Here is a 51,315-nt window from a genome sequence, read left to right on the forward strand (position 1 = left end):
CAGGCGCTCGGCGGCGCGGCGCAGGGCGGCGGCCAGGGTCGGAGCCTTGGCGCGCTCGTCCGCGGTCAGGTAGGCGTTGCGCGAGGACAGGGCCAGGCCGTCGGCGGCGCGGGCCGTGGGGGCGCCCACCACCTCGACGGGGATGTCCAGATCGGCGACCAGGCGCTTGATGACCTGCAGCTGCTGGTAGTCCTTCTCGCCGAATACGGCCACGTCCGGTCCGCATTGCAGCAGGAGCTTGGTGACCACGGTGGCGACGCCAGCGAAGTGGGTCGGCCGGGCCTGGCCGTCCAGGGGTTCGGAGACGCCGGACACGGTGACGGTGGTGGAGAAGCCCTGGGCGTACATCACGTCGACGGTCGGGGCGTAGAGCAGGTCGCAACCCACCTGGGCCAACAGGCTGGCGTCGCGGGCCTCGTCGCGCGGATAGGCGTCGAAGTCCTCGTGCGGGGCGAACTGGGTGGGGTTCACGAACACGCTGGCCACCACGCGGTCGGCCTTGGTGCGCGCCAGATTCACCAGCGACAGGTGGCCGTCGTGCAGGGCGCCCATGGTCGGAACCATGGCCACGCGGTCTCCGGCGGCGCGCCAGGCGGCGACCTGGCGGCGAAGGGCTTCGAGGGTGCGGGCGACGGGCAGGGGAGCGGGGGACATGGCAGCCTCCACAAACTGGGGAGGCGGCTTATGGACTGTCCCGGGGGGCGCGTCCATCCGTCCACAACCTGCGACCTTTGTTGCGTTGACGCCGGGGGCCGCGCAGGCCCAGGTTAACCTTTAGAATCGGCGAAATAGCCGACACTGATGGTGGAGTCCCCTAAAGCCATGCCCCAACCCAAGGTCATCGTCGTCGGCAACGAAAAAGGCGGCGCCGGCAAGTCGACCCTGGCCATTCACCTGGCGACGGCCCTGCTGCACGGCGGCGCCCGGGTCTCGGTGCTTGACCTCGACCTGCGCCAGCAATCCATGGCCCACTTCTTCGCCAACCGCCGCGCCTGGCTGGACGCCAACAGCGCGTCTGCGCCCATGCCGGTGGAGCACATTTCCAGCGCCGAGTTGGCCCGCGCCAGCGAGGACGAGGCGCTCGGCCGGTTCGAGCAGGCCTTCGGCGAGGCGGAAGCCTCTGACTTCGTGCTCATCGACACTCCCGGTGGCGACACCGCCGTCAGCCGCGCGGCCCATGGCCTGGCCGACCTGATCGTCACGCCCATGAACGACAGCTTTGTCGACTTCGACATGCTGGGCGTGGTGGACCCGGTGACCCTGGAGCTGAAGCGGCCCAGCCTCTATTCCGAGACGGTGTGGAACAGCCGCAAGATCCGCGCGGCCAATTCCGGCCGCTCCATCGATTGGGTTGTGCTGCGCAATCGTCTGGCCCCCACCGAGGCCCGCAACCGCAAGCGCGTCGACGAGCGGGTCCAGGCCCTGTCGCGCCGGGTCGGGTTCCGGGTCGGCCCAGGCCTGCGCGACCGCGTCATCTATCGCGAGCTGTTCCCGTTCGGCCTGACCATCGCGGACCTGTCGCCGACCATCAAGCCGGTGGCCATGTCCCTGCAGCACGTGGCCGCGCGCCAGGAACTCCGGGCTCTGGTCGGCTCCCTTGGCCTGTCGGGCGCGGCCGGCGACGAGCTCCTGGCCGCCCAATAGTGCTCTATCTGGCGCTCGGCTGCGCCGCCCTGGCCGCCCTGTTCTGGCTGGGCGGTCGCATTCCCGGTCTCGGGCGGCGTCAGTGGCGAATCCTGACCGCCGCCCTGGCGGTCACCGCCTTTGCAGGCGGCGCCTATGTCGGCGTGCGCGGGGAGTGGGGCAGGGCGATCGTCCTGCTCGTCATTGGGCTGTGGCTGGCCAGCACGGTCCGCACCGCTCGGCCCACAGCCGCTGCGGCGCCTAAGCCGAGCCTCAGTCTTGGCGACGCCGAAGCGCGTTCGATCCTCGGGGTCGGCCCTCAGGCGACGACGGCCGAGATCCAGGCCGCCTATGCGCGACTGATGCGAGTGGCCCACCCGGACGCGGGCGGCACCGACGGCTTGGCCGCCCAGCTCAACGCCGCCCGGGATCGGCTGCTGAAGCGCTGAGTCGCCTGCCTCGAAACGCAATGCGTGATGGCTGCAGAAGCCAGAGCCTACTATCGACCGCTACGCCTTAGCGGCCGTCCTCAATTGATCGTCCCCCGGGCAGCGTGAAGCGTCCTTCTCCCCTTGTGGGAGAAGGTGGCCCTGCGGAGCAGGGTCGGATGAGGGGTCTCTCAAACCTCTAACGGATGGCGCTATAAGGCACTTCGGAAGGGGCGGCGCGACCCCTCATCCGTCAGCTTCGCTGACACCTTCTCCCGCAAGGGGAGAAGGGAGCGGATAGAGCCGAGACCACCCAGCACATTTGAGGTCCGCCTCAGCCCGGCGAGATCACCATGCAGGACAGCTTCTTGGCCTTCATGGCCTTGCAGGCGCTGCGGGCGTCGTCCTCGTCGAAGCCGCGATACTGGGCCTTGTAGGTGCCGTCGTCCTCGGTGACGCGGCCGTCCGCCTTGGCGAAGGCCTTGAACCGCTGCTCGACAAAGGTCAGCTGTTTCTTGGCCAGGGCCTTGGACTTGAAGGCGCCGACCTGCACCGCCCAACGCCCGGCGGGCTTGCGCGTGGTCTTCGCAGCCTCCTGGGCGCCGCGCAGGGCGGTGGTCCGGGGCTCAACGATCTGGAAGGTCGAGGTGTTGGCGGGCGGCGGCGTGGCCGAGGCGAGAACGATCTTCAGGCCATCCTGCTCGCCATCGCCCTGTTCGGAGGAGGGACGGGTGATCGGGCCCGTGGGCTCCGGCTCGAACAGGTTCTGGGCGACGGTGATGCGTTCGCCGCGATCCCGGCGCGACATGACGTCAAAGCCGGTGAGCAGCAGGTCTTCGGCGTTGAGATCGCGGGCCGCGGTGGACGGGCCGCCCATCACGACGGCGATCAGGCGACGATTGTCGCGCACGGCCGAGACCGCGAGATTGTAGCCCGAGGCGTTGGTGTAGCCGGTCTTCAGGCCATCCACCCCCGGCATGCGCACCAACAGGCCGTTGTGGTTGCGCATGGTCACACCCCGGAAGGTGAACTGGGTCTGGCTGAACAGCTTGTAGTACTGCGGGTGGTCCCGCATCACGGCGCGGGACAGGATGGCGATGTCGCGGGCGGTGGAGATCTGGCGGCTGTCAGGCAGGCCGGACGCATTCACGAACCGCGTGTTGGCCATGCCCAGTTCCTGGGCGCGCAGGGTCATCATGGCGGCGAAGCGGCTCTCGCTGCCGCCGATCCGCTCGGCCAGGGCGACGGCGATATCATTGGCCGACTTGATCGCCAGGGCCTGCATGGCGTCTTCCACCGTCAGGGTCTCGCCGGGCGCGAGGCCGAGCTTGGTCGGGGCCTGGGCGGCGGCGCGGGGCGAGATGACCACAGTATCGTCCAGCTTCAGGCGCCCGCTGCTAAGCGCGTCGAACGTCAGGTACAGGGTCATGATCTTGGTGATCGAGGCCGGATAGCGCGGGCTGTCGGCGCGCTTGGCGTAGAGCACCTCGCCGGACTTCGCGTCGACGACGATGGCGGCGTACTTCGGCTGGGCCGTCGGCTGCTGCAGGAAGGGGATCTGGGCCAGGGCGGAAACCGGCGCAGCCGCCAGCGCAAGGCTCACGGCGACCCCGAAGGACGCAAACATCTGGCGGGCGCGCTCGAGCATCGGCTTCGTCCGTCTCGTCAATGAATATGGGCGGCGCCCCCCGCCGCCGAACCAAGGAACCCTAACATGGCAGGTTCCGCCTTGCGCGATGGTAAACACCTGTTGAGCGAGCTCAATGGCCGCAGGCGCCGGGTTCCCCGGAGAGGCGATTGTGCGGTGCAACAAAATCCCTTGACTGCTGCACTGCAACATGAGAATTAGGCTGCGAGTTCAACGTAGTTCCCTGATTCCGCGGTTTCGCACCGCGACACCCCGCACCAGGAGCAGTCACATGGCCGCCGCCGAAACCGTCAAGTCGACCGTCGAACAGTTCACCACCGCCGGCAACAAGGCGTTCAAGGACGCCATCGAAAAGTCGCTGGCCCAACTGAACGAAGCCAACGTCCATTCCAAGAAGAACCTCGAAGCCGTGATCGCTTCGGTTTCGGCCGCCACCAAGGGCGCTGAAGCCCTGGGCGCCCAGGCCATGGCCTACTCCAAGAAGGCCATCGAGGACCAAGTCGCCGCCGCCAAGTCGCTGGGCTCCGCCAAGAGCGTCCAGGAAGTGGTTGAGCTGCAGACCACCTTCGCCAAGACCGCCCTCGAAGCCTACATGGCCGAAGTCGGCAAGATGAGCGAGACCGTCGCCGCCTCGATGAAGGACTCGGTGAAGCCGCTGAACGAGCGCGTCACCGCCCTGGTCGAGCGCATGCAGGCCGCGCGCTAACCCTCTCTCCCTGGAACGCCGCGCAAGCTGGCGTTCAACTTCTCAAGGCTCGGACCGGCGACGGTCCGGGCCTTTTCTCTTTGCACCTGGAGCGCTAGACCTGGGCGCATGTCCAAGGTCGAAGAACGCCTCACCGCCGCCGGGATCACGCTGCCTCAGCCCGTGGCCCCCGTCGCCAATTACGTGCCCTTCGTGCGGGCCGGAAACCTCGTCCACATCTCTGGCCAGGTGTCGATCGACGCCAACGGCGGGGTGCGGGGGATCGTCGGCGAGGATGTCGACGCCGAGACCGCCAAGAAAGCCGCCGCCATGTGCGGGGTGAACCTGATCGCCCAGATGCGGGCCGCCTGCGACGGCGACCTGGATCGGGTGGTGCGGGTGGTCAAGCTGGGCGGCTTCGTCCAGGCCGGCCCGTCCTTCTTTGAAATTCCGCAGGTGGTGAACGGCTGTTCCGACCTGATGGTCCTGGCTTTCGGCGACGCGGGCAAGCACGCCCGCTCGGCGGTTGGGGTCTATCGCCTGCCCATGAACTTCGCCGTCGAGGTCGACGCTGTGGTGGAAGTCCGGTGAGCAAGACGGGGCACGAACGCTTCGGCGAGGCCTGGGACTTCCTGTTCCACCCGCCCATCGCCCACCGCGGCCTGTGGTCGCCGGACGGCGCGCCGGAAAACTCGCTGGGCGCCTTCCAGGCCGCCTGCCAGGCCGGCTATGGCATCGAGCTGGACGTGCAGCTGTCCGCCGATGGCGAGGCCATGGTCTTCCATGACTCGTCGCTGAAGCGGATGACTGGCCGCGAGGGCAAGCTGAAGGACTACACCGCCGCCGACCTGGGCGAGATTCGCCTGAACGGCACGGACGAGCGGATCCCGACGCTGATGGAGACCCTGGCCCTGATCGGCCACCGGGCCATGGTCCATGTGGAGCTGAAGACCCCGTTCGGCGAAGTGGGCGCCCTGGAGCAGCGTGTCCATGAGATCCTGATCGACCACGCTGGTCCGACCTGCGTGATCGGCTTCAACCCCTATTCGCACGCCTGGTTCGCCGATCGGTTCCCTGGCGTTCTGCGGGGCCTGGACAGCTGGTCCTGGCTGGACAAGGACACCCCCTTCCTGTCGCCGGAGCAGCGCAAGGCGTTCCGCAAGCTCGAACAGGTCTCCATCGCCAAGCCGCACTTCCTGGCCATGAGCCTGGAGACGGCGCTCAGCCCCGAGGCCCAGGCCTATCGCGAGAAGGGCATGCCCCTGGTCGCCTGGACCGTGCGCAAGCCCGAGCAGTGGGAGCCGCTGAAGGACCATTGCGACAACCTGATCTTCGAGGGCTTCAAGGCGTGACGCTGACGTCGGCGGTCCAGGTCAGCCGCCGGATCGCCGAGATCGGGCGCGAGGGCTGGGACGCCTGCGCGTCCAATCCAGCCTATGCGGCCAACCCGTTCACGAGCTTCGACTTCCTGGACATCGCCGAGGCCTCGGGCTGTGCGGTGGAGCGCCAGGGCTGGGGGCCGCAGCACCTGTCCATCGAGGACGAGGCGGGCCGGGTGGCGGCGGTCATGCCGCTGTACCTGAAGTCCCACAGCCAGGGCGAATACATCTTCGATCACGCCTGGGCCGACGCCTATGAGCGGGTCGGCGGCGCCTATTACCCCAAGCTCCTGTCCGCGGCGCCCTTCACGCCGGCGACGGGTCCGCGGCTGCTGGTGCGGCCGGACGTCGACGCCGATGAGGCCCGGCGGATCCTGCTGGGCGGGGCCGTGGCCCTGACGGAGCGCTATGAGGCCTCATCCCTGCACATCAACTTCCCGCTGCCGGACGAATGGGACTGGCTGGGCGGGCAGGGCTTGGCCCAGCGCCAGGGCCAGCAGTATCACTGGCTGAACGCCGGCTATGCGAGCTTCGAGGACTTCCTCGGCGCCCTGTCGTCAGGTCGCCGCAAGACCATCCGGCGGGAGCGTCGCGATGCGCAAGCTGAGGTCGAGATCGTCTGCCTGACCGGCGCGGACATTACCGAGGATCACTGGGACGCCTTCTTTGCGTTCTACATGGACACCGGCTCGCGCAAGTGGGGGCGGCCCTATCTGAACCGGCTGTTCTTCTCGCTGCTAGGCGAGCGGATGGCGGATCGGGTGCTGTTGGTGATGGCGCGGCGTCATGGGCGCTGGATCGCCGGGGCCCTGAACCTGATCGGCGACGACTGCCTCTATGGCCGCAACTGGGGCTGTATCGAAGACATCCCCTTTCTGCATTTCGAGCTCTGCTACTACCAGGCCATCGAGTGGGCCATCGGCCGGGGCCTGGCGCGGGTCGAGGCCGGGGCGCAGGGGCAGCACAAGATCGCCCGGGGCTATCTGCCGGCGCCGGTGCGGTCGGCCCACTTCATCGTTGATCCGCGGCTGAACGCGGCTGTGGCCGACTTCTGCAGGCGCGAACGCGAAGCGGTCCAGGGCGAGATGGAGTGGCTCTCGGACGAGTACTCGCCCTTCCGAGAAGGCGACGGGCCGACAGGGGACTGACCCCGCCGGCCCGCGCGCGGGTCAGTACTTCAGGCTGAAGGACATGCCGTAATAGCGCGGCTCGCCCGCGATGAAGGTGGCGATGCCGAAGGCGTCGCCGGTGTTGCCGGCATCCTTGATGTACTTCTCATTCAGGGCGTTGGTGACGAAGGCCTCCACCGCCCAGGGGCCGTTGGCCGGGGTGTAGCCGACCTTGAAGTTCAGCAGGCCATAGGCGCCCTGGACCTCGTCCTGGATCTTGTCCGCGCTCTGAAACTTCGGCAGGTCGTTGTTGCTGTCGAAGAACACCTTGGACTGCCAGGTGTAGGTGGGTGTGAAGGCCAGGGTCCCGCCCAGCACGTCGAAGCTCGCCTTCAGGCCGAAGGAGACCGAGTCGTCGGGGCTCAGGCGGAAGCTGTTGCCCTTGAACAGGCCATTGCCGAAGCGGGCGTGGTTGTGGCCGTAGGTGGCGAAGACTTCCAGGTTCTGGGTGGGCCGAGCCGTGGCCTGACCCTCAAAGCCGGTGGCTGAGGCCTCGCCAGCGTTGGCCGAGACGATCTGGCCGGCCGAGTTCAGGACCGAGGTCTGAAAGTTCTCGTAGCTGTAGTGATAGACCGAGCCTTCCAGGCTCAGCCGGCGCTCGAACAGGTCGCTCTTGGCGCCGATCTCGAACGAATCGACCTTCTCGGCCGGCAGTTCGGTGAACCGCACCGCGCCGCCCGGCGTGGTCGGCGCGCCCACCGCCAGCACCTTCGGGCGCCGGCCACGGGCGTAGGAGGCGTAGAGGCTGGTCTGGTCGTTCAGCATGTAGCGGCCGACCAGGCGATAGGTGAGGCCGGAGTCGGTGATCCCCTTGGACTGGATCGCCCCGTTGGCGGTGGGCTGCAGGAACAGGCCGCGGGCCAGGGTGACGGTGGAGCCCGCCAGGACCGAGCCGCCGTTGACCAGGTAGGCCTGATAGCCGCTGGTCTTGTCGTCATAGGTGTAGCGGACGCCAGCGGTCAGCTCGAGCTTGTCGGTGACCTTGTAGGTGGCGTCGGCGAAGGCGTCATAGGACTTGGTCTCGCCGTAGTTGGCGTAGGTCTCGCGGTGCACGGACTTGAGCGCGGCGGGGGCCACGGCGGTCACCACCGGCAGGGACAGGCCCGCGGGCTTCGGGAGGAGGCCGCCGGCGACGAGGGCGTAGATCTTCTCGTTGAACTGCAGCGGAACGCGCTGGTAGCCGTCCTCCCAGAAGTAGCTGACGCCGCCGAAGGCGGTGAGCTTGCCGCCGGCGTCGTAGTTCAGGCGGACTTCCTGGCTGGCCTGGCGGCCGTGGGCGTCCTCGGCGAACACCATCAGGGGCAGGGAGAAGCCGTCCGGGTCGAACACTTCCAGGCTGTCGAAGCGGCGATAGGCGCTGATCGAGGACAGGCTGAGGCTGTCGCTGATCTTGTAGTCGACCAGGGCGGTCAGGCCGCGGACCGAACGGTTGAGCCCCAGCGGCTTGCCGCCTTCGAAGCCGTCCGAGGCCGAGAGCGCTGCGCCGGAGTTGCGGCCCAGGTCGCCGATTACCTTGCCGGTGGTCGGATCGGTGGGCAGGTAGGTGAGGGACTTGAACGAGGTGCCGCTCGGGCGGTCCTTCTCGTAGTTGAAGATCAGGTCGGCCTTCAGCGCGTCGGTCGGCTGCCAGCGCAGGGCGATGCGGCCCGCCGCGGTGTCGGTGGAGTTGAAGTCCTCGCCGCCCAGCAGGTTGTCGACGAAGCCGTCGCGCTTCTTCAGGCGACCGGAGACCCGCACCGCAAAAGTGTCGGAGACCGGCATGTTCAGCATGGTCTCGAACATGGCGTAGCCATAGTTGCCGACCTCGACCTTGGACTTGGCGTCCCAGCCGGCGGGATTGGCCTTGGCCTGGACCAGGTTCACGGCCCCGATCAGCGCGCCCCGCCCATAGAGGGTGGACTGCGGGCCCTTGGCGATCTCGACCCGCTGCAGGTCGAAGAGCTCGATGTAGGAGCCGCGCGACTTGGAGATCGAGACGCCGTCCTGGAACACCGAGACGCGGGGTTCGTTGGTGGCCTCGCCGGAGTCCGAGGTGATGCCGCGCATCACGAAGCCCGGATTGTTCGGCGACTGGTTCTGGACCTCGAAGCCCGGGACGTAGAGCGACAGCTCCTCGAATTCCTGGATGCCCAGCTTGTCGAGGCTGTCAGAGCCGTAGGCGGTGATGGCGATCGGCACTTCGAGCGTCTTCTGCTCGCGCTTCTGGGCGGTGACGATCAGCTCCTCGACCTGGGTGGCGGCGTCGGGCGCATCGGCGTGGGCGGCGGCGGCGCACAGGGCGGCGGCAGTGGCGCTGGCGAGCAGCAGCAGTTTGCGGTTGGTCATCGGGGTCCCCTTGGGCTCAGAATGGGTGTGCCTAGGGAGGTCTGATGACGGGTCTGCGACAGAAGCTTGAGCTTTAGATGAAAGCCCTAAGTCCTTCTAAAATTGAACAATATGTCAAAACTGACCGAGGATTTTCGACGCTGACGCCAATCGTGGCCAGGCTCAGGATCTCGCCCAGGCCTGGGCGAGCAGGGCCTTGATCCTGTCCGTGACCTCTGCGGCGGAGGCCAGCACCAGGCGTGCGGTCAACCGCTCCGACCAGCCGTCCTTGGCGACGGGGGCTAGCTCCGGCGCGGTGTCGGCGGGCAAGGCCAGGCCCAGGGCCGCGCCCCCCTTGATCGGCCGTAGGGCGGCGAACTGGGTCTTGCGGGAAAAGGCCGTGTAGCCGGTGCGCTGACCCACCACCAAGCCGTCCAGACCGCCTACCGCCTGCTCGATCGCCGCCAGGATTTCGGCCTGGCCGGGATCGCGCCACAGCTTGGCGCGCAGGTCGTCGGGCGCCGACCAACGGTCCTGGTCCGGGAAGGCGACCGAGAAGACATAGGTCGCCCGGTTCAGCCCCAGGCCGTGATGGGTCTTCATCCAGGTGGTGCGCGCCTTGGGCTTGCTCTCGGGGCAGGCGCGGGCGATGGCGACCCAGTCCTCCAGGCTCCTGCCGGTCTCGCGCTCCAGGCCGGCCCGAACGGACGCGAACCACTTTTCCTGGCGTTCGGTCAGGCCGGACGGGGCGTTGCTTCCCATGGGCGGACCCTCTTGTGCTAGGAGGCTGGGGACGGAAACGGGAGTGCGTCATGAGCTTGGACGGGACCTACGACGACGGCAACATCTTCGCGAAGATCCTGCGCGGCGAGGCCCCCGCGGCCCGGGTGTTCGAGGACGAACACTGCTTCGCCTTCATGGATGTGTTCCCGCAGAGCAAGGGCCACACCCTGGTGATCCCCAAGCACTCCCAGGCTCGGAACCTTCTGGAGGAAGACCCGGCGGTGCTCGCGCCCTTGATCCTGGGCGTTCAGCGGGTGGCCAAGGCGGTTCGCGCGGCCCTGAAGCCCGACGGCCTGGTGATCACCCAGTTCAACGGCGCCCCGGCGGGCCAGACCGTCTATCACCTGCATTTCCACATCATCCCGCGCTGGGACGGGGTGGCGCTGGGCCGGCATGGCGCGGGCGGCATGGCCGATCCGGCGGAACTGAAGGCCCTGGCCGAACAGATCTCGGCGATGATCTCCTAGATGTCGGCCCAGGTGCAGGAGCTCTTGGACCGGGAGGCGATCCGCGATTGCCTCTATCGCTATTGCCGCGGCATCGACCGGGCCGAGGAGGCGGCGCTTCGCTCGGCTTACTGGCCGGACGGCACGGATGACCACGGTCCCTACAAGGGTAGCGCCTCAGGCTTTGTCGACTGGGCGATGCAGACCCTGCCGACCATCGAACAGAGCGTGCACCAGATCCACAATGTGCTGATCACGTTCCGCGAGGGCGGCGCGGCGGTGGAGTCCTACTTCACCGCCCTCCAGCGTCAGCCGGGACGGGGCGGGGCGGTGGTGAACCTGCAGATGGAAGGCCGCTACCTGGACTGGTTCGAGAAGCGTGGCGACGAGTGGCGCATTCTCAACCGCACCGTGGTCTTCGACTGGATCCAGGAGCAGTCCGGCCCAGCGCCGGGCAAGTCCGCCGGGCGTGGCCCGGTCAGCGGCCGCTGGCCCGATGACCCGGTCTACGAACTGGTCGGCCAGACGCCTCCGCTGGTCTAGTCAGCCCGCGGCGCTGCGCGGCGGGTGGTGGGCGTTGAGCGCGGCCTCCAGCAGGGCCGCATGCTCAATGGGCTTTGCGATATGCCCGTCCATGCCGGCGTCGTCACAGCGGGCGAGATCCTCCGGCATGGCCGCCGCGGTCATGGCGATGATCGGGGTCTTGGCGGAGGCGCCTTGCAGGCGGCGAATGGCCCGCGCGGCCGCCAGACCGTCCATCACCGGCATGTGCAGGTCCATGAAGACGGCGTCATAGGTCTGGGCCTGCACCGCCTCCACCGCCTCGGCGCCGTTGCAGGCGGTGTCGACGGAGAAGCCCGCGGCATCCAGCATCAGCATGGCGACCTGGCGATTGACCGGGTGATCGTCGACCACCAGCACCCGCGGCGGCTGCTCCGGTTCTGGCCGGGGTGCGGCGCTCGGCTCGGCCGCTGCGGGCGGCTCGGCGAAGGGGAGGGGCAGGTCGACCCAGAAGCGGGACCCGCGGCCTTCCTGGCTCTCCGCGCCCACCGTCCCGCCCATAAGCAAGGCCAGGGACTGGATGATGGTCAGGCCCAGCCCGGCGCCGGTGAAGTTGCGCCGGTCGCCGGAGTCCGCCTGGAAGAAGGGGGTGAACAGGCTGTCGAGCTTGTCCGGGGGCACGCCGATCCCCGTGTCTTCCACCATCAGGCGCACGAGTGATCCATCGTCCAGGGGCTGCGCCGAGACCGTAATGGTTCCACGGTCGGTGAACTTGATGGCGTTGCTGAGCAGGTTCAGCAGGATCTGGCTGAGCCGGCGCTGGTCCCCGCGCCGCCACTGGCCGCGCACCGCATCGACCTCGAGCACCAGACGGACGGGCCGGCCCTCCAGCCCTGGCCGAACGGCCTCTACGGTTTCGCGGACCGCCTGGGGCAGATCGAAGGGTTCAATGGACAGCTCGAGCCGCCCGGACTCGGCGCGGGAATAGTCCAGCACGTCATTGATCAAGGCCAGCAAGACCTGGCTGGAGGTCTGCATCACGGCCACCTGCTGGCGCGCATCGGCGGGCAGGTCCTTCCGCGCGGAAAGCAGTTGGGTGTAGCCGATGATCCCGTTCAGCGGCGTGCGCATCTCATGGCTCATCACCGCCAGGAAGCGCCCCTTGGCGCCGGCGGCCTGTACGGCGTCGCGCCGGGCCCGGTGCGCCGCGGACAGGGCCCGGCGTAGGCCGGCCTGGGCGCGCGCCCTCTGGGCCAAGACGCTCGCCAGGATCAGGGCCGAGAGCAGCACCGTCGCCAGATAGGCCTGGAGTGCGAGAACCTTGCTGTTGGTGTCGATCTGGGCGGCGGCGATGGGGCCATAGCCTCGCACGGTCAGCCCCGTGGCGATCACCGCGATGACCAGGACACCGAGTGTCGCAAATGGTGGACTGATGCGGATCACCACCAGCAGGCCGATGGGATACATCGCCCAAAGGGGCGAGACGGGAAGCCAGAACAGGACCGCCGTCACCACGCTGAGCAGGGCCAGCAGCAGGATGCGTTCGGTTGTACCGGCCGGGGTCGCCATGTCGAACCGGCGGAACCGGGCGAGGAGGAGGGCGGTCGGCGCGCCCGTAATCATGCCCAGGAAGTCGCCGATCACCCAGGCGCCCCAGAGCTTCTGGAATTCGCTTTCGAACGCCAGGATCGAGCCCGCCGTGCCCATGATCAGGCTGGCGGGCAGGGCGGCGAAGAGCACGAAGTTGCGCACCCTCGGCACGGAGGTCATGTCGAGCGCCGCGCCGCAGAACCGCCGGGTAAGCACCGCGGCCAACAGAGCCTCGGCCACGTCGAGGCCGGAGATCAGGATCGCGCGGGAGACGGTGCTGCCGCTCAGATAGGCGCAGAGCAGGTCCAGCATGCCGCACATGCCGGCGACGATGATCGCTGGGCGTGGGCTGAGCAGCAGGAGGGCGGCGGCGAGGATGCCGTTGCAGGGCCAGAGCACGGCCAGCCCGCCTGTGGAGGTGGTCCAGGAGTAGGCGAGGATGGCGGCTGCGGCATAGGCGGCCAGAAACGCGACGGGAAGAACGTCCGATCGGGGCGTCTGGGCCGGTCTGAACAGCCTGAGCGTCGGCGCGTCCACGGGTACCTCTCGCCGGGTGGCGAGTCGCGCCTGACCCAAGCCCCGTCACTTCACCACGGCCAAGCTCGCAGGTGTAGCCGCCATTTGGCGCGCCCATGCAAAAGAGCCCCGGACAGGGTCCGGGGCTCTTGCGCAGGTCTGTGGTCCGATCAGTCGGCCAGTTCGGGCGCTGCGGCGTCGGCCCCCGGGTTCTCGATGGTCGGCGCGCCAGGCTCGCGGCCCTCGCCCTCGATTTCGAAAGAGAGCTTGCCGTCCTTGAGGATGACCTTGACGTGGCCGCCCTTGACCAGTCGGCCAAAGAGGATTTCGTCGGCCAAAGGCTTCTTGATGCTCTCCTGGATGACCCGGGCCAGGGGCCGGGCGCCATAGAGTTCGTCGAAGCCGTTCTTGGCCAGCCAGTCGGCGGCGTCGTCGGAGGTCTCGATGGTGACGTGACGGTCCGCCAGCTGGGCTTCCAGCTGCATGACGAACTTCTGCACCACCTGACGGATGATGTCCTGGGTCAGCGCCCGGAACTGGACGATGGCGTCCAGGCGGTTGCGGAACTCAGGCGTGAACAGCCGCTTCAGGGCCTCTTCGACTTCCTGGTCCTGCTTGCCGCGGCCGAAGCCGATAGCGTTGCGTTGGGCGTCGGAGGCGCCCGCGTTCGTGGTCATGATCAGCACCACGTTGCGGAAGTCGACCTTCTTGCCGTTGGAGTCGGTCAGGACGCCGTGGTCCATGACCTGCAGCAGGATGTTGAAGACGTCGGGGTGGGCTTTTTCGATTTCGTCCAGCAGCACCACGCAGTGCGGATGCTGGTCGACGGCGTCGGTGAGCAGGCCGCCCTGGTCGAAGCCGACATAGCCGGGAGGCGCGCCGATCAGGCGGCTGACCGTGTGGCGCTCCATGTACTCGCTCATGTCGAAGCGCAGGAGCTCGATACCCATGGTCGAGGCCAGTTGGCGGGCGGTCTCGGTCTTGCCGGTGCCGGTGGGGCCGGAGAACAGGTAGCAGCCGATCGGCTTGTTCGGGTCGCGCAGGCCGGCGCGGGCCATCTTCATGGCCGCGGACAGCTGCTCGATGGCCTCGTCCTGGCCATAGACGGCGCGCTTCAGGTCGTCCTGCAGCTGCTTCAGGGCCTCGGTGTCGGTCTTGGACACCGACTTCGGCGGGATACGGGCGATCTTGGCCACCACGGCCTCGATCTCCTTCACGCCCAGGCTCTTCTTGCGCTTGGATTCCGGCAGCAGCATCTGGCTGGCCCCGGCCTCGTCGATGATGTCGATGGCCTTGTCGGGCAGCTTGCGGTCGGTGATGTACTTGGCCGACAGCTCCACCGCCGCCTTGAGGGCGTCGTTGGTGTAGCGCAGCTTGTGGAAGTCCTCGTAGTAGGTCTTCAGGCCCTTGAGGATCTTGATGGTGTCCTCGATCGTCGGCTCGTTGACGTCGATCTTCTGGAACCGGCGGACCAGGGCGCGGTCCTTCTCGAAGTGCTGGCGGAATTCCTTGTAGGTCGTCGAGCCCATGCAGCGCAGCGCGCCCGAGGCCAGGGCCGGCTTCAGCAGGTTCGAGGCGTCCATCGCCCCGCCTGAGGTGGCGCCGGCGCCGATCACCGTGTGGATCTCGTCGATGAACAGGATGGCGTCCGGGTGGTTCTCGAGTTCCTTGACCACCTGCTTCACGCGCTCTTCGAAGTCGCCGCGATAGCGGGTGCCGGCCAGCAGCGCGCCCATGTCGAGCGAGAAGATGGTGGCGCCGGCCAGGACTTCCGGAACCTGCTTGTTGATGATCTTGCGGGCCAGGCCCTCGGCGATAGCCGTCTTGCCGACGCCCGGATCGCCCACCAGCAGCGGGTTGTTCTTGGTGCGGCGGCACAGGATCTGGATTGCGCGCTCGACCTCGGCCATCCGCCCGATCAGCGGGTCGACCTTGCCCTGCTTGGCCTTCTCATTGAGGTTGATGCAGTAGGCGTCCAGCGCCTCGCCGCCGGTCTTCACCGCCGGCTTTTCCTCGTCCTCGGAGCCCTTGACCGGCTTGGCGTCGCCGGCCCCGGCCTTCTTGGCGATGCCGTGGGCGATGTAGTTCACCGCGTCGTAGCGCGTCATGTCCTGCTCTTGCAGGAAGTAGGCGGCGTGGCTCTCGCGTTCGGAGAAGATCGCGACCAGCACATTGGCGCCGGAGACCTCTTCGCGGCCCGAGGACTGCACGTGGATGACCGCGCGCTGGATCACGCGCTGGAAGCTCGGCGTCGGCTTGGCGTCTTCGCCATCATCGACGACCAGCGAGCGCAGCTCGTTGTCCACATAGTTGGTCAGGGTGGTTTTCAGCGCCGCGAGGTCCACGTCGCAGGCCCGCATCACGGCCGCGGCGTCCTCATCGTCGATGAGCGACAGAAGCAGGTGCTCCAGGGTCGCGTACTCATGCTTGCGCTGGTTGGCGAAAGCGACGGCGCGATGGAGCGACTCTTCGAGATGGCGCGAGAATGACGGCAACGGGGCCTAGTCCTTTTCCATGGTGCATTGCAGGGGGTGCTGATGCCGCCTAGCGGTATCAACGACTTGAGCCACCTTTGTTTCCGCCACTTCGTATGTAAACACGCCGCAAACGCCCACGCCGTACTGGTGGACATGCAGCATGATCTTCGTCGCTTCTTCGCGCGACTTATGGAAATACTGTTCCAGAACGTAGACCACGAACTCCATGGGAGTGTAGTCGTCGTTCAGAAGCAGTACGCGATAAAGCGAAGGCTTTTGCGTCTTCGGCTTCGTTTGAGTGATCACCGCCGACCGGTCGCCCGTCGCCTGATCACCTTGCTTACGCTCGGCCATCGAACAGGTCTCCTGGCGGACAAGGGGCCGCCGTTCCATGGGATTAGATATGGAAAAGCCCACGGTTTGGAAGGGTCGAAATGGTCGCGAAGCGCGAGAACTCCAACGAGGCTGAGTTTTGCACAGGCTCACAACGTCAGAAGTGGGGGCCTGAGACCCAGGATTCAATCCTGGCCCGAGGTTTTCCCGCGTAGGGCGCGCGCCGAGGTCAGGGCGTCTGCGCCGAATCGAGCCCGGATGGCGTCGGCCACCGTCTCGCCGGCCAGGGCGCGGCGCTCGCCGTCGTCGAAAAAGTCGGTTTCGACCTGTCCCGGCTCCACCAGTTCGGTGATCCCCACCCCGATCAGACGCCATTTTCGATGCGGCGGGCCGGCCTTCAGCTCCTGGATCAGCAGGTCGCGGCCGACGCCCAGGATGGTCTTGGCGGTCTGGGTGGGCAGGGGCAGGGCGCGTCTGCGGGTGATGATCCGGAAGTCCGCCGCCCGCAGCTTCAGGGTGACGACCCGGCCGGCCAGGTTTCCGGATCGCGACTGGCGCGCCACCTTGTCCGCCAGGTGGGGCAGGCGGGCTTCGAGCTCCTCGAAGGTGGACAAGTCGTCTTCAAAGGTTGTCTCGGCGCTGATCGACTTGCGGACCTGATCCGGGTTGACCGGGCGGTTGTCGCGGCCATGGGCGAGGGCGTGCAGACGAAGGCCGTTGGAGCCCAGGCGCTGGGCCAGTTGCTTCAGGTCGGCGCGGGCGATGTCGCCGACGGTGCGGTAGTTGGCGGCCTCCAGGGCCGCGATCATGGCCGGACCCACGCCGGGCAGGATGCCCACCGGCTTTCCAGCCAGGAAGCTCTGGGCCTCGGCGGCGCCGATCACCGAAAAGCCGCGCGGCTTGTCCAGGTCCGAGGCGATCTTGGCCAGGAACTTGTTGGGAGCCAGGCCGACGGAGACCGTGATGCCGATCTCAGCCTCGATCCGGGCCTGCAGCCGCGCCAGGGTCTCGGCTGGCGGGTGGCCGTGCAGGCGCTCTGTGCCGGACAGGTCCATCCAGGCCTCGTCCAGGGACAGGGGCTGAACCAGCGGCGTCAGCTCAGCCATCATGGCCATGATCCGGCGGCTCTCGGTCCGGTACTTCTGGAAGTCCGGCTTGAGGATCACGGCCTGCGGACAGGCCTTGATCGCCTTGAACATCGGCATGGCGGAGCGGACGCCTGAGATGCGGGCGATGTAGCAGCAGGTGGTGACGACGCCGCGCTTGCCGCCGCCCACGATTACCGGGACGTCGCGCAGCTCGGGCCGGTCGCGCTTCTCCACCGAGGCGTAGAAGGCGTCGCAGTCCATGTGGGCGATGGACAGGCCTTCGAGCTCGTCATGCGCCACGACGCGGGGCGAGCCGCAGGCCGGACAGCGGCGCTGGAAGTCGCCGCGCTGGAAGCAGTCGCGGCAGAGGGCTTTCAAGCGCCGTCCCCCTGCGCATCGTCCAACGGCCACAGCCAGGCCGCGCCGCGCACCCCCGAGGAATCCCCGTGCGCCGCCGGGCGGATCGGGGTGGTGAAGACGTCGGAGAAGACGCGGGGGGCGATCAGGCCGGGCAGGGCGGCGTAGAGCTCCTGCACATTGGACATGCCGCCGCCCAGGACAATGATATCGGGATCGACAATATCGCAGACCACCGCCAGGCCGCGGGCCAGCCGGTCCTGGTAGCGGGCGAAGGCCGCCGCGGCCGCCGGATCGCCGGCGCGGGCGGCCGCTATGATCGCCTCGCCGGTCAGGCGCTGGCCATGGTCCCGCGCCAGGCCTGATCCCGAGACATAGAGCTCCAGGCAACCCTTGCGTCCGCACCAGCAGGTCGGCGCGGGCGTCTCGTCCGCCTCCGACCAGGGCAGGGGCATATGGCCCCACTCGCCGGCGAACAGGTTGCGGCCCTCAAGCGGGCGGCCGTTGACCGCCAGTCCGGCGCCGCAGCCGGTGCCCAGGATGGCGGCGAACACCACGGCCTCACCGGCGCCCGCGCCGTCCACCGCCTCGGACAGGGCCAGGCAGTTGGCGTCGTTGGCGTAGCGCACAGGCCGGCCGAGCACCCTGGCCAGGTCCTTCGGAAAGGGTCGTCCATTGAGCTGGGTGGAGTTGGCGTTGCGCATCAGGCCGCTGGCCGGGGAGACCGAGCCCGGCCCGCCGACGCCGATCCGTGAGGCTCGGTCCGCGGCCTGGTGCTCGGCCTCGGTGACGGCGGCCAGCACCGCCTCCAGCCCGGCCTCATAGTCCTTGGGCGTCGGAACCCGCACCCGCGCGACGAACCGGCCCTCGGCGTCCAGCGCCGCGGCCTCGATCTTGGTGCCGCCGAAGTCCACCCCGATCCGGATCATGGGGTCATGATTTGTTCCGTTTCGCGGGCGAACTCAACGACCAATCGCGAAGCTTCAGGAAATCGCCGCGGCGATCGCCCGGGACAGCTCGGCCCAGTCGTCGATGCGGGTGTGGCGGTCGGGCTCGGCCGGGGCGAGGGGACGCAGGCGCGGGTCGGCGACGTGCTGGAAGCGGGCGACCTGGGGCGCGTGATCGGCCACCGAATTCAAGTTCGGCAGCAGGTCGTCCACAAAGGCGACCGGGCCTGAGACCTGGGCGGCGAGGCCAGCGGCCAGCGGGCCCTTGGGGCCGGTGTTCAGGAGCAGGGGATAGTCCATGCCATGGCGGCCCAGCCAGCGGGCGCGGGCCAGCCGCGCCTGGCCGGGCGCATTGGTCAGGATCACCACGCTCGCCACCTGTGACAGTTCGCGAAGGGCGTCCGGGCCGCCAGGGGCGAGCTGCATGTCGCCGCAGCCATAGCGGAAGAAGTCGTCGAAGTGCCGCTTGCCCTCGTCCAGGTCCAGGTGCTGGTCCTCGCCGGGGCGATAGATGTTCTGGAACAGGGCGAAGCGGTCGAGGCGGAATTCCAGCCCCCGGTCGGCCAGGAAGTCGCCGAAGCCCTGCATGAACAGGCCCAGCACCTCGTCCACGTCGACGATGACCAGCGGCCGGTGGTGAGGCAGGCCCAGGTCCTGGAGGTGTGGCGTCTTGACGCTGGGTTGTGTTTGCTCGGCCAAGGGACACTCCGACGCGACTAACGTGAGTTTAAGGATATCCGTGAGATCAACGGGGCCAATGGTGGGGCTGCCGACCGATTCGCGCAGGCCCGAAGCATCGTCAGGACGTCAATGGCCAAGAAAGTCCTCATCGTCGAGGATAACGAGCTGAACATGAAGCTCTTTCATGATCTGCTCGACGCCCAGGGCTACGAGACCCTGCAGACCCGCGAGGGCCTGCAAGCGCTCGCCCTGGCGCGCGAACACCGTCCCGACCTGATCCTGATGGATATCCAGCTGCCGGAGATCTCGGGCCTCGAGGTCACTAAGTGGCTCAAGGAAGACGACGACTTGGCCGCGATTCCCGTGGTCGCTGTCACCGCCTTCGCCATGAAGGGAGATGAGGAGCGCATCCGCGAGGGCGGTTGCGAGGCCTACATCTCCAAGCCGATCTCCGTGTCTCACTTCCTTGAAACCATCCGTCGCCTGTTGAGCTGAGCGCCATGACCGCCCGCATCCTGGTCGTCGACGACATCGAGGCGAATGTCCGCCTCCTCGAAGCCAAGCTGACGGCCGAGTACTATGAGGTGCTCACCGCCAGTGACGGCCCGACGGCGCTCGCCATGGCGGCCAAGGAAAAGCCCGACATCATCCTGCTCGACGTGATGATGCCCGGCATGGACGGGTTCCAGGTCTGCCGGCGGCTGAAGGACGATCCCGAGACCCGCCACCTGCCGGTGGTGCTGGTCACAGCTCTGGACGGGCGCGGCGATCGGATCGCCGGGCTCGAAGCTGGCGCGGACGAATTCCTCACCAAGCCCATCGACGACGTCATGCTGTTCGCCCGGGTGCGCAGCCTGACCCGCCTGAAACTGGTCATCGACGAACTGCGTGAACGCGAGGCCTCGGGCCGGCGCATGGGCGTGATCGCGGGCGCCGCGTCGCGTCTGGGCGGCACGGGCGGCCGGGTGCTGATCGTGGACGACCATGAGCGCCAAGCCCAGCGCATCGCCGCTGAACTGGCCATCGAGCATCGGCCGGTGGTGGAAAGCGATCCGGACAAGGCCCTGATGACCGCCCGCGGTCCAGTCGACCTGGTGATCGTCAACGCCACGGCGCGCAGCTTCGACGGCCTGCGATTCACGGCGCACCTGCGCTCGGACGAGAGCACCCGTCACCTGCCGGTGCTGGCGGTGGTGGACTTTGACGAGCGGGCGCGGCTGGTGAAGGCCCTGGAGATCGGGGTCAACGACATCCTGCCCAAGCCGATCGACCCGCAGGAGCTGGCGGCCCGCGCCCGGACCCAGATCCGGCGCAAGCGCTATACCGACTATCTACGCGACAACCTCGATCACTCGCTGGAGCTGGCGGTCACCGACCAGCTGACCGGCCTGCACAACCGCCGCTACATGGTGGGGCAGCTGGAGGCCCTGGTGAAGCGGGCGACTCTGGGCGGCGACCCGGTCGCCTGCCTGCTGATCGACATCGACCACTTCAAGAAGATCAACGACGGCTACGGCCACGATGTGGGGGATGAGGTGCTGCGCGAGTTCGCCGTGCGCCTGGCCTCGAACGTGCGGGCCATCGATCTGCCCTGCCGCTATGGCGGCGAGGAGTTCGTGGTGGTCATGCCCGACACCCGTCTGGAAGACGCCCACCGGATCGCCGAGCGCATCCGTCTGCACGTCGCCGGCTCGCCCTTCCGGGTGAAGCACGGGGAAGAGCTGCTGACGGTGACCATCTCGGTCGGCGTGTCCGCGACGTTGGGCCCGTCGGAGCGTCCAGAAACCCTGCTCAAGCGGGCCGACGAGGGCGTCTATGAGGCCAAGGCCTCGGGGCGGAACAAGGTCGTCGCCCGGGCGGCCTGACCTATTTGATGACCAGACCCTGGCCGGTGGGCAGTTCCAGCACGCGGTAGCCGCGCTTCAGGAACCAATGCGTCTCGGCCACCAGCTGGTCCATGTAGTAGATCCACCCGAAGTCATCGAGCAGCAGGAACCCGCCCGGCACGATCCGGTCGAACATGGCCTCCAGGGCGGCGATCTCGGCGTCCCGGTTGTTCAGGTCCAGGTGCATGAAGGCGATCTTCTCTGGCGCCGCCACCTTGAACGTCTCCGGGACCAGGCCGGGGGTGATGATGACGTTCGGGAAGTCCTTGAAGCGCGCCTGGACCTGCATGAACAGGTCGGGACCATGCGCCTCCATGCTGTGATACGGGCGCTCGGGATCGCGGTCGAACAGGTCGTAGAGGTAGTAGCGGCGATCCAGGTTCGCGAAGTCCACGATATCGGCGACGATGCGGGCGCCGCTGCCGCGGTAGCAGCCGCATTCCATGAAGTCGCCTTCCAGGCGCAGGGCGCTGCGGGCGGCCCAGGCCAGCACCACGCGCCGCCAGAGCGCGCCGAACTCACCGTGGGTCAGGGAATGGGCGCGCCAGGCGTCCATCAGCACCTTGTCGTCCAGGAAACCCAGGGTCTTGCCGAGGGTGATGAGGTTGTCGCCGGCGAAGAAGCCACGGCGACGGGTCAGGGAGTCAAACAGGCCGTCCAGGTGGCTGTTGAACGCCTCGTTGTCCCTCAGGCCATAGAAGTTGCGGTACAGAAACGCGGGGAATTCCTGGGTCGGCTTCTCGTCGGACATCGTCGGCTCGGGCAGGGTTGGCTCACCGCCCTATGGCCCGCATCCCGGGGGCTGTCGAACGAAAAACGCCCGGCCGTGAGGCGCGGGCGTTTCAGCAGCAAACCCTGGTGGGGTTGCTTACTTGATCTTGCCTTCCTTGAACTCGACGTGCTTGCGCACGATCGGGTCGTACTTCTTCATGACCAGCTTGTCGGTCTTGGTCCGGGCGTTCTTCTTGGTGACGTAGAAGTAGCCGGTGTCCGCGCTCGAGTTCAGGCGGATCTTGATGGAGGCGGGCTTCGCCATGGTCGGTCCTCAGGCGGGGCCGGCGAACGAAGCGCCAGCGGACATTCGAAAGAGCGGCGGAAAATACGAATCCGCGCCGCAAAGTCAATGCGGTCTAGAGATGTAATGCTTTCTGCGACGTCACGCCGAACCGCATGAAGGGGATCGGGCGGTGCGGGTCCTCGATCCGGGCCATGGTTTCATGGATCACCTGGCGGGTCACCATGGGCAGGGGCAGCTCCAGAGCCTCTTCCAGTTCGAACCAGGCGATCTCTTCCAGTTCGCCGCAGTCGGCCTGTCGCTCCAGGCTGACCAGCCGCTCGGCGTCGGCCATCAGGAACCAGGTGTCGAACCGCTTGGCCAGTTGCGGCGGGGTCACGGCGCGATAGATAATCGACAGGGCTTCCAGGTCGGGCAGGGCGCCCTGGGCCAGGAATTCCCGCCACGGCCCCACGCCGGAGCGCGGCTCGGCGGACTGGGCCAGCAGCAGGCCGGCTTCCTCGAAGGTCTCGCGAATGGCGGTCAGGGCCAGGGCCCGTCCCCGCGAGGGCGGCAAGTGGCGCTCGAACTTGGCGGCCACATCCGGCTTCAGGTCGGTGGCGTAGGGCGCGCGGTAGTCGGACGGGTCGATCCGGCCGCCGGGGAACACCCAGAGATTCGCCATGAAGTCATGGCCGCCGTGGCGCTTGCCCATCAGCACCCGGGCCTTGGGGCCGTCGCGGCGAATAATGAACAGGGTCGCGGCGTTGCGGGGCCGCACGGCGCGGGTCCCGGGAGCTCGCATGCGCCCGCCCTCGGGCGGCCTCTTGGCGGGGGTCTCTTCACTCATGAAACAACTGTATGACCGCAGCGGCCCCGTGCAAACGGCGCCCTTACGTCAACCGCGCAGCTCGGGTTACTGGGGCGCGTCCGGCACGGGCAGCAGGAGCATGACATCCAGGTCCCGCATCGGCTTGAAGTTGGTCTTCTTCACCTGAAACTGGGTCGGGCTGATCTTGGTGACGCCCTGGCCGCAGAAGCTGACGAGGTTCTCTGGCGCGCCCTTGTCCACCGTCAGAGTGAAGTCGCCGATCGGTCCGGCCCAGTTGGCGCCCGTCCTCAGCACATAGGCGATCCGCTGCTCCCATAGCGGCGGGTAGTCCATGCCCGGCTTGCGGGTGCGGGCGGCGGCGGACAGGAACGCCTTGTCCATGCAGTACTTGGCGATCTCGGCCCGGCCTTCGGCGTCGGCGGTGAAGCGGGCGGAGCCGACCATGGTGCCTGCGCTGGCCCCGGCCGCCGGCTTGTAGCGGTGGTCCACCATAAGGTCGCGACCGGCCGGAAAGGTCTGCTGCCAGTGCCAGGTGGTCTTCAGGGTCCACAGGGGCGACAGGTGCTGTTTCATGCCCTTGCCGTCGTCGTCATATTCGTCGGGACGCACGAGGCCGAGATCGAGCAGGGTCTTGCCCTGGGCGGGCGTCAGGCGATCCAGAGCCTCCAGGGTCGAATGCAGGTGCGGCGCGAGCGGCAGGTTCATGCCCTTGAGCACCGCCGTCCGGTCCACCCCGTCCAGCACCGCTTTCTGTTCCAGCTCGGCCTTGACCGGGACGCCGTCCACCAGGGTGTGGAAGTCGAGCAGGTTCCGGGGATCTTCGGTGGGAACCGCCAGGGGCGCTTCGGTCGAGGGCACGTCGGGCATGGGGAAGGCCACCCGCGTGGTGATCGGCTGGCTGGTCAGGTTGCGGAACCGGTAGTGGACCCGGACTTCCTGGGCGGAGACGAACAGGTCCTCCGACGCCATCTGGATCTGGGCGCTACGGGTCAGCACCAGGCCGCCGGCCGCCATCTCGGCGCTGGAGTCGTTGGCCCCGGCCGGCGTCGCCGCCAGCAGGCCCAAGGCGGCCACAGCCGCTGTTGCGCGCAGGTTCATCTGACAGCCCCTCTTCAACCCGGCCGGGACTATTCCAGGCCGCACCGCCCAAGGCCAGGGGTCAGCGGCGCTTACCCTTGCGCACGCCCTTGGGCGGGCCGCCCCGGCGCTTGGCGTCGACGGCGCCGGGCTTGCGCCGGATCGCGCCCAGGCGGGGGCGCGGCGCGGTGGCGTCCGGCGGGGCGGGCTCGCTCAGCATGTCGAACAACAGACCGCCGGTGACGGGTGTGGCCTCCACCAGCCGCACATCGACCCGCATGCCCAATGGCCAGCGGTCGCCGGAGCGTTCGCCGACCAGGGCGTGCATGCGGTCGTCGTGGATGAAGAACTCCCCGCCCAGGCGCGAGATCGGCACCAGACCGTCGGCGCCCGTCTCATCCAGCCGCACGAACAAGCCGAAACGGGTGACGCCGGTGATCCGGCCCGGGAATTCCGCGCCGACCCGGTCGGCCAGGAAGGCGGCGATATAGCGGTCGGTGGCGTCGCGCTCCGCAGCCATGGCCCGGCGCTCGGCCAGGGTGATCCGCTCGGCGGTGTCCTTCATCTGCGCCATGTCGCGCTCGGTCAGGCCGTCGTCGCCGAAGCCCAGGGCGCGGATAAGGCCGCGGTGCACCACCAGGTCGGCATAGCGCCGGATAGGCGAGGTGAAGTGGGCGTAGCGCTGCAGGTTCAGGCCGTAGTGGCCGATGTTCTCGGTGGAATAGATGGCCTGCATCTGGCTGCGCAGAACCACCTCATTGATGATGTCGGCGTGCGGGCTCTCCCGGGTCTCCGCCAGCAGCCGGTTGAAGCGCTCGGTGCGCGGGGCCTCGCCCTTGGTCCAGGGAATGCCGAGCGTGCCCAGGAACTCGCCCAGCGCCTGCAGCTTCTCGGCGCTGGGTTGGTCGTGGATCCGATAGACCAGGGCCGTGCGCTTGGCCTCCAGGCTCTCGGCGGCGCAGACATTGGCCTGGACCATCATCTCCTCGATCAGCCGGTGGGCCTCCAGCGAGGCGCGAGGCTGGATCGAGGCGACCTCGCCCTCGCGGTTGATGATGATCCGCCGCTCCAGGCTCTCAATGGCCAGGGGGGAGCGGGCCTCGCGGCCCTTCAGCATGATCCGGTAGGCGGCCCACAGGGGCTTGAGGATGGTCTCGAGCAGGGGGCCGGTGGTCTCGTCGGGCGTTCCGTCGATGGCGGCCTGGGCCTGCTCGTAGGACAGCTTGGCGGCTGAGCGCATCAGGCCGCGGACGAATTTGTGCGAGCGCTTGCGCCCCTGGGCGTCGAACACCATGCGCACCGCCAGGCAGGCGCGGTTCTCGCCGAAGCGCAGGGAGCACAGCCCGTTGGACAGGCGCTCGGGCAGCATGGGCTCAACCCGGTCGGGGAAGTAGACGCTGTTGCCCTTCTCGCGGGCTTCCTTGTCCAGGGCCGAGCCCGGCCGGACATAGGCGGCCACGTCGGCGATGGCGACCCAGACCACGCAACCGCCAGCGTTGTCCGCCGCATCGTCGGGGTGGGCGTAGACCGCGTCGTCATGGTCTCGGGCGTCGGCCGGGTCGATGGTGATCAGCGGCAGGTCGCGCAGGTCCTCGCGGCCGGCCAGGGTCGGGGGCTCGGCGGCTTCGGCCTCGGCCTCGGCCTCATCGGAGAAGCCGGTGGGGATGCCGTGCGAATGGATGGCGATCAGGGACGCCGCGCGGGGCTGGTCCTCCCGGCCGACCACTTCCAGGATCTTGCCGCGCTTGGGGCCATAGCGGCGGTCAGAGACGCCCACCTGGGCCAGGACAAGGTCGCCGTCCCGAAGCTCCAGGGCCTCGCCCTCGGGGATGACCAGGCTCTCCTTGGTGCGGCGATCCACGGGCTCGACGCGGGTCTCCCGGCGGGCCTTGCGGATGACGCCCAGGATGCGGTGGGCGCTGGCGCCGATGCGGCGGATCAACCGGGCCTCCAGCTCCCCGCTCTCCAGCCGTTCGAAGCGCACCAGCAGTCGGTCGCCCAGGCCAGGCGCGCCGCCGACCATGTCGCGTTCGGGAGCGAGGCGGACCAGCGGGATATCGTCGCCACCCTTGACGAGGCGCACGAGCAGTTCGCCGTCAGGGTCGCGTTCCACGATGTCCACGACGCCGACCGGGGGCAAGGCGCCGGCCTGGGCCAGGCCCCGGCGGCCGCGCCGGCCCAGGGACCCGTCGGCCTCCAGGGACAGCAGCATTTCGCGCAGCGCTTTCCGGTCCGCGCCCTTCAGGCCGAAGGTGCGGGCGATATCGGCCTTGTTGGTCTCACCCGCCTCGCGGATGAACCGCAGCAGGGTTTCGCGGTCAGGCAGGCCCTGGGCCGGCTTGGAACTCGGCTTGGCGCCGGGAAAACGGGACGCCTTGGGCGCGCGGGGTTTAGCCATGCGCCCCTCTTAGCCCAATTCGCGCCGCGGCGTCGCCTGGTCCTATTCGTCGTCCCAGGGGGCGGAGCTGTCATCCGCCGCCGCCTTGGCCTTGGCGGGGGCCTTCTTGGCCGGAGCCTTCTTCGCCGCTGGCTTCTTTTCAGCGGCCTTCTTGGCGGTCGTCTTCTTGGCCGCCGGCGCCTTCTCGGCCTTGGGCTTGGCGGCCTTCTTCGCCGGCTTCTTGCCGCCGCCCTTGGCCTCGCGCTCGGCCAGCAGCTTGACCGCTTCCTCAAGGGTCAAGGCCGCCGGATCCGTGCCGCGCGGCACGTTGGCGTTGGTGGAGCCATGCTTGATGTAGGGGCCATAGCGGCCGGACAGCACCTTGACCGGCGCGCCGTCGGTCGGGTGGGCGCCCAGGTCCTTCAGCGCCGCGGCCTCACCGCGTCCGCCCCGTCCACCGGCCCGCTTTTCAGCCAGCAGGGTGACGGCCCGGTTCAGGCCCACCTCGAACACCTCGTCGGCGTTGGGCAGGTTGGCGTAGGTGCCGGCGTGCAGGACGAAGGGACCGAAGCGGCCGATGCCGGCGGTGATCGGCTGGCCGTCCTCCGGGTGCTTGCCCACTTCGCGCGGCAGCCGGAGCAGGCGCAGACCCTTTTCCAGGTCCATGATCGCCGGCGTCCAGCCCTTGGGCAGGCTGGAGCGCTTGGGCTTGTCGCCTTCGCCCAGCTGGACATAGGGGCCAAACCGGCCCGCTTTCAGGAACACGGTCTCGCCGGTTTCCGGATCGACCCCGAGTTCACGGTCGCCATTCTGGGCCTCGGCGTCGTCATCGGACTGGGCCAGAGGGCGGGTGTAGCGGCATTCCGGATAGTTGGAGCAGCCGATGAAGGCGCCGAACTTGCCGGTCTTCAGGCTGAGCCGCCCGGCCCCGCAGGTGGGGCAGCCGCGCGGGTCCGAACCGTCTTCCTTATCCGGGAAGATGTGCGGCCCCAGGGCCTCGTTCAGGGCCTCCAGGACGTTGGTGACGCGCAGCTCGGCGATCTCGCCGACCGAGGCGTGGAACTGGTCCCAGAACTCGCGCAGCAGGGCCTTCCAGTCGAGCTCGCCGGCCGAGACCAGGTCGAGCTTCTCTTCCAGGGCCGCGGTGAAGTCGTACTCCACATAGCGCCGGAAGAATTGCTCCAGGAAGGCCGTGACCAGCCGGCCCTTGTCCTCGGGCACGAACCGGTTTTTGTCCATGCGGACATAGGCCCGGTCGCGCAGCACGGTCAGGATCGAGGCGTAGGTCGACGGACGGCCGATCCCCAGCTCTTCCATCTTCTTGACCAGGCTGGCTTCGGAATAGCGCGGCGGCGGCTCGGTGAAGTGCTGTTCGGCGCGGCTGCCGATCACCCGGGCGTCGGCGCCTTCCTTGACCTGAGGCAGGCGGCCGCCTTCCTCGTCGTCGGCGTCGTCTCGGCCCTCCTCGTAGACGGCGAGATAGCCGTCGAACAACACCACCTGGCCGGTGGCCCGCAGGCCGGTCTTGCCGTCGGCGCTGTCGAGATCGATGGAGGTGCGCTCGATGCGGGCGCTCTCCATCTGCGAGGCGATCATCCGCTTCCAGATCAGCTCGTAGAGCCGGCCGAGGTCGCTCTCCAGCCGCAGGGAGCCGGGATTGCGCGCCAGGCTGGTCGGCCGGATGGCTTCGTGGGCCTCCTGGGCGTTCTTGGCCTTGGTCTTGTAGATGCGCGGGGCGTCGGGGACGTAGGTCTTGCCATAGAGCCCGCCGATCACCTGGCGCGCCTCATCAATGGCTTCCGGCGCGGCCTGCACGCCGTCGGTCCGCATATAGGTGATGAGACCCACGGTCTCGCCGCCGATATCCACGCCCTCGTACAGCTTCTGGGCGGCCTGCATGGTCCGCTGGGCTGAGAAGCCGAGCTTGCGCGCGGCTTCCTGTTGCAGGGTCGAGGTGGTGAAGGGCGGGGCGGGGGACCGCTTGCCGGGCTTCTTCTCGACCGCTGAGATCTTGAAGGTCGCGCCTTCCACGGCGGCCTTGGCGGCCATGGCGGCGGGCTCATTGCCAAGGTCGAACTTGGTGAGCCGCTTGCCCTCGTGCTTGACCATCCGGGCGATGAAGGGATCGCCGCCGGAGGAGACGTCGGCCTCGACGCTCCAGTATTCCTGGGTCTTGAAGCGCTCGATCTCGAGCTCGCGGTCGACGATCAGGCGCAGGGCCACCGACTGCACGCGGCCGGCCGAGCGCGAGCCCGGCAGCTTGCGCCACAGCACCGGCGACAGGGTGAAGCCCACCAGATAGTCCAGGGCGCGGCGGGCCAGATAGGCCTCGACCAGCTCCATGTCGATGTCGCGCGGATGCTTCATCGCCTCGGTGACGGCGGACTTGGTGATGGCGTTGAACACCACCCGCTGGACCTCGGCGCCTTTGACGGCCCGCTTCTTCTGCAGCACCTCCAGGACGTGCCAGGAAATGGCTTCGCCCTCGCGATCCGGGTCGGTGGCCAGGATGATGCGCTCGGCGCCCTTGGCGGCCTCGGCGATGTCCGACAGGCGCTTGGCGGCCTTGGCGTCCACGTCCCACAACATGGCGAAGTCCTCGTCCGGCTTCACCGAGCCGTCCTTGGCCGGCAGGTCGCGGACGTGACCGTAGGAGGCCAGGACCGTATAGCCCGAGCCGAGGTACTTATTGATGGTCTTGGCCTTTGCGGGGCTCTCGACGACGACGAGGTTCATGCTGTTTGGGGCGTTCCATCGGGCCGAGCGCCCGGAATCCAAGGGTCCGGAAGGTGGGGCGGGCGCCCCCGGCCTGTCAACGGGCCGTGATGAAGGTTCTTTTCCGACAATCTATGCGCGCTGCATTTTGCGGCGCTCGCCACGGTGATTTTGCTGAGGCTGGCCGTGTCCCTCATACGCTGGCCGCCGCGCCACCGGCGGTGAACTCCAGCCGACCGGCCAGTTCGAGCTCGGCCAGGGCGGCCAGGACGTGGGCTGCTGGCGCGCCCGAGGCGCGGATCAGCTCGTCGCGGGACACCGGGGTGGGGGAGAGCAGGGCGGCGACGCGTTCGCGCAGGGCGTCGGCCTCGCGCTCGGCCAGGGGCTCCGGGCGGAACTCCGGCGCGGGCGGGGCCTCGAAGCCGCGGAAGCCCTCCAGCACTCTGAGCACGTCGTCGATCCCCTCGCAGACCGCGGCGCCCTGGCGGATCAGGTCGTTGCAACCCTTGGCCCGGGGATCGAGGGGCGATCCGGGCACGGCCAGGACTTCGCGGCCCTGCTCAGCCGCAAGCCTCGCGGTGATCAGGGATCCGGAGCGGATCTCGGCCTCCACCACCACGACGGCGCGGGCCAGGCCGGCGATGAGCCGGTTGCGGCGGGGGAAGTCCCGGGCGGTGGCCGAATAGGTGGGCGCGCTCTCCGAGACGATCAGGCCTCGCGCCGCGATCCGGGCATGCAGGTCGGCGTGCTGGGGTGGATAGATGTCGGCCACCCCGCCGCCCAGGACGGCGATGGCGCCGCTGTCCAGGGTGGCTTCGTGGGCCGCGCCATCGATGCCGCGCGCCATGCCGGAGACGACCACGAAGCCGGCCCGGCCCAGGTCGGCGGCAAGTTCGCGGGCGAACCTTTGGCCGGCAGCCGAGGCGACCCGGGCCCCGACCACGGCCACGGCCGGGCGATGCAGCAGGGTCTCGTCGCCAAGCGTCCAGATCAGCGGCGGCGGCGGGTCGAGATGGGCCAGGCCCAGGGGGAATTCCGGCTCGCACGCGGCGATCAGCCGCGCCCCCAGCCTCGCGCCCTGCTCAAGCTCGGCGTCGGCCTCGGCCGGGCCTGGGATGCGCGGCGGCGCCGCCCGGCCGCTGCGGCGGGCCAGGTCGGGGAGGGCGGCGAGCGCCAGGGACGGCTCGCCATAGCGATGAATAAGGTCTCGGAAGCTGACCGGTCCGATGCCCTCGGTGCGCGCCAGCCTGAGCCAGTCACGCCGGGCGGCGTCGGTCAGCCTCAGCGTCACGCCGTCGTCTCAGCCGGCGGGGCGGCCTTCTTGGCGCCGATGCGCGGCTCCTCGCCCTTGAGCAGGCGGGAGATATTCTCCTTGTGGCGGATATAGACCAGCACCGCCATGAACACGCACAGGGCCGTCACCGGGTAGGGCTGGTCCCACAGGAAGAGCGAGAACAGCGGCGCCAGGGCGACCGCCGTCAGGGCCGCCAGGGACGAGATCCGGAACACCGCCGCCATGATGATCCAGGTGAGGGCCGCCGTGGCGCCGACCGGGAAGGCCGCGGCCAGCAGGGTGCCGTAGAAGGTCGCCACGCCCTTGCCGCCCTTGAAGCCCAGCCAGACCGGGAACAGGTGGCCAAGGAAGGCCGCGCCGCCCGCCAGGCAGGTGAGCAGGGCCTGGGCGTCCTTGGAGCCGTGGCGGGTGGCCAGCCAGGCGATCAGCACCGCCATGGCGCCCTTGCCGCCGTCCCCCAGCAGGGTGATCAGGGCCAGGTCCTTGCGGCCGGTGCGCAGCACATTGGTCGCGCCGATATTGCCGGAGCCGATGCTGCGGACATCGCCCGCGCCGCCCAGGCGGGTGGCGATGACGCCGAACGGAATGGAGCCGAGCAGGTAGCCGCCCACCAGGGCGGCGGCGATCAGCAGCGGATTAAGCTCAACAGGCATGGTCGTTTCCCCCTGATTTGAGCCAAGTCCTATCCGCGCCGCTGCGGCCCGTCACCTCGCGTGATTGTTACGAGGTTGAGAACAAAAAGGCAACAACCTTCAGGCGCGATAGACGACGCGGCCGTCGACCAGGGTCATCTTCACCTCGCCTTGCAGCCGGCGACCGTCGAAGGGCGAGTTCTTGGACTTGGACTTCAGCTGGGCCGCGTCGACCAGGATCGGCGCGTCGATGTCGCACAGCACCAGGTCGGCGGGCGCGCCCTTCGCCAGGCGGCCGGCCGGCAGGCCAAGCAGGTCCGCAGGCTTGGAGGTCACCGCCCGCATCAGGTCGATGAGCGGGATGCGGCCCTCGTGGTGGAAGGCGAGCAGGGCGGGCAGCAGGGTCTGCAGGCCCACGGCGCCGGGCGCGGCCTCGTCGTAAGGCAGGCGCTTGTCCTCGGCGGGCGCCGGACAGTGGGCCGAGACCACGATGTCGATCAGGCCGCTGGCCAGGGCCTCGATCAGGGCCTGACGATCGTCCTCGCCGCGCACGGGCGGGTCGAACTTCAGGAAGGTCCGGTAGTCGCCGATGTCGATCTCGTTGAACGACAGGTGGTTGATCGAGGTGGTGGCCGTAACCTTCAGGCCCTTGGCCTTGGCGCGCGCCAGGGTCTCCAGCCCGCGGGCCGTGGTCACCTGGTCGACCAGGAAGCGCGCGCCGGTCAGCTCGACCAGGGCCATGTCGCGCTCCAGCATGATCTGCTCGGCTACGGCCGGGACCGAGGGCAGGCCCATGCGGCCGGCGAACTCGCCGGAGGTCGCCGCAGCGCCGGCCGACAGCCAGGGGTCGGCCGGGCGGTGGGCGACCAGGGTGTCGAAGCCCTTGGCGTAGGCCAGGACCCGCTGCATGACCTTGGAATTGACGATGGGCCGGTCGGCGTCGGTGACGAACAGGCAGCCGGCCTCGCGCATCAGGCCGATCTCGGCCATCCGCTCGCCCTTCGCGCCCTTGGTCGCGGCGCCGGCCGGATAGACGTGGACCAGTTCGATGTCGCGGGTCCGGCGCAGGATGAAGTCCACCACCGAGGGCTCGTCGATCACCGGGTTGGTGTCGGGCTGCAGGACGATGGAGGTGACGCCGCCAGCCGCGGCGGCAAGGCCGGCCGACTTCAGGGTCTCCTTGGTCTCGGCGCCGGGCTCGCCGGTGCGGACCTTCAGGTCGATCAGGCCGGGCGCCAGCATGGCGCCGCGGGCGTCGATGACCTCGACGTCCTCGGAGAGCGCGCCAGGATCCTTGCCCTGGATCACGTCGGCGATCAGGCCGTCGCGCACCACCAGGGCGCCAGGGCCGTCATAGCCGCTGGCCGGGTCGACGAGGCGGGCGTTCACGAAGGCGATAGGGCGCGGCATGGCTTAGAGCTCGAACCGTTCGAGCCACTTCTCGGCGACCGGGGGCGCATAGGCCGCCAGGGCGTCGATCAGGGTCTCGGGATGGTCTGCAAAGGTCAGCATCTGGCGATGCACGGGTTTGACGAAGGCCTGGTCCACCGTGTGGTCCAGAAACCGCGCCAGGCCATCATAGTAGCCGGCGATGTTCAGGAAGCCGACGGGCTTCCCATGGAAGCCCAGCTGGCCCCAGGTCCAGATCTCGAAGACCTCTTCCAGGGTGCCGGCGCCGCCGGGCAGGGCGATGAAGCCGTCGGACAGTTCGGCCATGCGCGCCTTGCGCTCATGCATGGAGCCCACGACCTCCAGCCGGGTCAGGCCGGTATGGGCGATCTCCTTGCGGCTGAGCGCCTCGGGCAGGACGCCGATGACCTCGCCGCCGGCGTCCAGCGCGGCGTCGGCCACCAGGCCCATCAGCCCGACCTTGGCGCCGCCATAGACCAGCGTCAGGCCGCGCCGGGCCATCTCCTTGCCGGTGGCCACGGCCGCGCGGCCATAGCCCGGATCGGCGCCTGGGCTCGATCCGCAGAAGACGCAGAGGCTGCGCATCAGGCGTTTTCCAGCCGGGCCGCCAGGGTGGCCAGCACCGCCATGCGCGCCGCGACGCCCATTTCCACCTGGTCCTGGATCAGGGAGACGTTCAGGTCGTCGGCCACGTCGGAATCGATCTCGACCCCGCGGTTCATGGGCCCCGGATGCATTACCCGCACATGGGGCGCGGCATGGGCCAGCTTCTCGCGGTCGAGGCCGTAGAAGCGGAAGTACTCGCGCTGGGACGGCGCCATGACCCCGTCCATCCGCTCGAGCTGCAGACGCAGCATCATGACCACGTCGCACCCTTCGATGCCCTTGCGCATGTCGTGGAAGACCTCGACGCCCCAGCGGTCGGCCTGGGTCGGCATCAGGGTCGGCGGGCCGACCAGGCGCACCTGGGCGCCCATCATCTGCAGCAGGCCGACATTGGAGCGCGCCACGCGGCTGTGCAGGACGTCGCCGCAGATGGCGACCTTCAGACCGCCGATCCGCCCGAAGGCCCGGCGCATGGACAAGGCGTCCAGCAGGGCCTGGGTCGGATGCTCGTGCTGGCCGTCGCCGGCGTTGATCACCGAGCAGGTGACCTTCTGCGACAATAGGCTGGCCGCGCCGGAGGAGCCGTGGCGGACCACCAGCAGATCCGGCTGCATGGCGTTCAGGGTCACGGCCGTGTCGATCAGGGTCTCGCCCTTGGAGATCGACGAGGAGCGGGGGCTCATATTGACCACGTCCGCGCCCAACCGCTTGCCCGCCAGCTCGAAGGAGCTCTGGGTCCGGGTGGAGTTCTCGAAGAACAGGTTCATCAGCGTCCTGCCCTTGAGCAGGTCCAGCTTCTTCGAGGTCTGGCGATTGAGCGACACGAAGCCGTCGGCCAGATCCAGGAGGTTCGTGACCTCCACCGGATTGAGGTCCAGAACGGACAGGAAGTGGCGGCGCGGGAACGGGAAGGTCCTGTTGAGGACCTCGTTCAGACCGGGGGGCAAGGCTGTCATTAAAGGGGCGTCTTAGGCGCAACCGGCCCAGGCGCCAAGGGGCGTGGCCCTATTCGCCTGGGGACAGGCCGCGAAGCCGCTCCAGGGCGCCCTGCAGGATCCAGCCCGCGGCCATGGCGTCGACCAGGTCGGCCCGCTTGGCGCGGCTGGCGTCGAGCTCATCGATCAGGAAGCGATTGACCGCCATGGTCGACATCCGCTCGTCCCAGAAGGTGATGTGAAGCTCAGGCCGCAAGCGCAGGAGATTGCGGGCGAAAGCGCGGTTGGACTGGCAGCGGGTCCCTTCGGTCCCGTCCATGTTGACCGGCAGGCCGATAACGATGGCGCAGACCTCGCGGTCCTTCATCAGGGCGAACAGCGTGTTGGCGTCGTCGGTGAACTTGGCCTTCTTCAGGGTGCGCAGCGGCGTCGCCACCATGCGGGTGATGTCGGACACCGCGACCCCGATGGTCTTCTCGCCCAGGTCCAGGCCGATCAGGGCGCCGTAGCGCGGCAGAAGGGCGGGGAGTTCAGTGATGTCGACGACGGCCATGGCGCCTCTTAGCGGGGATGGCGATTGGCGGCGATGAGAAAGACCTGGGCCGATGGTCTCATGGGGTCTGGGGTTTCGACGACCGGAATCGTCCGGCGCGTTTGACGTCAACATGGACGAAGGGGGTTTGGGAAGGCGGCAAGATTTAGAAAACGTATAAGAATCAATATATTGTTGGAGTATTCTGCCGCTCATCCCGGCGAATGCCGGGATCCAGGTGACGGCCTGGACCTCGTTCGGATAGGTGTCGCCCTAGGATCTGGATCCCGGCGCTCGCCGGGATGAGCGGAGGGGATCATGGGTGAGGTTCGGGAGCTTGGTGGCGCCAAGGTGCTGGTGCTGGGCGAGGAGGGTGGTCCCGTGCTGACGGATCGCGACGCTTCGGACCTTGTGGGCCTCGCCATGGAGGCGGGGGCCGAGTGGGTTGCGGCGCCGGTCGCGCGGCTGGGGCCGGCCTTCTTCGACCTGTCCACGCGCATCGCGGGTGAGACGATCCAGAAGCTGGTGAACTACCGGATCAGGCTGGCGGTGGTGGGGGATCTGACGGCCGAGATCGCGGCCAGCAGGGCGCTGCATGACTTTGCCTATGAGTCCAACAAGGGCCGGCATGTTTGGTTCGTGGCTGACCTTGGCGATCTGACGTCTCGCCTGAACACGCCACATTAGTCGTCATCCTCCGGCCGCGAAGCGGTCCGGGGGACCCAAGCGGCGTCGCGAGGCTGGCAAATCAGCTTGGGTCCCCCGGATCGCCGTTCCGGCGACCGGAGGATGACGGAGTTTGGGGGAAGGCAACGCATCACTTGTCAAAGCGGCCCCGTGGCGGCTAACCCCTGGCACAACAACAGGAGGGCCCCATGGCCATCGACGCGGCGACCGTCCGCAAGGTCGCCAGGCTGGCGCGCATCGCCGAGCCTGAAGAAAGACTGGAACCCCTGGCGCGCGAGCTGACGGGGATCATGAATTGGATCGAGCAGCTGAACGAGGTCGACACCAACGGCGTCGAGCCCATGACGTCGGCCGTGGCCGTGACCCTGCCGATGCGTGAGGACGTGGTGACCGACGGCGGCGACGCCGCCCGCGTCCTGTCCAACGCGCCCAAGTCCGTGGGCGGCTTCTTCGTCGTGCCGAAGGTGGTTGAGTAATGACCGACCTGACCAAGCTGACCCTCAAGGCCGCCCTCGACGGCCTGAGCTCCAAGGCGTTCTCGTCGCTGGAGCTGACCCAGGCGCACGTCGACGCCGTGGCCGCCGCCAAGCCGCTCAACGCCTACATCCTGGAGACCCCGGACAAGGCGCTGGACATGGCCAAGGCCGCCGACGCCATCCGCGCCAAGGGCGAGGCCGGTCCGCTGACCGGCGCGCCGCTGGGCATCAAGGACCTGTTCTGCACCGAGGGCGTTCGCACCACGGCGTGCTCGAACATCCTGGGCAATTTCGTGCCGACCTATGAGTCCACCGTCACCGCCAACCTGTGGCGCGACGGGGCGGTCATGCTGGGCAAGCTCAACATGGACCAGTTCGCCATGGGCTCGTCCAACGAGACCTCGGCGTTCGGCGACGTGGTGAACCCCTGGCGCGGCGCGGGCTCGGACCGCAAGCTGACCCCGGGCGGCTCGTCGGGCGGCTCGGCCGCCGCCGTGGCCGCGGACCTGTGCCTGGCCGCCACCGCCACCGACACCGGCGGCTCGATCCGCCAGCCGGCGGCCTTCACCGGCACCGTGGGCATCAAGCCGACCTATGGCCGTTGCTCGCGCTGGGGCGTCGTCGCCTTCGCCTCGTCCTTGGACCAGGCCGGCCCGATCGCCAAGACGGTCGAGGACGCCGCCATCATGCTGAAGTCCATGTCGGGCCACGACCCGAAGGACTCCACCAGCCTGGACATCGCGGTCCCGGACTATCCGAGCTTCGTCGGCAAGTCGGTGAAGGGCCTGCGGATCGGCATTCCGAAGGAATACCGGGTCGAGGGCATGCCGGCCGAGATCGAACAGCTCTGGCAAAAGGGCATCGACTGGCTGAAGGAGGCCGGCTGCGAGATCGTCGAGGTCTCCCTGCCGCACACCAAGTACGCCCTGCCGGCCTATTACATCGTGGCCCCGGCCGAGGCCTCCTCGAACCTGGCCCGCTATGACGGCATGCGCTTCGGCCTGCGGGTCGACGGCGCGAACCTGACCGAGACCTACGAGCAGACTCGCGCGGCGGGCTTCGGCGAGGAAGTGAAACGCCGGATCCTGATCGGCACCTATGTGCTGTCGGCCGGCTATTACGACGCCTACTACGTCAAGGCGCTGAAGGTCCGTCGCCGGATCCTGGAAGACTTCGAACAGGCTTTCGAGAAGGTCGACGCCCTGCTCACGCCCACGGCGCCCTCGGCGGCGTTCGGCCTGGGCGAGAACGCGGACGATCCGGTCGCCATGTACCTGAACGACATCTTCACGGTGACGGTGAACCTGGCCGGCCTGCCGGGGATGAGCATTCCCGCGGGCGTGGACGCCAATGGCCTGCCCCTGGGGCTTCAGCTGATCGGCAAGGCGCTGGACGAGGGCACGTTGTTCTCGCTCGGCGGGGCCCTCGAAAAGGCCGCGGACTTCAAGGCCAAGCCCGCCAAGTGGTGGTGATGGAGACGCTCCCCCTTCGCGAGAAGGGGGAGCGCTTCAGCTTACTTCGGCAGCTTGTCGAGGTCGGCCTGGACGGCGGCGATCTGCTCGTCGGTCAGCTGGCCGCCGGACATCGGCTGCAGGGCCTTCAGGGTCATGCCCTTGAACTGGTCGAAGGCGGGGTGGGCGGTCAGGCCGGGGACGTCTTTGTCCAGGATCGCCTTGGTCGCCGGGTTGGCGGCCAGGTCGGCGATGGAGGTGGTGTCCACGGACACGGCGGCGCCATCGGCCAGGGCCGGGGCGGCGGCCAGGGCGCCGAACGAGAGGGTCAGGCCGACGAGGCCGGCGGCGAGGGTCTTCTTCATGGGTTTCCTTCCCGACGCGAGAGTTTCGCGAGGGCGAAGGAAGCTTGAAATGCGGCGAACTGGCAAGACCGATGACGTCGTTCGATGAATGTAATTGGCGTTCCAAATCGCAGAAAACGCGCACGCGAAACCAAGCCGGGCCGCAAGGTCCTTGCAGTGCTTCCTCTTCGCGGCGGGCGGATGTAGTGAGACGACATGACTGACACCACCAAGCAGATCCAAGGCCGCACCGGCCCGTGGGAAATGGTCCTGGGCCTTGAGGTTCACGCCCAGGTCGCCTCCAACGCCAAGCTGTTCTCCGGCGCGGCCGTGGGCTTCGGCGCGGGGCCGAATATGCAGGTCGCCCTGGTGGACGCGGCCATGCCGGGCATGCTGCCGGTCATCAACAAGCACTGCGTGGAGCAGGCGGTGAAGACCGGCCTGGGCCTGAAGGCGCAGATCAACCTGAAGAGCCTGTTCGACCGGAAGAACTATTTCTATCCGGACCTGCCGCAGGGCTATCAGATCAGCCAGTTCAAGGACCCGATCGTCGGCGAGGGCGAGGTGCTGGTCGAACGCGACGACGGCACGACCTTCACCGTGCGCATCGAGCGCCTGCACCTGGAGCAGGATGCGGGCAAGAGCCTGCACGACCAGGACCCGAACGCGACCTATGTGGACTTGAACCGGGCCGGCACCGCGCTGATGGAGATCGTCTCGCGCCCCGACATGCGCACGGCCGAGGAAGCCGCAGCCTATGTGAAGAAGCTGCGCACCATCCTGGTCTATCTGGGCACCTGCGACGGCGACATGGAGAAGGGCAACCTGCGGGCCGACGTGAACGTCTCGGTCTGCCGGCCGGGGGCTTACGAGAAGTTCCGCGAGACCGGCGACTTCAGCCACCTGGGCACGCGCTGCGAGATCAAGAACGTCAACTCGTACCGCTTCATTCAGCAGGCCATCGAGTACGAGGCCCGTCGCCAGATCGAGATCCTCGAGGAGGGCGGGTCCATCGACCAGGAGACCCGCCTGTTCGACCCGAACAAGGGCGAGACCCGGTCCATGCGCTCGAAGGAAGACGCGCACGACTATCGCTACTTCCCCGACCCGGACCTGTTGCCGCTGGTGCTGGACCCGGCCTGGGTGAAGGCCATCGAGGCCGGCCTGCCGGAACTGCCGGACGCCAAGAAGGCGCGCCTGCAAAGCCAGTACGGGCTGACGGCCTACGACGCGGGGGTGCTGATCTCCGACCAGGCCAAGGCCGACTTCTATGAAGCCGCCGCCAAGGGCCGCGACGCCAAGCTGGTGGCCAACTGGGTGACCAACGACCTGGCCGCCAAGCTGACCGCCGCCGGCCAGGACATCGCCGACAGTCCGATCAGCCCGGCGGCCATCGCCGAGCTGGTGGCGCTCATCGAGGACGGCACCATCTCGTCCAAGATCGCCAAGGACGTCTTCGAGCGCATGTGGGCGGGCGAGGGCGCGGCCGGCGAGATCGTCGAGAAGCAGGGCCTGAAACAGGTCTCCGACACCGGGGCGCTGGAAAAGATCATCGACGACCTGATCGCCGCCAACCCCGGCCAGGCCGCCCAGGTGAAGGAAAAGCCCCAGGCCATCGGCTGGTTCGTGGGCCAGGTGATGAAGGCCACCGGCGGCAAGGCCAACCCGGGCATGATCAACCAGCTGCTCAAGACGAAGCTGGAGGGGTAGGGTCCCCGACCCCGTGTGTCATCCCGGAAAGCGCGGAGCGCTTGTCCGGGACCCATACGCGCGGGGGTGTCCGGATGGATCGGTGTCTATGGGTCCCGGTCTTCGGCTGCGCCGAAACCGGGATGACACCTGTTGCTTGGCTCAAAGCCACCCCCGCACACGCGCGTCATCCTCCGGGCGCCCGCAGGGCGAGCCGGGGGACCACTGGGGCGGGTCAGGTTCTGGGAGTCGGCTTGGGTCCCCCGGATCCTTGCATGCGCAAGGACCGGAGGATGACGGGTGTGGGCGCTAGTTCGCTGTCCAGCGGTCCAGCCAGTTGAACACCGTGTCGTGCCACTGGACGAGGTTCTGGGGCTTGAGGACCCAGTGGTTCTCGTTCGGGAAATAGAGGAACTGGCTGGGGACGCCCTTGCGCTGCAGGGCGGTGAAGGCGGCCAGGCCCTGTTCGACCGGGATGCGGAAATCATTCTGGCCGTGGATCACCAGCTCGGGCTTGGTCCAGTTGGCCACGTGATTGACCGGGTTGAACTTTTCGTAGCCCGCCGGGTTGGCCCACGGCGTGCCGCCGTTCTCCCATTCCGAGAACCAGAGCTCTTCGGTCGCATAGCCCATGGCGCGGTTGTCGAAGACGCCGTCGTGATTGACCAGGCACTTCCAGGGTTCGTTCCAGTTGCCGGCGATCCAGTTGACCATGAAGCCGCCATAGGAGCCGCCGAGCGCGCAGGCGCGGCCGCCGTCCAGGAACGGATACTTGGCGAGCGCCGCGCTCCACCCCTTCTGCAGGTCTTCCAGCGGGCGGTCGCCCCAGTGCCGGCTGATCGCGTCGGTGAAGCCTTGGCCGTAGCCGGTGGAGCCGTGGAAATCGATCATCACCACCGCATAGCCGTGGCCGGCGTAGGTTTGGGCGTTCCAGCGATAGTGGAAGAGGTTGCCGAAGGAGCCTTGCGGGCCGCCGTGGATCAGGAAGGCGACCGGATAGGTCTTGCCGGGCTGGTAGTTGGCGGGCTTGACCACATAGCCGTGGACCGTCTCGCCGTTCCAGCCGGCGAAGCTGAACTGCTCGGGCGCGCCCATGGCGATCCCCGCCAGCTTGTCGGCGTTGACGCGGGTCAGCTGGATCGGGGCCTTGGCCTTGGCGGGCAGGGCGTAGGCCTGGGCCGGGCCGGTCAGGTCATCGCGGGCGAAGACCAGGCCGGACTTGGAGACGTCGAATTCGGCCACGTGGCCGTCGCCGGTCAGGGCCTTGGGCGCGCCGCCCTTGACCGCGTTGAAGGCGTAAAGGCGCTGCTGGCCGAGATCCTGGGCGACGCCGTAGATCGTCTTGCCGTCGGCCGACCATTTGATGGCGTCCGTGGAGCGGTCCCAGGCGGGCGCCAGTTCGCGGGTGGCGCCGGTCTTCAGGTCGCGGACCATGATCCCATAGCGGTCAGCCTCGAAGCCGGGGCGCTTCATGGCCAGCCAGGCGAGCTTGGACCCGTCCGGCGACACGGCGGGCGCGGCGTCCCAGGCCAGGTTGTCGGCGGTCAGGTTCACCGGCTTGGCCGAGGCGTCGACGGGGACCTTGTAGAGGTCGAAATTGGTGCTCCAGGGCTCGCTGGTCCCGGCGATGCGCACCGAGAAGATCACCGACTTGCCGTCCGGGGTGACGGTGAAGTCGTCGTCGCCGCCGAAGGGCTTGGTGGGAATATCGCCGTCCAGGCCGGGCGTCAGCTCGACGGCCGCGCCGGTGGTTCCGTCGGCGTTCAGGGGCAGGGCGAACAGGTGGTTGCGGGTTCCGTCGGCCCACTGGTCCCAGTGGCGGACGAACATCTTGTTATAGAGCTTGCCGCTGGGCTTCTTCGGCTGGGCGTTGCGATCCAGCGTGCACTGCAGGGTCGGGCAGTCGGGATAGACCGCCAGGCCCACCACGACGCTCTTGCCGTCCGGCGACAGGCGGAAGGCGCCGACATCGAGGGGCAGGTTGGTGACCTGGGTGGCGGTCGCGCCCTCCGGCGTCGTGCGCCACACCTGGTCCGAGCCCGAGCGCGACGAGATGAAGTAGATGAACTTGCCGTCCGCCGACCAGCGGGCCGAGCCCACGCCGCCTTCGGAAATGGCCAGCTTGCGCGGTTGCGGCGTCTTGGCGGCCAGGTCGACGATCCACAGGGAATGGACGCCCTTGTCCGCGGCCCAGTCGGTGGCGCGCAGGTCGTAGATCGCATAACGGCCGTCCGGGGAGGCGCGCAGGTCGGACAGCCGATCCAGGGTCGCCAGGTCCTTGGGCGTGAAGCCGCGGGGCGCCTGCGCAAGAGCTGGGGCCGCGCCGGCGATGGAGAGGGCGCAGGCGGCGAGGAGCAGGCGGCGGAAGGTCATGGGCGATCCTGGGCGTGACGCGGTGAACAGGGGCCGGGTCGTAACATGGGTAACAGTCCGTCTCCAGACAGAGTTCACGCATGAAAAGGCCCCGGAGCGAACTCCGGGGCCTGCTCGAATGCTGCTTCACGGCTAGTTGTTGGCGATGATCTCGAAGATCAGGCCGGTGGCGAGGGCCGCCAGCAGGTAGTCATCGCCGACCCGGTACCAGGCGTAGCCGCGCGGCGGCGGGCGCAGATGGTAGCGGCTGTAGTCGTTCACCACATAGCCGCGATAGGTCGGGGGCAGCACGCCGCCCCGGCGCCAGGCCGAATAGCCCGGGCGATAGTACGGGTTGCCGTAATAGGCCTGCGGTGGCGGGCCGTAGTACCAGCGATTGTTGTAGTAGTAGCCGTTGTGCCGGCCGGCGTCCCAGCGGTCGCGGCGGTCCCAGCGGTCCTCGCGCCGGTCCCATCGGTCTTCCCGGCGGTCCCAGCGGCCGCCGTCATGGCGGTTGTCCCAGCGATCCTCGCGGCGGTCCCAGCGGTCTTCTCGCCGGTCCCAGTTCTGCGCATTGGCGGTTCCGGCCGCGGCCATCGGACCGGCGACGGCCGCGACGGTGGCCAGGGTCAAGATCAGGCGCTTCATCAGCCTCTCCTCGGTTCGTGTCCAACGCCCCTCAACCGCAAGACTGGCGGTCGGCGCCTGAACTCCACCTGAACGAGGCTGTCAGCTTGACGGTTGCGGCCAGCGCGAGGCTGGCCGCAGGACCGATCAGTTCGGATAGGTCACGATCTTGACGATCTCGCCGGTGGCCGTGGAGGCCAGGACGAACTCGTTGCCGATCTTGTACCAGGCGTAGCCGCGGGCCGGCTTGCCGAGGAAGCGGTACCAGCCGTCCATCTTGTAGCCGCGCATGTTGGGCGGCAGCAGCAGGCCGGGACGCCAGGCGCTCTGGCCGGGGTTGTAGTAGGTGAAGGCGTCGCCCTGCGGCGCGGGGGCCGGTTGGGCGTAGCCGGGCGGCGGCGGGACGGGCAGGGGCTGAACGTAGCCGTAGGGCTGGGCCTGGCCGGACCAGTTGTAGGACTGGCTGTAGTTCCAGCTCTGGCCGGATTGCGGCTGCTGGCCGTAGTAGGGGCCCGGGCCGCAGGCGCAGGGGTCATAGACCGCCTGGGGATCATAGTAGGTGGGCAGCGCCTGGCGGGGCTGGGCATGGGCCGCGGCGCCGACGCCGAGCGTGGCCGCGAGAAGCACGGCGGAGAACAGACGAGTACGCGCGGACATTGGCGACAGCCCCCAAAGGCGTTTGATTACGACAGCCAGCTTGGCTGTGCAGCCAGGGGTAGTGGGGCGGCCAAGGTCTGTCAGCCTGCTTCCCCCGTCAGGAGAAGCCGTCTCCCCTGTGGCGTTAACCGCCCGATCAGGGAGATCTCCGGCGAGTAAACGGCGGCTATTCTTCATCACCGTGCGACCAAACGGCGCAATTCGCGCGCTTAACTATATGTTCAGCGCCTATCGACTTTCCTGGGATCGGAAATGGCCTGCAGCAACACCCAGAATGGGGGTTGGGGCCAGGATCGAGGAAGAAAATCATGCTTACCAGCGTGGAATCTGAAGGGTTGCCGCTGCCGAAGCCGGATGCGTCGGGCGACGAACTGTTCAAGCTGGGCCTGCTGTATTCGACCGGCCAGGGCGGCGCGCCGCTGGACTATGTGTCGGCCCACATGCTGTTCAACCTGGCGGCCATGCGCGGCTCGGTGGAAGCCAAGGTCTACCGCAAGGAACTGAGCCAGGAGATGGCCTCCGACGAGGTCGCCGAAGCCCAGCGCCAGGCGCGCGAATGGCTGGCCCACGGCTGAGCCGGATCCGGCTCAGCCCTCGCCACCCCGCGATCAGTTGTTTGTCTGAGCGCCTAGCGCGTAGCTGAAGCCGAATTGGATCGGCGACAGGTCGCGGAAGTACTGCTGGACGAACAGGCCCGCATTGGCCACGCCGCTGCGCGGCACATAGACGATGTCGAACCGGCGCAGAGGCGCCAGGTCCGCCGTCGGATTCTTCAGGCCCTTGGCCAGGTCGATGGTGCGCATCATGCCGCGACCATCGGGGCCGCGCCGCAGGATGATGACTTCCTTGCGGTTGGCCGTATTCCTGAAATCCCCGGCCTGGATGATGGCGCGCAGGGCGTCGCCGTCGCCTTGCATGTCGTAGACGCCGGGATTGCCCACCTCGCCCCCGACAAACACCTTGAGCGGCGCAGCCTTGGGCGTGACGTCCACATAGGGCCGCAGTAGTTGGCTGGCATAGGCCTCTGACAGGCTCTCGCGCAGCTCGTCCACCGTCCGGTCCGCCGCCATCACCGCCGGGATCAGCGGCATGGAGATGCGCCCGTCCGGCTGCACGGTCACCGTCTTGTTCAGCTCGCTGGCCGAGGGAATGGCGACCTCGATCTCGTCGCCCGGATAGAACCGATAGGGCGGCTCGTAGTCGCTCCAGGTGGCGTAGGGAATGTTGGCGAAGTTCGCCGCGGTCTTGCCGTCCTCGCCCTTTTTCTCCTGGCGCCGGGCCTCGCGGTCCTGTGGGGCGTCGCGGGACCCCAGCAGGTCTACATTGGGAACCGAGACCTTTGGCAGGGACACATGAGGCAAGGCGACGCGCGGCAGGCGCGGGGCGGCGCAGGCGCTGAGCGCCAGGCTGCACAGGGCCGCAAGGGCCAGACTCTTCGAAGCGACCGGGGTCATGGGTCAAAGGTTAAAGAGAATGGGTAATGGAACATTAATGCTCCCCGGCGACGGTGCGACCGTAGAGGCTAGAACGGTCGGATTCGTATGGCGGCGCCAGGCGCTTGGACAATGAGGCCACACGACCCGCCGCCGCGGACAGACTGGGCGGCGCGGCCGCGTTATGCTGTCTCGGATTTCGCAACCCTTCTGTGGCGGGAACGCTATCTGATGATCGCCATCTTCGCGATCATTTGCGTCCTGGGCGTGGCGGCGGCCATGACCATGAAGACCAGCTACGAGGCCAATTCCAGCGTCCTGGTCCGGCTGGGCCAGGAGTATGTTTATGAACCCCGGGCCGGCGACGCCGCCCGTGGCGCGGTTCCGGACTCCGATCAGGTGATCCAGTCGGAAACCGAAATCCTGGGCGCGGCCGCCCTGAAGCAGCGGGTCATCGACCGGCTGGGCCTGGCGCGCATCTATCCGAAGATGGCCGAGAAGTACGCCGCCGGCACGCCCGACGAAAAGAAGCTGATCATGGGCCAGGCCATCCGGGCGATGGACCAGGCCACCAAGATCGAGACCGCCCCGGACACCCCGATCATCCGGCTGAGCTTCAAGAATGACGACCCGCAGGTCGCCGCCCTGGTGCTCAACACCCTGTTGGAAGAATACCTGATCTATCGCCGCGCGGTGCTGATCGACCCGACCTCGCCGGTGCTGGAGCAGCAGCGCCAGGCCTTCGAGGCGCGGCTGGCCCAGGCGGACCAGGCCTATGAGGACTTCCTCAACAGCAACCGCATCGGCGACTTCGTGGCCGAGAAGACCTCGCTCAGCCAGCTCCAGGCCCAGATCGAGCAGCAGAAGTACCAGACCGACGCCCAGCTGCGGGATCGCCAGGGCCGCCTCTCCACCCTGGAGGCCCAGCTAGCCGGCATCTCCCAGGAGGTCGGCCTCTATCGGGACGTCTCCAGCGCGGCCAACGACAAGCTGGCCACCCTGAAGGTCCAGCGCGAGGACCTGTTGTCGCGCTATCGCAATGACGCCCGGCCGGTCCAGGAGCTGGACGCCCAGATCGCCCAGCTGGAAGCCGGCATCGCCGCCGGCCGGACCCACACCGAAGGCGCCCGCCGCATCGGGGTCAATCCGGTCTACCAGACCCTGCAGACCGAGAAGATCCAGCTGACCGCCGAGGTCTCGGCCCTGAAGCAGACCCAAGGCGCCCTGGCCGAACAGATCGTGCAACTGACCGAGCGCCGGCTGAAGCTGGCCGAGCTTGAGCCGCAGTTCCAGGAGCTGAGCCTCGACCGGGACGTGCTGCAGGCCAATGTGCGCGACTACACGGTCAAGGAAGAGCAGACCCGCGCGGCCCAGGAGATCGCGGCCAAGACCAACGACAACATCCGCATTGTCAGCCGCGCGACCCCGCCGTCCAAGGGCAAGAGCCTGAAGAAGCCGGTGGTGGTGCTGGCCTTCCTGTTCGCCGCCTTCACGGCCCTGTGCGCCGGCCTGCTGCGGATGTTCCTGCGGCCGGGCCTGCCCACCGCCCAGTCGGCGGCCCGCACCCTGGACCTGCCGGTGCTCGCCACCGCGCCCCTGAAGATTCATTAGGGCGCCGCGACCTTGGGCGTCGGTACGCGAGTGGAGAGATTGGGTTAGCTTGGACGCCCCGTGCGTGCCGCGATTCGAGAGATGGTGGACCTGAACGCCGAGATGGCCGAACTCTGGGCGTCCCTGGGCGCTCCAGCCGCTGGGCGCGCACGCGTGATCCAGGTGGCGGCCGCGCGTCGGGGCGAGGGGGCCTCCACCGTCGCCCGCGAATTGGCCTTCTTCGCCGCCCGCCGCGCCGGTCGCTCGGTGTGGCTGGTGGATCTGGACCTCCTGGGCTCGCCCCAGCACGAGGCCTTGCGGCTTGAGGCCGACCGATACGGCCCGCTGGGCGAGGCCGCCGCGGCCAGCCCGGACGGCTCGATCTTCTTCACCGTCCAGCCCCCGGCCCAGGCGCCGGATGGGCAGCCCTGGCCGCCGGCCCGTTATCTCGCCGCCCACCGCGTGGGCCAGGCCCGCTGGTGGGTGACGCGGTTCCGGCGCGAGGCCATGCGCGGCCGCCAGACCGTCCACATCCTCCCGACCGCCGACTACTGGAACGCCCTGCGCAAGTACGCTGACCTGATCGTGGTCGATTGCCCGTCGCCGGACCGGTCCCAGGCGGTGCTGACGGTAGCGCCGTTCATGGACCAGACCGTGCTGGTGGTGGCGGCCGATGAGTCCGACGTCCGGGCGCCGGCTCAGCTGCGCGACGCCATCAAGGGCGCGGGCGGCAATGTCTCTGGCGTGTTCTTCAACCGGGTGACGGTGGAGCAGCCGGGCTTCATGCGGGCGCTGATCCCGTGACCTACCAGGCCTGGACCACGCCCACGGCGCCGCCCCTGGCGCCCCAGGTCCTCCACGACCACATCACCGCCTGGCGTATGGCCGTCTTCGGCGCGGCGATCCTGGTCGTCCTGGTGTTCAGCCAGGCCTGGGTGTTTCCGTTGCTGGGCGACGCCGGCAACCCGGCCATGGATGTGGTGGTCCGCAACCTCTACTTCCCGGCCTATGGGCTGGTGCTGTTCCTGGCGGCCCTGACCCCGCTCAGCGTCACCCTGGCGGCGATCCGCCAGCCCTTCCTGATCACCCTGATGCTGATCGTGGGCCTGTCGATCACCTGGTCGATCGCGCCGGACATGACCATGCGCCGGGTGATCGCCATCTACGCCACCACCCTGGGCGGGATCGTGCTGGGCGCGCGCTACCGCTGGGCGGAGCTGGCCGAGGTGCTGGGCACGGCCTTCGCCATCCTGGGGGTGATCGCCTTCATCGTGCCCCTGGCGGTTCCCTCCATCGGGGTGATGCACGAGCTGTTCCCCGGCGCCTGGCGCGGGGTCTGGCCGGAAAAGAACGCCATGGGCGGCATCATGGCCCTGTCCTTCGCCATCCTGTCGGGGGCGGCGATGCTGAACCCCCAGCGGGCCAAGATCTGGTGGGGCTTTGCGGCCCTGAGCGTCGTGCTGATCCTGATGTCGACGTCCAAGACCTCGCTGGTCAGCGTCATGCTGGGCTTCGGGGTGCTGATCTTCGTGACCCTGGTCCGCCGCAGCCCGGCGGTGGGCGTGGCGACCGTTTGGCTGGCGGTGCTGGGCGTCGGCGCCGTCGCCTTCGTGGCCATCTTCGCCTCGGACCTGGTGTTCAAGGCCCTGGGCAAGGACGCCACCCTGACCGGCCGGACCGAGGTCTGGACCGCGGCCCTGCGGCTGATCGAACAGCGCCCCTGGACCGGCTATGGCTACGCCGCGATCTGGGACGACGAGGACCGCTGGGCCCCCCTGGCCAAGATCGTCAAGGAGGCCGGCTGGCGGCCGCACCACCCGCACAACACCTGGATCGAGACCTGGCTGGGCCTGGGCGTGTTCGGCCTGGCCTCGTGGGGCTTCTGTTTCCTGCAGACCCTGACGCTGGCCCTGATCGCGGCCTTCCGCAATCCTGGGGCCTATCTGGCCCTGCCGTTCCTGGTGATCTACGGCCTGCAGTCGCTCACCGAGACGGTGGCGGTGACCTATAACGACTTCCGCTGGGTGATCTTCGTCGCCATCGCCATCAAGCTGGTCTGGCCCGACCGTGAGGTGCGGACCCCGCCGGGGGTGATCTAGGTCTCAAACCCTCTCCCCGCAAAGCGGGGCGAGGGGGCTCTTCGGCGCTACTCGGTACGTCGGACGAACCAGCCGCTCCAGAAGTGCCAGTAGTCGCGGGCCATGTCGGGGACGATGAAGTAGCCGTGCCGGTAGGGCGCGGAGACCCCGATCTCCGGGTACTTGTGGGCGTTGTCGTACCAGGTGCCGAACAGCCGGTCCCAGATGGGGGCGACGCCGAAGTGGCCGGTCTTCTCGGTCATGTCGAGCTTATGGTGCAGGCGGTGGTGCAGGGGCGACTGGACGATCCAGCGGCCGACCCAGCCCCAGTCCGACTTGATCTCGGAGTGGATCAGGAAGCCGATGCCGGTCACCAGGACGTTCACCCAGATCATCACCGAGGGGCTGGCGCCCAGGAAGGCCATCGGCAGGTTGACGATGAAGGGACCCAGGAAGGCGGCCGGATGCTGGCGCGCGGCGGTGACCACGCCGAAGTCGCGGGCCGAGTGGTGATAGCGGTGCAGGGGCCAGAAGAACCGGCCGTGGTCGAAGCGATGGGTCCAGTAGTCGAAGAAGGTGTAGGCGTAGAAATAGATCACCAGCTGGACCAGGAAGGGCAGGGCCGAGGCGTCCACCTGGAAGCCAGTGGCGGCGGCGATGCGGTCGCGCAGCCAGACGCTGGCGAAGACGCCGGCGCCCAGGGTCAGGACCTTGGAGACCAGGTCCAGCACGTGGCCCTGGCCCAGCACCAGCACGGACAGGTCGGTCTTGAGGGAGGGCGTCCGGTCGGCGAACAGGCGGCGCAGGGAGCAGCGCTCCCAGCCCACCACCAGGCATTCGATCCAGAAGGCGAGGGGCAGGAGGGTCAGGATGACCGCGCCGTCTCGCAGCAGCCGGTCGTGGACGTTGTGCACTTCCAGATGCCGCCCGGCGAGGCTCAAGGACACATCATCGGGGGTGAAACGCATCAGCGCCCACCAGCCCAGGGCGAGCAGGCCGGCATAGACCCCAAGGGCGCCCAGGATCGCGGCGCGGCCCAGGCCGGCGCGTTTAGGATCGTCCGAGCCCAGGAGGCCGTCGGCGGTGTGGGTCATGTGCGGTGTTCCTAGGCGGCCAGGCGGCGCATGGCTTCGCGGACGGTGACGACCTGAAAGCCGTCGGCGACGGCGGTGTCGATCAACCGGGCGAGGGTCTCGGGCGTGCAGCCCCAGGGCGACGGATCGGGGCGGACGTCGTGGGTGTAGAGGATCAGCCAGGCCTTGCGGGCCTTGGCCTCGGCCAGCCACTTGCGGGCCACCGCCTCGCCGTCAGGACCTTCGACGCCCACGGCCGGAGCCTGGGCGAGGTCCGTGCCCTGCTCGATCACCCCGTGGTGCAGGGCGCGCAGGGTGGCGAAGCGCTTGATCAGGGTCTTCTTCGGGCCGGCGGAGACCTCGCCATAGGGATAGGCGAAGTTCTGGGCTTCCGGCAGGCCCCAGTCGGCCAGGGCGGCGGCGTTGCGGCTGGTGTCGTCAAAGGCCGCCTGGCCGGACGCCCGGCCGCAGTCCAGGTGCGAATAGGTGTGGCAGGCGATCTCGTGGCCAGCGCGGGCCAGCCGCTGATAGTCGACGGCTTCGGCGCAGACGCCCATGGGCGCGTCCTGGCCGGCCAGGCCCGCCGAGACATAGTAGGTGCCCGCCAGGCCGCGGGTCTCCAAGAGGGCGGCGCCCGCCACCGCAGAGGTCAGGGGGGCGTCGTCGAAGGTGAACGAGACCATCGGCGCGTCCGGCCCCTTGGCCAGGGGCTTCCTGTGAAAGCGGCGCACGATCCGGCGTCGCAGCTTGCCGGCCAGGCTGCGGTCGGCGGTGTAGACCTCGCCCATCAGACGGCCTCCACATAGAGGGCGGCGCGATAGAGGCGCAGGGCGAAGGCGCGGGTCTTCAGCGGCGCGGCCTCGGCCAGGGCGTACGCCTTGAGCAGGGGGCGCCACAGCTTCAGCAAGGGCGCGCGCTTCAGGACCTTGGCGACCTTGTAGCTGCCATAGCGGGCGATCAGGTCTGGGTGGCGGGCGGCGATCCGAGCGAAGTTGCCGGCGGACTGCTCGTACTTGTCGGCCAGGGTCTGGGGCGTATCCAGGCCCAGGTGGGTGGCGGTGTTCTCGACGTGCAGGATCGGCCAGCGGGCGGTGACCCGCATGCCCCATTCGACATCCTCCCAGCCCCAGCCGGTGAAGCTCTCATCGAAGGTCTCAGCGGCGAAGACGTCGCGGCGGACCAGCAGGTTGGAGGTGAAGATCTTCTCCGGCATCTGCGCCCGCTCGGTGGCCGGCAGGCAGTCGCTGTGGCCGGCCATGGCCCGGTGCAGGGCGTGGTCGGGACGCACCGGCGCCTGGTCCAGGGAGAAGCCGCCGAAGGCCACGGCGGGGTTCTCGGCGGCGATCAGGTCCAGCCAGACCTGCAGGAAGTCGGGGCGGTCGGGCAGCATGTCGCTGTCCAGGAACAGGAAGTGATCGCCCCGGGCATGGCCCACCAGACGGTTGCGGCCCTTGGAGCGGCCTTCGTTCGTCGAGAGCCGCAGGAAGCGGGCCGGGAAGGGCAGGGCGGCGACGGCGGCCTCGACCCGAGCCGCCAGGTCGGCGTCGCCGGTGCCGTCGTCCAGCAGGACCAGCTCGGCGCCCGGCGCCGGCGCCTGGCCCAGGGCGGTGAGCAGGGGCGTGGGGTCATCGCCCTTGAACGGGGTGAGGATCGATAGACGGGGCGCGGCGCCGGCCCAATGGGCGTTGTCGAACAAGGTCTCGCTCATGCCGCGCGCCTCGCCTGCAGATAGGTCTGGCCGCGGCTGCGGAGCGCGCCGGCGTCCACGGCGGCGATGATCCCGCCATAGACCACGGCGCCGACCGCGGCCTTGAGCAGCAGTTCGAGCAGGCCGCCCATGGCCGGGATCCGGGTGACCGCCAGGGCCATGACCCCGCTCGCCCCCACGGCCTGGGCCACGGTCAGCCAGGGGACGGGCAGAACAAGGCTGCGGCGGCCCATCAGGGCCGAGGCCAGGAGACCCAGGGCGAAGCTGGACGGAGTCGCCCACAGGGCGCCGTCCAGGCCGAAGCGGGGGATCAGCAGCAAGTTCAGGAGCACATTGGCCAGGGCGGGGACGCACATGGCGACGCTGAGCAGGCTGGTGCGCCGGCTGAGCGTGAAGGCCTGGTGGAAATAGTAGGTGGTCAGGCCGCCCAGCAGGCCGCTGAGGGCGATCCAGGGGGTGACGTGGGCGGCGCCGGCGCTGAGCTGCGGGCCGATCATGAGCTGGGCCAGGGGGGCGGCGACCAGGGCGAGGCCGGTGGCGGCCGGGATGGTCAGCAGGGCCATCAACTCGGCCTGTTCCCGCGCGGCGTGGGCCAGGGCCTCGCGGCCGCCACGCTCCAGGGCCATGACCAGGGCCGGGCCGCCGGCCGCGCCCAGCCAGATGAAGGTGACGTCCAGGGTGCGGTTCGCGAGGCTGTAGCCCGCGTGATAGACGCCCACCGTCGCCTCATCGAGGAAGTGGGCCAACAGGAAGCGGTCCGTGGAGGCCAGCACCAGGGCCAGGATCAGGGACAGGGCCACCGGCAGGCCGTAGAGGGCATGCTCGCGCAGGCGCGCGGCCTCGGCCCGGCCCATGCCGGCCAGGGCGCGCTCGCCCGGCGCGATGAAGGGCAGGCAGGCGACGGC

General features: G+C 68.4%; 49 protein-coding genes. 18 read left to right on the forward strand and 31 right to left on the reverse strand.

All coding sequences use genetic code 11. The features are described from left to right. Positions 1–654, reverse strand: a 654-nt coding sequence (gene panC / locus ACFQ27_RS12780; protein ID WP_377353857.1) for a pantoate--beta-alanine ligase, incomplete at its 3' end; no start/stop codon positions are given. Between the two features lie 168 nt (positions 655–822). Between panC and ACFQ27_RS12785 the strand changes: the two genes are divergently transcribed. Together ACFQ27_RS12785 and ACFQ27_RS12790 are read left to right on the forward strand one after the other, a co-directional pair. After that, positions 823–1,644, forward strand: a complete 822-nt coding sequence (locus ACFQ27_RS12785; RefSeq protein WP_374347397.1) for a division plane positioning ATPase MipZ — start codon at positions 823–825, stop codon at positions 1,642–1,644. After that, entirely contained in the window at positions 1,644–2,072 is a 429-nt protein-coding gene (locus tag ACFQ27_RS12790) for a J domain-containing protein (RefSeq protein WP_374347395.1), read from the forward strand. Before ACFQ27_RS12785 ends, ACFQ27_RS12790 begins: the two co-directional genes overlap by 1 nt. A 313-nt stretch (positions 2,073–2,385) precedes the next feature. Here the strand turns inward: ACFQ27_RS12790 and ACFQ27_RS12795 are convergent, their stop codons facing one another. After that, on the reverse strand, positions 2,386–3,699 hold the full coding sequence (locus ACFQ27_RS12795; protein ID WP_374347393.1) for a D-alanyl-D-alanine carboxypeptidase: 1,314 nt from the start codon (positions 3,697–3,699) through the stop codon (positions 2,386–2,388). 271 nt (positions 3,700–3,970) lie between these two features. Here ACFQ27_RS12795 and ACFQ27_RS12800 point away from each other — a divergent pair, with 271 nt between their 5' ends. The 4 genes from ACFQ27_RS12800 to ACFQ27_RS12815 all read left to right on the forward strand — a co-directional run bounded on the left by ACFQ27_RS12800 (position 3,971) and on the right by ACFQ27_RS12815 (position 6,911). Next, a complete protein-coding gene (locus tag ACFQ27_RS12800; RefSeq protein WP_374347391.1) occupies positions 3,971–4,405 on the forward strand; it encodes a phasin family protein in 435 nt (144 codons plus the stop codon). Positions 4,406–4,513: 108 nt separating this feature from the next. After that, positions 4,514–4,975 (forward strand): RidA family protein, encoded by a 462-nt coding sequence (locus ACFQ27_RS12805; protein ID WP_374347389.1) that lies wholly within the window; start codon positions 4,514–4,516, stop codon positions 4,973–4,975. Continuing rightward, a complete protein-coding gene (locus ACFQ27_RS12810) occupies positions 4,972–5,736 on the forward strand; it encodes a glycerophosphodiester phosphodiesterase (RefSeq protein WP_377353858.1) in 765 nt (254 codons plus the stop codon). Before ACFQ27_RS12805 ends, ACFQ27_RS12810 begins: the two co-directional genes overlap by 4 nt. Then, a complete protein-coding gene (locus ACFQ27_RS12815; RefSeq protein WP_377353859.1) occupies positions 5,733–6,911 on the forward strand; it encodes a GNAT family N-acetyltransferase in 1,179 nt (392 codons plus the stop codon). The genes ACFQ27_RS12810 and ACFQ27_RS12815 overlap by 4 nt, the downstream gene beginning before the upstream one ends. Before the next feature lie 21 nt (positions 6,912–6,932). Here ACFQ27_RS12815 and ACFQ27_RS12820 read toward each other — a convergent pair whose 3' ends face one another. Both ACFQ27_RS12820 and ACFQ27_RS12825 read right to left on the reverse strand, forming a co-directional pair. Beyond that, positions 6,933–9,257: a TonB-dependent receptor gene (locus tag ACFQ27_RS12820; protein WP_377353860.1), complete on the reverse strand. Its 2,325-nt coding sequence runs from the start codon at positions 9,255–9,257 to the stop codon at positions 6,933–6,935. A gap of 162 nt (positions 9,258–9,419) precedes the next feature. Beyond that, positions 9,420–9,998, reverse strand: coding sequence for a DUF4287 domain-containing protein (locus tag ACFQ27_RS12825; protein ID WP_377353861.1), 579 nt, complete (start codon positions 9,996–9,998; stop codon positions 9,420–9,422). A gap of 50 nt (positions 9,999–10,048) precedes the next feature. Here ACFQ27_RS12825 and ACFQ27_RS12830 point away from each other — a divergent pair, with 50 nt between their 5' ends. Both ACFQ27_RS12830 and ACFQ27_RS12835 read left to right on the forward strand, forming a co-directional pair. Then, positions 10,049–10,486: an HIT family protein gene (locus tag ACFQ27_RS12830; RefSeq protein WP_374347380.1), complete on the forward strand. Its 438-nt coding sequence runs from the start codon at positions 10,049–10,051 to the stop codon at positions 10,484–10,486. Next, the gene (locus ACFQ27_RS12835; protein WP_377353862.1) at positions 10,487–11,008 is read left to right on the forward strand and encodes a nuclear transport factor 2 family protein; all 522 of its coding nucleotides are present in this window, start codon (positions 10,487–10,489) and stop codon (positions 11,006–11,008) included. It begins immediately after the preceding gene. On the opposite strand, the gene ACFQ27_RS12840 is transcribed toward ACFQ27_RS12835, so the two are convergent. The 6 genes from ACFQ27_RS12840 to ACFQ27_RS12865 form a co-directional block, all read right to left on the reverse strand. Further along, complete coding sequence (locus tag ACFQ27_RS12840) at positions 11,009–13,093, reverse strand: ATP-binding protein (protein ID WP_377353863.1); 2,085 nt, start codon at positions 13,091–13,093, stop codon at positions 11,009–11,011. Between the two features lie 149 nt (positions 13,094–13,242). Then, the gene (gene clpA / locus ACFQ27_RS12845; RefSeq protein WP_374347374.1) at positions 13,243–15,567 is read right to left on the reverse strand and encodes an ATP-dependent Clp protease ATP-binding subunit ClpA; all 2,325 of its coding nucleotides are present in this window, start codon (positions 15,565–15,567) and stop codon (positions 13,243–13,245) included. 6 nt (positions 15,568–15,573) lie between these two features. After that, positions 15,574–15,903, reverse strand: a complete 330-nt coding sequence (clpS, locus tag ACFQ27_RS12850; protein WP_374347373.1) for an ATP-dependent Clp protease adapter ClpS — start codon at positions 15,901–15,903, stop codon at positions 15,574–15,576. A gap of 164 nt (positions 15,904–16,067) precedes the next feature. After that, positions 16,068–17,348: a DNA polymerase IV gene (locus ACFQ27_RS12855; RefSeq protein WP_377353864.1), complete on the reverse strand. Its 1,281-nt coding sequence runs from the start codon at positions 17,346–17,348 to the stop codon at positions 16,068–16,070. Continuing rightward, positions 17,345–18,256, reverse strand: coding sequence for an ROK family protein (locus tag ACFQ27_RS12860; protein WP_377353865.1), 912 nt, complete (start codon positions 18,254–18,256; stop codon positions 17,345–17,347). Before ACFQ27_RS12860 ends, ACFQ27_RS12855 begins: the two co-directional genes overlap by 4 nt. A gap of 54 nt (positions 18,257–18,310) precedes the next feature. Beyond that, a complete protein-coding gene (locus ACFQ27_RS12865; RefSeq protein ID WP_374347528.1) occupies positions 18,311–18,925 on the reverse strand; it encodes a hypothetical protein in 615 nt (204 codons plus the stop codon). A gap of 159 nt (positions 18,926–19,084) precedes the next feature. Here ACFQ27_RS12865 and ACFQ27_RS12870 point away from each other — a divergent pair, with 159 nt between their 5' ends. Together ACFQ27_RS12870 and ACFQ27_RS12875 are read left to right on the forward strand one after the other, a co-directional pair. Then, positions 19,085–19,450, forward strand: coding sequence for a response regulator (locus ACFQ27_RS12870; protein ID WP_374347368.1), 366 nt, complete (start codon positions 19,085–19,087; stop codon positions 19,448–19,450). Between the two features lie 5 nt (positions 19,451–19,455). Beyond that, positions 19,456–20,820, forward strand: a complete 1,365-nt coding sequence (locus tag ACFQ27_RS12875) for a PleD family two-component system response regulator (RefSeq protein ID WP_374347366.1) — start codon at positions 19,456–19,458, stop codon at positions 20,818–20,820. A 1-nt stretch (position 20,821) separates the two neighbouring features. Here the strand turns inward: ACFQ27_RS12875 and ACFQ27_RS12880 are convergent, their stop codons facing one another. From ACFQ27_RS12880 to ruvX, 12 genes are all read right to left on the reverse strand, one after another. Then, a complete protein-coding gene (locus tag ACFQ27_RS12880) occupies positions 20,822–21,592 on the reverse strand; it encodes a TylF/MycF/NovP-related O-methyltransferase (RefSeq protein WP_374347365.1) in 771 nt (256 codons plus the stop codon). A gap of 117 nt (positions 21,593–21,709) precedes the next feature. Further along, positions 21,710–21,877 (reverse strand): 50S ribosomal protein L33, encoded by a 168-nt coding sequence (gene rpmG / locus ACFQ27_RS12885; protein ID WP_374347363.1) that lies wholly within the window; start codon positions 21,875–21,877, stop codon positions 21,710–21,712. A 94-nt stretch (positions 21,878–21,971) separates the two neighbouring features. Continuing rightward, a complete protein-coding gene (locus ACFQ27_RS12890) occupies positions 21,972–22,640 on the reverse strand; it encodes an NUDIX hydrolase (RefSeq protein WP_377353866.1) in 669 nt (222 codons plus the stop codon). A gap of 111 nt (positions 22,641–22,751) precedes the next feature. Next, a complete protein-coding gene (locus ACFQ27_RS12895) occupies positions 22,752–23,765 on the reverse strand; it encodes a DUF4424 domain-containing protein (RefSeq protein WP_377353867.1) in 1,014 nt (337 codons plus the stop codon). A gap of 61 nt (positions 23,766–23,826) precedes the next feature. Then, positions 23,827–26,142: a ribonuclease R gene (rnr, locus tag ACFQ27_RS12900; RefSeq protein ID WP_377353868.1), complete on the reverse strand. Its 2,316-nt coding sequence runs from the start codon at positions 26,140–26,142 to the stop codon at positions 23,827–23,829. Between the two features lie 42 nt (positions 26,143–26,184). Next, entirely contained in the window at positions 26,185–28,857 is a 2,673-nt protein-coding gene (gene topA / locus ACFQ27_RS12905) for a type I DNA topoisomerase (protein ID WP_377353869.1), read from the reverse strand. A 172-nt stretch (positions 28,858–29,029) separates the two neighbouring features. Beyond that, the gene (gene dprA, locus ACFQ27_RS12910; RefSeq protein WP_374347353.1) at positions 29,030–30,127 is read right to left on the reverse strand and encodes a DNA-processing protein DprA; all 1,098 of its coding nucleotides are present in this window, start codon (positions 30,125–30,127) and stop codon (positions 29,030–29,032) included. Then, positions 30,124–30,783, reverse strand: a complete 660-nt coding sequence (gene plsY, locus ACFQ27_RS12915; protein ID WP_374347351.1) for a glycerol-3-phosphate 1-O-acyltransferase PlsY — start codon at positions 30,781–30,783, stop codon at positions 30,124–30,126. The genes dprA and plsY overlap by 4 nt, the downstream gene beginning before the upstream one ends. 99 nt (positions 30,784–30,882) lie before the next feature. Next, positions 30,883–32,172 (reverse strand): dihydroorotase, encoded by a 1,290-nt coding sequence (pyrC, locus tag ACFQ27_RS12920; RefSeq protein WP_377353870.1) that lies wholly within the window; start codon positions 32,170–32,172, stop codon positions 30,883–30,885. Positions 32,173–32,175: 3 nt separating this feature from the next. Further along, positions 32,176–32,757, reverse strand: coding sequence for an LOG family protein (locus ACFQ27_RS12925; RefSeq protein ID WP_377353871.1), 582 nt, complete (start codon positions 32,755–32,757; stop codon positions 32,176–32,178). Next, positions 32,757–33,734, reverse strand: coding sequence for an aspartate carbamoyltransferase catalytic subunit (locus tag ACFQ27_RS12930; RefSeq protein WP_374347345.1), 978 nt, complete (start codon positions 33,732–33,734; stop codon positions 32,757–32,759). Before ACFQ27_RS12930 ends, ACFQ27_RS12925 begins: the two co-directional genes overlap by 1 nt. A 49-nt stretch (positions 33,735–33,783) precedes the next feature. Further along, the gene (gene ruvX / locus ACFQ27_RS12935; RefSeq protein WP_374347344.1) at positions 33,784–34,266 is read right to left on the reverse strand and encodes a Holliday junction resolvase RuvX; all 483 of its coding nucleotides are present in this window, start codon (positions 34,264–34,266) and stop codon (positions 33,784–33,786) included. A 297-nt stretch (positions 34,267–34,563) separates the two neighbouring features. On the opposite strand from ruvX, the gene ACFQ27_RS12940 reads away from it, so the two are divergent. From ACFQ27_RS12940 to gatA, 3 genes are all read left to right on the forward strand, one after another. Next, entirely contained in the window at positions 34,564–34,932 is a 369-nt protein-coding gene (locus tag ACFQ27_RS12940) for a DUF4180 domain-containing protein (RefSeq protein WP_377353872.1), read from the forward strand. Positions 34,933–35,120: 188 nt separating this feature from the next. Further along, positions 35,121–35,408 carry an Asp-tRNA(Asn)/Glu-tRNA(Gln) amidotransferase subunit GatC gene (gene gatC / locus ACFQ27_RS12945; RefSeq protein ID WP_374347340.1) on the forward strand — a complete coding sequence of 96 codons (288 nt, stop codon included), beginning with the start codon at positions 35,121–35,123 and terminating at the stop codon, positions 35,406–35,408. After that, positions 35,408–36,880: an Asp-tRNA(Asn)/Glu-tRNA(Gln) amidotransferase subunit GatA gene (gene gatA, locus ACFQ27_RS12950; protein ID WP_374347338.1), complete on the forward strand. Its 1,473-nt coding sequence runs from the start codon at positions 35,408–35,410 to the stop codon at positions 36,878–36,880. The genes gatC and gatA overlap by 1 nt, the downstream gene beginning before the upstream one ends. A gap of 41 nt (positions 36,881–36,921) precedes the next feature. Here gatA and ACFQ27_RS12955 read toward each other — a convergent pair whose 3' ends face one another. Beyond that, positions 36,922–37,224, reverse strand: coding sequence for a hypothetical protein (locus ACFQ27_RS12955; RefSeq protein WP_374347336.1), 303 nt, complete (start codon positions 37,222–37,224; stop codon positions 36,922–36,924). A 195-nt stretch (positions 37,225–37,419) separates the two neighbouring features. On the opposite strand from ACFQ27_RS12955, the gene gatB reads away from it, so the two are divergent. Next, complete coding sequence (gene gatB, locus ACFQ27_RS12960; protein ID WP_374347334.1) at positions 37,420–38,913, forward strand: Asp-tRNA(Asn)/Glu-tRNA(Gln) amidotransferase subunit GatB; 1,494 nt, start codon at positions 37,420–37,422, stop codon at positions 38,911–38,913. Between the two features lie 288 nt (positions 38,914–39,201). Here the strand turns inward: gatB and ACFQ27_RS12965 are convergent, their stop codons facing one another. The 3 genes from ACFQ27_RS12965 to ACFQ27_RS12975 all read right to left on the reverse strand — a co-directional run bounded on the left by ACFQ27_RS12965 (position 39,202) and on the right by ACFQ27_RS12975 (position 42,528). Then, entirely contained in the window at positions 39,202–41,265 is a 2,064-nt protein-coding gene (locus ACFQ27_RS12965; protein ID WP_377353873.1) for a prolyl oligopeptidase family serine peptidase, read from the reverse strand. Positions 41,266–41,397: 132 nt separating this feature from the next. After that, positions 41,398–41,892, reverse strand: coding sequence for an RcnB family protein (locus ACFQ27_RS12970; RefSeq protein ID WP_374347330.1), 495 nt, complete (start codon positions 41,890–41,892; stop codon positions 41,398–41,400). Between the two features lie 126 nt (positions 41,893–42,018). Then, on the reverse strand, positions 42,019–42,528 hold the full coding sequence (locus ACFQ27_RS12975) for an RcnB family protein (RefSeq protein WP_377353875.1): 510 nt from the start codon (positions 42,526–42,528) through the stop codon (positions 42,019–42,021). 308 nt (positions 42,529–42,836) lie between these two features. Between ACFQ27_RS12975 and ACFQ27_RS12980 the strand changes: the two genes are divergently transcribed. Beyond that, on the forward strand, positions 42,837–43,103 hold the full coding sequence (locus ACFQ27_RS12980) for a sel1 repeat family protein (RefSeq protein WP_374347327.1): 267 nt from the start codon (positions 42,837–42,839) through the stop codon (positions 43,101–43,103). A 33-nt stretch (positions 43,104–43,136) separates the two neighbouring features. Here ACFQ27_RS12980 and ACFQ27_RS12985 read toward each other — a convergent pair whose 3' ends face one another. Continuing rightward, positions 43,137–43,982, reverse strand: coding sequence for a polysaccharide biosynthesis/export family protein (locus ACFQ27_RS12985; RefSeq protein ID WP_377353876.1), 846 nt, complete (start codon positions 43,980–43,982; stop codon positions 43,137–43,139). Positions 43,983–44,192: 210 nt separating this feature from the next. Here ACFQ27_RS12985 and ACFQ27_RS12990 point away from each other — a divergent pair, with 210 nt between their 5' ends. The 3 genes from ACFQ27_RS12990 to ACFQ27_RS13000 are packed head-to-tail and all read left to right on the forward strand — an operon-like array spanning position 44,193 to position 47,650. Further along, a complete protein-coding gene (locus ACFQ27_RS12990) occupies positions 44,193–45,572 on the forward strand; it encodes a GumC family protein (RefSeq protein WP_374347324.1) in 1,380 nt (459 codons plus the stop codon). A gap of 60 nt (positions 45,573–45,632) precedes the next feature. Further along, complete coding sequence (locus tag ACFQ27_RS12995) at positions 45,633–46,355, forward strand: sugar kinase (protein ID WP_374347322.1); 723 nt, start codon at positions 45,633–45,635, stop codon at positions 46,353–46,355. Further along, positions 46,352–47,650, forward strand: coding sequence for an O-antigen ligase family protein (locus tag ACFQ27_RS13000; RefSeq protein WP_377353877.1), 1,299 nt, complete (start codon positions 46,352–46,354; stop codon positions 47,648–47,650). The genes ACFQ27_RS12995 and ACFQ27_RS13000 overlap by 4 nt, the downstream gene beginning before the upstream one ends. A 47-nt stretch (positions 47,651–47,697) precedes the next feature. On the opposite strand, the gene ACFQ27_RS13005 is transcribed toward ACFQ27_RS13000, so the two are convergent. The 4 genes from ACFQ27_RS13005 to ACFQ27_RS13020 all read right to left on the reverse strand — a co-directional run. Further along, on the reverse strand, positions 47,698–48,723 hold the full coding sequence (locus ACFQ27_RS13005) for a sterol desaturase family protein (protein ID WP_377353878.1): 1,026 nt from the start codon (positions 48,721–48,723) through the stop codon (positions 47,698–47,700). Between the two features lie 11 nt (positions 48,724–48,734). Further along, the gene (hfsH, locus tag ACFQ27_RS13010) at positions 48,735–49,490 is read right to left on the reverse strand and encodes an oligosaccharide deacetylase HfsH (protein WP_377353879.1); all 756 of its coding nucleotides are present in this window, start codon (positions 49,488–49,490) and stop codon (positions 48,735–48,737) included. Then, positions 49,490–50,410 (reverse strand): polysaccharide biosynthesis protein HfsG, encoded by a 921-nt coding sequence (hfsG, locus tag ACFQ27_RS13015; protein ID WP_377353880.1) that lies wholly within the window; start codon positions 50,408–50,410, stop codon positions 49,490–49,492. Before hfsG ends, hfsH begins: the two co-directional genes overlap by 1 nt. Then, positions 50,407–51,315: oligosaccharide flippase family protein (locus ACFQ27_RS13020; protein ID WP_377353881.1), on the reverse strand; the 909-nt coding region annotated here is incomplete at its 5' end. The genes hfsG and ACFQ27_RS13020, both read right to left, overlap by 4 nt.

Origin of the sequence: Phenylobacterium conjunctum (assembly GCF_042679085.1) — a bacterium.
Taxonomy (GTDB): domain Bacteria; phylum Pseudomonadota; class Alphaproteobacteria; order Caulobacterales; family Caulobacteraceae; genus Phenylobacterium; species Phenylobacterium conjunctum.

Excerpts from the sequence above, each read along its gene's own strand:
- ACFQ27_RS12785 (WP_374347397.1), top strand. The coding sequence starts at position 823 with ATGCCCCAACCCAAGGTCATCGTCGTCGGCAACGAAAAAGGCGGCGCC.
- ACFQ27_RS12795 (WP_374347393.1), bottom strand. The coding sequence starts at position 3,699 with ATGCTCGAGCGCGCCCGCCAGATGTTTGCGTCCTTCGGGGTCGCCGTG.
- ACFQ27_RS12800 (WP_374347391.1), top strand. The coding sequence starts at position 3,971 with ATGGCCGCCGCCGAAACCGTCAAGTCGACCGTCGAACAGTTCACCACC.
- ACFQ27_RS12805 (WP_374347389.1), top strand. The coding sequence starts at position 4,514 with ATGTCCAAGGTCGAAGAACGCCTCACCGCCGCCGGGATCACGCTGCCT.
- ACFQ27_RS12820 (WP_377353860.1), bottom strand. The coding sequence starts at position 9,257 with ATGACCAACCGCAAACTGCTGCTGCTCGCCAGCGCCACTGCCGCCGCC.
- ACFQ27_RS12825 (WP_377353861.1), bottom strand. The coding sequence starts at position 9,998 with ATGGGAAGCAACGCCCCGTCCGGCCTGACCGAACGCCAGGAAAAGTGG.
- ACFQ27_RS12830 (WP_374347380.1), top strand. The coding sequence starts at position 10,049 with ATGAGCTTGGACGGGACCTACGACGACGGCAACATCTTCGCGAAGATC.
- ACFQ27_RS12835 (WP_377353862.1), top strand. The coding sequence starts at position 10,487 with ATGTCGGCCCAGGTGCAGGAGCTCTTGGACCGGGAGGCGATCCGCGAT.
- clpS (WP_374347373.1), bottom strand. The coding sequence starts at position 15,903 with ATGGCCGAGCGTAAGCAAGGTGATCAGGCGACGGGCGACCGGTCGGCG.
- ACFQ27_RS12860 (WP_377353865.1), bottom strand. The coding sequence starts at position 18,256 with ATGATCCGGATCGGGGTGGACTTCGGCGGCACCAAGATCGAGGCCGCG.
- ACFQ27_RS12870 (WP_374347368.1), top strand. The coding sequence starts at position 19,085 with ATGGCCAAGAAAGTCCTCATCGTCGAGGATAACGAGCTGAACATGAAG.
- ACFQ27_RS12875 (WP_374347366.1), top strand. The coding sequence starts at position 19,456 with ATGACCGCCCGCATCCTGGTCGTCGACGACATCGAGGCGAATGTCCGC.
- ACFQ27_RS12880 (WP_374347365.1), bottom strand. The coding sequence starts at position 21,592 with ATGTCCGACGAGAAGCCGACCCAGGAATTCCCCGCGTTTCTGTACCGC.
- rpmG (WP_374347363.1), bottom strand. The coding sequence starts at position 21,877 with ATGGCGAAGCCCGCCTCCATCAAGATCCGCCTGAACTCGAGCGCGGAC.
- ACFQ27_RS12890 (WP_377353866.1), bottom strand. The coding sequence starts at position 22,640 with ATGCGAGCTCCCGGGACCCGCGCCGTGCGGCCCCGCAACGCCGCGACC.
- ACFQ27_RS12895 (WP_377353867.1), bottom strand. The coding sequence starts at position 23,765 with ATGAACCTGCGCGCAACAGCGGCTGTGGCCGCCTTGGGCCTGCTGGCG.
- rnr (WP_377353868.1), bottom strand. The coding sequence starts at position 26,142 with ATGGCTAAACCCCGCGCGCCCAAGGCGTCCCGTTTTCCCGGCGCCAAG.
- topA (WP_377353869.1), bottom strand. The coding sequence starts at position 28,857 with ATGAACCTCGTCGTCGTCGAGAGCCCCGCAAAGGCCAAGACCATCAAT.
- plsY (WP_374347351.1), bottom strand. The coding sequence starts at position 30,783 with ATGCCTGTTGAGCTTAATCCGCTGCTGATCGCCGCCGCCCTGGTGGGC.
- pyrC (WP_377353870.1), bottom strand. The coding sequence starts at position 32,172 with ATGCCGCGCCCTATCGCCTTCGTGAACGCCCGCCTCGTCGACCCGGCC.
- ACFQ27_RS12925 (WP_377353871.1), bottom strand. The coding sequence starts at position 32,757 with ATGCGCAGCCTCTGCGTCTTCTGCGGATCGAGCCCAGGCGCCGATCCG.
- ACFQ27_RS12930 (WP_374347345.1), bottom strand. The coding sequence starts at position 33,734 with ATGACAGCCTTGCCCCCCGGTCTGAACGAGGTCCTCAACAGGACCTTC.
- ruvX (WP_374347344.1), bottom strand. The coding sequence starts at position 34,266 with ATGGCCGTCGTCGACATCACTGAACTCCCCGCCCTTCTGCCGCGCTAC.
- ACFQ27_RS12940 (WP_377353872.1), top strand. The coding sequence starts at position 34,564 with ATGGGTGAGGTTCGGGAGCTTGGTGGCGCCAAGGTGCTGGTGCTGGGC.
- gatC (WP_374347340.1), top strand. The coding sequence starts at position 35,121 with ATGGCCATCGACGCGGCGACCGTCCGCAAGGTCGCCAGGCTGGCGCGC.
- gatA (WP_374347338.1), top strand. The coding sequence starts at position 35,408 with ATGACCGACCTGACCAAGCTGACCCTCAAGGCCGCCCTCGACGGCCTG.
- ACFQ27_RS12955 (WP_374347336.1), bottom strand. The coding sequence starts at position 37,224 with ATGAAGAAGACCCTCGCCGCCGGCCTCGTCGGCCTGACCCTCTCGTTC.
- gatB (WP_374347334.1), top strand. The coding sequence starts at position 37,420 with ATGACTGACACCACCAAGCAGATCCAAGGCCGCACCGGCCCGTGGGAA.
- ACFQ27_RS12965 (WP_377353873.1), bottom strand. The coding sequence starts at position 41,265 with ATGACCTTCCGCCGCCTGCTCCTCGCCGCCTGCGCCCTCTCCATCGCC.
- ACFQ27_RS12970 (WP_374347330.1), bottom strand. The coding sequence starts at position 41,892 with ATGAAGCGCCTGATCTTGACCCTGGCCACCGTCGCGGCCGTCGCCGGT.
- ACFQ27_RS12975 (WP_377353875.1), bottom strand. The coding sequence starts at position 42,528 with ATGTCCGCGCGTACTCGTCTGTTCTCCGCCGTGCTTCTCGCGGCCACG.
- ACFQ27_RS12980 (WP_374347327.1), top strand. The coding sequence starts at position 42,837 with ATGCTTACCAGCGTGGAATCTGAAGGGTTGCCGCTGCCGAAGCCGGAT.
- ACFQ27_RS12985 (WP_377353876.1), bottom strand. The coding sequence starts at position 43,982 with ATGACCCCGGTCGCTTCGAAGAGTCTGGCCCTTGCGGCCCTGTGCAGC.
- ACFQ27_RS12990 (WP_374347324.1), top strand. The coding sequence starts at position 44,193 with ATGATCGCCATCTTCGCGATCATTTGCGTCCTGGGCGTGGCGGCGGCC.
- ACFQ27_RS13005 (WP_377353878.1), bottom strand. The coding sequence starts at position 48,723 with ATGACCCACACCGCCGACGGCCTCCTGGGCTCGGACGATCCTAAACGC.
- hfsH (WP_377353879.1), bottom strand. The coding sequence starts at position 49,490 with ATGGGCGAGGTCTACACCGCCGACCGCAGCCTGGCCGGCAAGCTGCGA.
- hfsG (WP_377353880.1), bottom strand. The coding sequence starts at position 50,410 with ATGAGCGAGACCTTGTTCGACAACGCCCATTGGGCCGGCGCCGCGCCC.